General features: G+C 69.3%; 31 protein-coding genes (1 of these 31 running past the window's edge). 17 read left to right on the forward strand and 14 right to left on the reverse strand.

The window, feature by feature from the left end:
• From AC0IYU_RS24865 to AC0IYU_RS24875, 3 genes are all read right to left on the reverse strand, one after another.
• Positions 1-2,038: the 5' portion of a bifunctional cytochrome P450/NADPH--P450 reductase gene (locus AC0IYU_RS24865; RefSeq protein ID WP_472122271.1), read on the reverse strand. Its footprint begins 1,193 nt before the window's first position; the window shows 2,038 of its 3,231 coding nt (coding positions 1-2,038); its start codon is at positions 2,036-2,038; the stop codon falls past the left edge of the window.
• Between the two features lie 430 nt (positions 2,039-2,468).
• Positions 2,469-3,725: a branched-chain amino acid ABC transporter substrate-binding protein gene (locus AC0IYU_RS24870; RefSeq protein WP_472122273.1), complete on the reverse strand. Its 1,257-nt coding sequence runs from the start codon at positions 3,723-3,725 to the stop codon at positions 2,469-2,471.
• A gap of 22 nt (positions 3,726-3,747) precedes the next feature.
• Positions 3,748-4,437, reverse strand: a complete 690-nt coding sequence (locus AC0IYU_RS24875; protein WP_435441066.1) for a TetR/AcrR family transcriptional regulator — start codon at positions 4,435-4,437, stop codon at positions 3,748-3,750.
• An 85-nt stretch (positions 4,438-4,522) separates the two neighbouring features.
• Between AC0IYU_RS24875 and AC0IYU_RS24880 the strand changes: the two genes are divergently transcribed.
• From AC0IYU_RS24880 to AC0IYU_RS24895, 4 genes are all read left to right on the forward strand, one after another.
• Positions 4,523-6,178 carry an AMP-binding protein gene (locus AC0IYU_RS24880; protein ID WP_472122274.1) on the forward strand — a complete coding sequence of 552 codons (1,656 nt, stop codon included), beginning with the start codon at positions 4,523-4,525 and terminating at the stop codon, positions 6,176-6,178.
• A gap of 10 nt (positions 6,179-6,188) precedes the next feature.
• Complete coding sequence (locus tag AC0IYU_RS24885; protein ID WP_472122276.1) at positions 6,189-9,482, forward strand: carboxyl transferase domain-containing protein; 3,294 nt, start codon at positions 6,189-6,191, stop codon at positions 9,480-9,482.
• A gap of 65 nt (positions 9,483-9,547) precedes the next feature.
• Positions 9,548-10,867: an SGNH/GDSL hydrolase family protein gene (locus tag AC0IYU_RS24890; protein ID WP_472122278.1), complete on the forward strand. Its 1,320-nt coding sequence runs from the start codon at positions 9,548-9,550 to the stop codon at positions 10,865-10,867.
• 111 nt (positions 10,868-10,978) lie between these two features.
• Entirely contained in the window at positions 10,979-11,353 is a 375-nt protein-coding gene (locus AC0IYU_RS24895; RefSeq protein ID WP_472122280.1) for a YXWGXW repeat-containing protein, read from the forward strand.
• Between the two features lie 21 nt (positions 11,354-11,374).
• On the opposite strand, the gene AC0IYU_RS24900 is transcribed toward AC0IYU_RS24895, so the two are convergent.
• The 3 genes from AC0IYU_RS24900 to purU all read right to left on the reverse strand — a co-directional run bounded on the left by AC0IYU_RS24900 (position 11,375) and on the right by purU (position 14,279).
• A complete protein-coding gene (locus AC0IYU_RS24900) occupies positions 11,375-12,637 on the reverse strand; it encodes a S1 family peptidase (RefSeq protein ID WP_472122282.1) in 1,263 nt (420 codons plus the stop codon).
• Complete coding sequence (locus AC0IYU_RS24905; RefSeq protein ID WP_472122285.1) at positions 12,634-13,326, reverse strand: DUF2846 domain-containing protein; 693 nt, start codon at positions 13,324-13,326, stop codon at positions 12,634-12,636. The genes AC0IYU_RS24900 and AC0IYU_RS24905 overlap by 4 nt, the downstream gene beginning before the upstream one ends.
• A gap of 86 nt (positions 13,327-13,412) precedes the next feature.
• Positions 13,413-14,279, reverse strand: a complete 867-nt coding sequence (gene purU / locus AC0IYU_RS24910) for a formyltetrahydrofolate deformylase (RefSeq protein ID WP_472122289.1) — start codon at positions 14,277-14,279, stop codon at positions 13,413-13,415.
• Positions 14,280-14,349: 70 nt separating this feature from the next.
• On the opposite strand from purU, the gene aptA reads away from it, so the two are divergent.
• The 4 genes from aptA to AC0IYU_RS24930 all read left to right on the forward strand — a co-directional run bounded on the left by aptA (position 14,350) and on the right by AC0IYU_RS24930 (position 23,368).
• A complete protein-coding gene (gene aptA, locus AC0IYU_RS24915) occupies positions 14,350-15,684 on the forward strand; it encodes an omega-aminotransferase AptA (protein ID WP_472122292.1) in 1,335 nt (444 codons plus the stop codon).
• A gap of 259 nt (positions 15,685-15,943) precedes the next feature.
• Positions 15,944-16,519, forward strand: coding sequence for a hypothetical protein (locus AC0IYU_RS24920; protein ID WP_472122295.1), 576 nt, complete (start codon positions 15,944-15,946; stop codon positions 16,517-16,519).
• Between the two features lie 14 nt (positions 16,520-16,533).
• Entirely contained in the window at positions 16,534-17,982 is a 1,449-nt protein-coding gene (locus AC0IYU_RS24925; RefSeq protein ID WP_472122298.1) for a CsgG/HfaB family protein, read from the forward strand.
• Between the two features lie 67 nt (positions 17,983-18,049).
• Positions 18,050-23,368, forward strand: coding sequence for a beta strand repeat-containing protein (locus tag AC0IYU_RS24930; RefSeq protein WP_472122300.1), 5,319 nt, complete (start codon positions 18,050-18,052; stop codon positions 23,366-23,368).
• 64 nt (positions 23,369-23,432) lie between these two features.
• On the opposite strand, the gene AC0IYU_RS24935 is transcribed toward AC0IYU_RS24930, so the two are convergent.
• Entirely contained in the window at positions 23,433-24,296 is an 864-nt protein-coding gene (locus tag AC0IYU_RS24935) for a ChaN family lipoprotein (protein WP_472122303.1), read from the reverse strand.
• A 77-nt stretch (positions 24,297-24,373) separates the two neighbouring features.
• Here AC0IYU_RS24935 and AC0IYU_RS24940 point away from each other — a divergent pair, with 77 nt between their 5' ends.
• A complete protein-coding gene (locus AC0IYU_RS24940) occupies positions 24,374-25,429 on the forward strand; it encodes an AbrB family transcriptional regulator (protein ID WP_472122307.1) in 1,056 nt (351 codons plus the stop codon).
• 64 nt (positions 25,430-25,493) lie between these two features.
• Here the strand turns inward: AC0IYU_RS24940 and AC0IYU_RS24945 are convergent, their stop codons facing one another.
• Both AC0IYU_RS24945 and AC0IYU_RS24950 read right to left on the reverse strand, forming a co-directional pair.
• Entirely contained in the window at positions 25,494-25,772 is a 279-nt protein-coding gene (locus AC0IYU_RS24945) for a BTH_I0359 family protein (RefSeq protein ID WP_472122310.1), read from the reverse strand.
• Positions 25,773-25,908: 136 nt separating this feature from the next.
• Complete coding sequence (locus AC0IYU_RS24950; protein ID WP_472122312.1) at positions 25,909-27,102, reverse strand: DUF3108 domain-containing protein; 1,194 nt, start codon at positions 27,100-27,102, stop codon at positions 25,909-25,911.
• Between the two features lie 150 nt (positions 27,103-27,252).
• Here AC0IYU_RS24950 and AC0IYU_RS24955 point away from each other — a divergent pair, with 150 nt between their 5' ends.
• Together AC0IYU_RS24955 and loiP are read left to right on the forward strand one after the other, a co-directional pair.
• Positions 27,253-28,326 carry a fumarylacetoacetate hydrolase family protein gene (locus AC0IYU_RS24955; protein ID WP_472122315.1) on the forward strand — a complete coding sequence of 358 codons (1,074 nt, stop codon included), beginning with the start codon at positions 27,253-27,255 and terminating at the stop codon, positions 28,324-28,326.
• A 162-nt stretch (positions 28,327-28,488) separates the two neighbouring features.
• Positions 28,489-29,250, forward strand: coding sequence for a metalloprotease LoiP (gene loiP / locus AC0IYU_RS24960; protein ID WP_435441053.1), 762 nt, complete (start codon positions 28,489-28,491; stop codon positions 29,248-29,250).
• Between the two features lie 3 nt (positions 29,251-29,253).
• On the opposite strand, the gene AC0IYU_RS24965 is transcribed toward loiP, so the two are convergent.
• On the reverse strand, positions 29,254-30,036 hold the full coding sequence (locus AC0IYU_RS24965; RefSeq protein ID WP_472122318.1) for a helix-turn-helix transcriptional regulator: 783 nt from the start codon (positions 30,034-30,036) through the stop codon (positions 29,254-29,256).
• 87 nt (positions 30,037-30,123) lie between these two features.
• On the opposite strand from AC0IYU_RS24965, the gene AC0IYU_RS24970 reads away from it, so the two are divergent.
• The 3 genes from AC0IYU_RS24970 to AC0IYU_RS24980 are packed head-to-tail and all read left to right on the forward strand — an operon-like array spanning position 30,124 to position 33,124.
• Complete coding sequence (locus AC0IYU_RS24970; RefSeq protein WP_472122322.1) at positions 30,124-31,899, forward strand: FAD-dependent monooxygenase; 1,776 nt, start codon at positions 30,124-30,126, stop codon at positions 31,897-31,899.
• Positions 31,896-32,108, forward strand: a complete 213-nt coding sequence (locus AC0IYU_RS24975) for a hypothetical protein (RefSeq protein WP_472122325.1) — start codon at positions 31,896-31,898, stop codon at positions 32,106-32,108. Before AC0IYU_RS24970 ends, AC0IYU_RS24975 begins: the two co-directional genes overlap by 4 nt.
• A gap of 41 nt (positions 32,109-32,149) precedes the next feature.
• Positions 32,150-33,124, forward strand: coding sequence for a Bug family tripartite tricarboxylate transporter substrate binding protein (locus AC0IYU_RS24980; RefSeq protein WP_435487480.1), 975 nt, complete (start codon positions 32,150-32,152; stop codon positions 33,122-33,124).
• A gap of 22 nt (positions 33,125-33,146) precedes the next feature.
• On the opposite strand, the gene AC0IYU_RS24985 is transcribed toward AC0IYU_RS24980, so the two are convergent.
• Positions 33,147-34,331 carry a toxin-antitoxin system YwqK family antitoxin gene (locus tag AC0IYU_RS24985; protein ID WP_472122328.1) on the reverse strand — a complete coding sequence of 395 codons (1,185 nt, stop codon included), beginning with the start codon at positions 34,329-34,331 and terminating at the stop codon, positions 33,147-33,149.
• A 35-nt stretch (positions 34,332-34,366) separates the two neighbouring features.
• Entirely contained in the window at positions 34,367-34,780 is a 414-nt protein-coding gene (locus AC0IYU_RS24990) for a VOC family protein (protein WP_435441047.1), read from the reverse strand.
• Positions 34,781-34,874: 94 nt separating this feature from the next.
• Between AC0IYU_RS24990 and AC0IYU_RS24995 the strand changes: the two genes are divergently transcribed.
• The 3 genes from AC0IYU_RS24995 (at position 34,875) to AC0IYU_RS25005 (ending at position 37,657) form a co-directional block, all read left to right on the forward strand.
• Positions 34,875-36,119: a TraB/GumN family protein gene (locus tag AC0IYU_RS24995; RefSeq protein ID WP_472122331.1), complete on the forward strand. Its 1,245-nt coding sequence runs from the start codon at positions 34,875-34,877 to the stop codon at positions 36,117-36,119.
• An 11-nt stretch (positions 36,120-36,130) separates the two neighbouring features.
• Positions 36,131-36,499 (forward strand): DUF2946 family protein, encoded by a 369-nt coding sequence (locus AC0IYU_RS25000; RefSeq protein WP_472122333.1) that lies wholly within the window; start codon positions 36,131-36,133, stop codon positions 36,497-36,499.
• A gap of 249 nt (positions 36,500-36,748) precedes the next feature.
• Entirely contained in the window at positions 36,749-37,657 is a 909-nt protein-coding gene (locus tag AC0IYU_RS25005; protein WP_472122336.1) for a copper chaperone PCu(A)C domain-containing protein, read from the forward strand.
• A 24-nt stretch (positions 37,658-37,681) separates the two neighbouring features.
• On the opposite strand, the gene AC0IYU_RS25010 is transcribed toward AC0IYU_RS25005, so the two are convergent.
• The gene (locus tag AC0IYU_RS25010) at positions 37,682-39,433 is read right to left on the reverse strand and encodes a phospholipase D family protein (protein ID WP_472122338.1); all 1,752 of its coding nucleotides are present in this window, start codon (positions 39,431-39,433) and stop codon (positions 37,682-37,684) included.
• Between the two features lie 91 nt (positions 39,434-39,524).
• Positions 39,525-41,426, reverse strand: coding sequence for an ATP-binding cassette domain-containing protein (locus AC0IYU_RS25015; RefSeq protein WP_472122341.1), 1,902 nt, complete (start codon positions 41,424-41,426; stop codon positions 39,525-39,527).
• Positions 41,427-41,637: the final 211 nt, after the last annotated feature.

Genomic DNA, 41,637 nt, shown 5'->3' on the forward strand with positions numbered 1-41,637 from the left:
CCGCGCCCAGCGCATCGACGAGCGCGTTCTTCTGCGGCGGCGGGAGTTCTTCCAGCGTGTACAGCGGCTCGCTCTGCGCGGGCGCGTCGGCCCCGGTCTTGATGTCGAAAGCCTTCACCAGCTCGGGCCACAGCGCGTCGCTCCAGTCCTGGAAGGCGCCGTCCATGTCCTCGCGCGCATCGCCTTCGCCGCGCGGATGCACGCGCGTGGCGCCCAGCGCCTCGAGCCGCTCGTCGATGCGGCGCGGCACGGCCTGGTAGGTGGCGGCCCAGTCGGTGTTGCCGCAGCCGAACACGCTGAAGCGCACGCCGTTGAGCGCGTCGTCGGCCTTGTCGAGCCAGCGGTGGAACTCGGCCGCGTTGTCGGGCGCCACGCCGTTGTACGAGGCGCAGACGATCGCCACCGCGCCGTTGGCCGGCAGGCGCTCGGCGTAGTCGTCGAGCGAGGCCAGCTGCGTCGAGAAGCCGCGCAGCTCGCCCGCTTCGGCCAGTTGCCGCGCCAGGTCTTCTGCCGTGCCGAGGTTGGAGCCCTGCAGCACCAGCAGCGAAGTGCCGTGGCGCGCGGCCTGCGGCTTGCGCACGGCCGGCTGCGTGGGCTGCACCGGCGCCGCCGCCGCGTCGGTCATGCTGCCGCGCGGCCGCGTGGCCGGGTCGCGCAGCAGCGCCTTGATCTTGAAGCCCTCGGGCTTGATGGTGAGCGCCTCCTTGATCTTCAGCTGGTAGCCCGCGTGGTCCACCAGGTTGAAGCGCTGCAGGATCATGCCCAGCGTGAGCACCGCCTCCTGCAGCGCGAACTGCCGCCCGATGCAGGCGCGCTGCCCGTTGCCGAAAGGCTTGAAGGCGTTCACCGGGCGCTCGCGCTCGGCCTCGCGGCTGAAGTTGTCGGGGTCGAACTGGTCGGCGTTCTCGCCCCAGATGCCCTTGTCACGGTGCAGCGCCAGCGCGTGCATGATGACCATGTTGTTCTTCTTGATCGTGTACTGCCCGCCGATCGTCGTGTCTTCCTTGGCGCGCATCGAGATGGCCGGCGCGGTGGGAAACAGGCGCAGCGATTCCTTCAGCACCTGCATCACGTACTGCAGCCGGTTGACCTGCGCGTAGGTGGGCTTCTGCGTGGTGTCGGGGCCGAACACGTTGTCGACCTCGGCCTGCGCCTTGGCCAGCGCCTCGGGGTTGTTCAGCAGGAAGTAGATGGCGAACGAGAGCAGCCCGCTGGTGGTCTCGTGTCCCGCGATGAGGAATTCGATGCACTCGTCGCGGATCATCTTGTCGGAGAGCTTCTCGCCGCTTTTCTTGTCCACGCCCGCGATCATGTAGCTCAGCAGGTCGGGCTTGGTGGCAATGTCGGCGCCGCTCGCGCGCCGCTCCTCGATGATGTCTTCCACCATCTTGTGCATGTAGCGGATGTCCTTGCGCTGCTGCGCGAGCTCCTTCTTCAGCATCAGTTCTTCGAGCGGCAGGCCGCGGCGGTTCTGCACCGTCTCCAGGGTGCGCACCATCGCGTCGACGAAGGGGTGGAAGCCCTCGCGATAGAACGAGTTGAAGCGGTAGCCGAAGCCGCACAGGCCGATGGTGTCCAGCGTGAGCGCGGTCATGTCGCGCACCACGTCCACCTCTTCGTCGAAGTTCAGCCGTTCCCACTTGGTGACCAGCTGGCCCGCGATGTCCAGCATCATCGGGTGGTAGGCCTGCATGGCGCGCTGGCTGAAGTTGGCCAGCAGGATGTTGTGCGGCTTCGACCAGGTTTCCTCGTGCGTGTCGGAGGTGAACAGGCCGTGCGATGCGGCGCGCAGCCGGCGCAATGCGCCGCGCGTGCTCTTGTCGAAGCGCTTTTCCTCGCAGAGCTCGTCCACCAGCGCGGGCGAGGACACCACGATCACCGGCATGCCCGGCATGTCGAGCCAGTAGATGCCGCCGAGCTCTTTCGCGATCTTCCACATGTCGAGCACGGGAGAGTCGGACCCGATCGACAGCAGGTTGCCGACGAAGGGCTTCTTCGCCGGATGCGGGATCGGGTGGAGCGAGTTTTTGCCTGCCATGGTCTGTCGTGCCTTTGGAGTGCACCCGCTTCGGATGTCCGGGGTGTAACAACCGGAGTATCCCGACGGCACAGGGCGTGGGCAGGGCGGGGATTCCCTTAGGTCCTCCCTTGAAAGCCGGAGAGGGGCGGGTGCTTCAAGGAGCGCTCACGCCGACGGGGTACCTTGCTCCGCGAATGTCCCCCGGCCTGCGGCCTCCTCCTTTATTTCGCTGCGCAAGGCACCCCATCGGCGTGAGCGTTGTCAGCAGCGGTTGTTGATCAGCCGCAAACCGACAGCGTGCCCGGGTGAACAGGGCGTCGGGTGCTTCCCGCAGCGAAATAAAGGAGGAGGGGCGCAGCCCCGGGGGACATTCGCGCAGGGGAGTACCCGGCGGCCTGTTCACACGCCCTGAACAGCAGCGCCTGATGAACCACGGCGCCCCGAAGACTCAAGGCCGGACCATCTTGCAATCAGTCCCCTGTGCCAGTTCGTTCCCCGTATAGACAGCATCGGTGCGAAAGCCGTAGTTGGTGCCTTCCCAGCCCACCTTCACCGTCTTGCCGTCCACCGGCGCGATGGTGTTGACCACCTGCGGCAGCAACAGCTGATGGTCTTCGCCCCGCATGCGCACCGGGCCGACCACCGAGTCGAAGCTCAGGTCTTCCAGCGCGCGCGCCACCTTCACTGTGTCGACGCTGCCCGCCTTGTCGATGGCAGCGGCCAGCAGGCGCGGCGTCATGTCGATGCGCGGCGCGAGAAAGTCCTTGCCCGTCTTGGCCTTGTAGGCCTTGGCCAGCGCGTCCACCTTCGGCGTGTCGGCCTCGCCCGGGTGCCACTCGGCCACCCAGGTCAGCTGGCCCAGCTTGGCTTGCGACACCGCCGTCACCGTGCCCGGCACCGAGCCCGCGCTGTGGTTGAAGTAGCGCAGGTTGTAGCCCGCGTCGCCCGCCGCCTTCAGCAGCAGCGTCATGTCCTGGCCCCAGTTGCCGGTGATCACCGAGTCGGCACCGCTTTGCTTCACGTTGGCGATGTAGGGCGCGAAGTCCTTCACGCGGCCGATGGGGTGCAGCGTTTCGCCGACGAACTGGATGTCGGGGCGCGCCAGGCCCACCAGCTGGCGGCCGTAGCTCGCCCACTGCTTGCCGTGCGCGTAGTCCTGGTTGAGCAGGTAGACCTTCTTCACGTCCGGCGTCTTCTTGATGTAGTTGGCCAGCGCTTTCATCTTCATCGCCGTGTTGGCCTCGGTCTGGAAGTGCCAGAAGCTGCAGGCCTTGCCCGTCATCTCCGGATCGATGGACGAGTGGTTCAGCACGATCAATTCCTTGCCCGGGTTGCGCTGGTTCCAGCGCGCCACCGACTGCACCAGCGCCGTGACCACCGAGGAGCCCGAGCCGCCCGTCACGATTGCCTTCGCGCCCTGGTCGATGGCCGCCTGCAGCGCGCTCTGGCTTTCCTGCGCGGAGAGCTTGCTGTCGAACTGCAGCAGCTGCAGCTTCGTGCCGCCGAGCACGCCGCCCTTGGCGTTGATGTCCTCGATGGCGTACTGCGTGTGCATCAGCATCAGCTCGCCGACGTTGGCGAAGGGGCCCGAGAGCGGGTCGATGTAGGCGATCTTGTAGGTCTGCTGCTGGGCCTGTGCGGCGCCCGCTGTGGCAATCAGGCAGGCAAGGGCGATCCGCGCCAGGGGCGCTTTCTTCAGCTTCATGGTGTGTCTCCGGGGATGGTGGTCAGTTCTTCGCCTGCAGCCCGATCACGCGGCTGGCCAGCCTGGTGAGCTCGGCCACCACCTCGTCGGGCGACAGGCGCCCGCCCGGGCGGTACCAGCTGTACAGGAAGCCGGGCAGGCTGCAGGCCGCGAGCGCGGTGATCTTGGTCTCCGCAAAGTCGAGGTCGCCGTCGCGCCGCGCTTCTTCGAGCAGCGGGCACAGCAGGTCGTAGAAGTGGTGCGCCAGCTTCTTCTGCGCGGCGATGTATTCGGGCCGGTACACCTGCGGTTCGCGGTACGCGAAGAAGGCGCAGGGGTGGTGCGCGATGGTCGCGCGAATCAACCCTTCGATGCCTTCGATCACCTTCTCGCTGGCGCGGCGCGGGTCGCCGGCCGCGAAGTCCAGCGCGGTGAAGCAGTCGACCGCGGGGCGCCAGGAGAGCGTTTCGAAGATCTCCTGCTTGTCGCGGAAGTAGTAGTACACGAAGGGCTTGGTCACGCCCAGCGCGCGCACGATCTGCGCCATGGTGGTGTTCGCGTAGCCCTGCGCCGCGAACAGCTGCGCGGCCGCCTGCAGGATGCGCTCGCGCTGCACGTCGGTGCTTTGCGTGGCCGCGCGCTGGCGGCCGGTGCCCTGCGGCAGGTGCGGCTGTGCCGTGGTCTCGCTCTGGTCTCCAGAGGGTTTGTGCCGTGTCGCCGAAGTTATACCCATGGGTAGGATTGTTCGTGCACCATGCGGCGTTGGCAAGCGCCCGCCATGCGTGGGCGGCTATCGATAACCCTGAGAAAGAGACGCCATGGAGACAACCCGGACCGCAGCGCAGAACCTGCGCGAACTGCCGCCGCGCACCGAGCAGCCGCTGCACGAGTACCTGCGCGGCCACGCGCGCGAACGCGGCGACACCGCGGCCTGCATCTGGTACGGCCGCGCCCTCAGCTGGGCCGAGCTCGACCGTGCGAGCGACGCCTTCGCCGCGCGGCTGCAGGCCCTGGGCGTGGCCAAGGGCGAGCCGGTGGTGCTATTCCTGAACAACTGCCCGCAGTACCTGGTCGCGCATTTCGGCATCCAGAAGATCGGTGCCATCGTCTGCCCGAGCGGCCCGCTCAACAAGGAGCACGAGCTGGCCTACCAGGTCAACGACCTGAAGGCACGCGTGATCGTCGCGGCCGCGCCGCTGCTGCCGGTGGTGCGCAAGGTGCAGTCCGCCAGCGCGCTCGCGCATGTGTTCGTGGTGCACTACGCCGACCTGCTGCCCGCCGAACCGTCGCCCGACCTGCCGGGCGAACTGGCGGCGGAGCTCGCCGCGCAAGGCAAGGCCGAACGCAGCGTGCCGCCGGACTGCGAAGACTTCCTCGCGGTGATGGGCACCGATGCGAAGCCTCGGCCCGTCGCCATCGGCATGGACGACATCGCGCTCATGACCTACACCTCGGGCACCACGGGCCTGCCCAAGGGCGCGATGCTGAGCTACGGCAATGCGCTCTTCAAGACGCGCGCCGCGGCCGACTGCAACGGCGTGGGCCCGGCCGACGTGCTGCTGTCCATCGCGCCGCTGTACCACATCGCCGGCATGCTGATGGGCGTCAACGTGCCCGTGCTGAGCGGCGCGACCTCGGTGCTGCTGCACCGCTTCGATCCGCATGCCGTGCTGCAGGCCATCGCCACGTACAAGGTGAGCTGGTGGTACAGCATCGCGCCGATGAACGTGGCCTGCATGCAGGTGCCCGGCATCGCCGGCTTCGACCTGTCGAGCCTGAAGATGAACCCGGTGACCAGCTTCGGCATCACCTTCACCGAGCCGCTCGCGCAGCAGTGGCGCGCGCATGCGCCGAACTGCACCTCGTTCGAGGCGGCCTACGGCCTCAGTGAAACCCACACCTGCGACACCTACACGCCGCACCACGCGCCGCGCTGGGGCACGCAGGGCATCGCGGTGCCGGGCGTGACCATTCGCATCATCGACACCGACACCCAGGCCGACCTGCCCGCGGGCGAGGTCGGCGAGATCGTGCTGACCAGCCAGGGCACGTTCAAGGGCTACTGGAACAAGCCCGAAGCCACGGCCGCCACCTTGCGCAACGGATGGGTGCACACCGGCGACATGGGCAAGCTCGACGCCGACGGCTACCTCACCTTCATCGGCCGCTTCAAGGAAATGATCAAGGTCTCGGGCTACAGCGTGTTTCCGGAAGAGGTCGAGACCATCCTCATCAAGCATCCGGCGGTGGCGCAGGCGGCCGTCGTTGCGCAGCCCGACGCCGAGAAGGGCGAGGTCGTCAAGGCTTTCATCGTGCGCAAGCCCGGCGCCACGCTGGAGGCCGACGCGCTGGTGGCCTGGGCGCGCGACAACATGGCGAGCTACAAGGCGCCGCGCGCCGTGCGCTTCATCGATGCATTGCCCACCACGGGCGCGGGCAAGGTGCTGCGCCGCCTGCTCAAAGACCCCCACTGAGAGGTTCCGCTTGTTCTCCAAAGTTCTGATTGCCAACCGCGGCGAGATCGCCGTTCGCCTGGTGCGCGCGCTGCGCGACCTGGGTCTTGCCAGCGTGGCGGTGCATGCGCGCGACGACGCTGCCGCCCTGCATGTGCAGCTGGCCGACACCGCCGTCGCGCTCGATGCGACCGGGCCGTCCGCGTACCTCGATGTCTCCGCGCTGATCGCGGTGGCGAAGGCGCAGGGCTGCGATGCGGTGCATCCCGGCTACGGCTTCCTCAGCGAGCGGGCCGACTTCGCGCAGGCCTGCGCGGACGCCGGCCTGGTCTTCATCGGCCCCACGCCCGAGCAGCTCGGCCTGTTCGGCGACAAGGCGCGCGCGCGTGCGCTGGCCGTGCAATGCGAGGTGCCGGTGATGCCGGGCAGCGCGGGCGCGGTCACGCTCGCGCAGGCGCAGGCCTTCTTCGCCGAGCAGCATGCGCAGGGCGCGGGCGTGATGGTCAAGGCCATCGGCGGCGGCGGCGGGCGCGGCATGCGCGCGGTATTGAGCGCGCAGGAGCTGCCCGAGGCGCATGCGCGCTGCATGTCCGAAGCCAAGGCGGCGTTCGGCATTGAAGGCGTGTACGTCGAGCGGCTGATGCGCAACGCGCGGCACATCGAGGTGCAGGTGCTGGGCGACGGCACCGCCGTGGCCAGCCTGGGCGAGCGCGAGTGCACGCTGCAGCGGCGCTTTCAAAAGCTCGTGGAGATCGCGCCCAGCCCTTCGCTGCCCGAAGCCCTGCGCGCGCAGGTCACGCAGGCGGCGCTGCGCATGGCGAAGACGGTCGGCTATCGCGGCCTTGGCACCTTCGAGTTCCTGGTCGATGCGGCATCGGCGACGCTGCCCTTCGTCTTCATCGAGGCGAACCCGCGCCTGCAGGTCGAGCACACGGTCACCGAAGCGGTGACCGGCCTGGACCTGGTGCAACTGCAGATTGCCGTGGCCGGCGGCCAGTCGCTGGGCGAACTCGGCGTGGAGGCCGACCGCACCGCGCCGCAGCGCGGCTTCGCGCTGCAGTGGCGCATCAACGCCGAGACGCTCGATGCGCAGGGCAACGCGCGGCCTTCGGGCGGCACGCTTGCGCGCTTCGACCTTCCGTCCGGCCCCGGCGTGCGCGTCGACACGCACGGCTACGCGGGCCTGGCGCCTTCGCCGCACTACGACACGCTGCTGGCCAAGCTCATCGTGCAGTCGCCGTCGCCGCGTTTCGAAGACGCGCTGCGCCGCTCGCTGCGCGCGCTGGACGAGTGCCACATCGAGGGCATTGCCACCAACCTGTCGCTGCTGTGCGCGATCGCGGCACGACCGGAGTTCGCGACGCAGGCGGTGCACACGCGTTTCGTGGAAGCGCACCTGGGCGACCTGCTGGCCGGCGCGGCCTTGCTCGAAAAGACGACCAGGAAGACGGTGGCGGCACCGGTTGTGCAAGCGGTCGCTGCCGACGACGGCTCGGACGAGCTGACCGTGAAGGCACCGATGCCCGCGCGCCTCGTGCAGTTCGAGGTCGAGGTGGGCGACGTGCTGCCCGCCGGCGCACAGCTCGGCGTGCTCGAGGCGATGAAGATGGAGCACCTGCTGCATGCGCCCGTGGCCGGCCGCGTGGTTGCGCTGCTGGCCGCACCCGGGGACTATCTCGTCGAAGGCCAGTCGCTGGTGCAGCTGGAGGCCGTCGATGCGCAGGCCGTGCAAGCCGAGGCGCGCACCGCGCAGGACCTCGACGCGATCCGTCCCGACCTGCGCAAGGTCATCGATCGTCACGCACCCACGCTGGACGCCAACCGCAAGGTTGCCGTCGACAAGCGCCACGCACAGGGCGGACGCACCGCGCGCGAGAACATCGCCGACCTGTGCGACACCGCATCGGACCCCGGCAGCTTCATCGAGTACGGCGCGCTCGCCATCGCCGCGCAAACGCGCCGCCGCACGCTCGAAGACCTGATCGCCAACACGCCCGCCGACGGCATGGTCACGGGCCTGGGCAGCGTCAACGCGAAGCTGTTCGGCCCCGAGGCGTCGCGCTGCGCCGTGCTGGCCTACGACTACACGGTGCTGGCAGGCACGCAGGGCATGCGCAACCACCACAAGACCGACCGGCTGCTGGCGGTGGCGCACCAGCTCAAGCTGCCGGTGGTGCTGTTCGCCGAAGGCGGCGGCGGGCGGCCGGGCGACACCGACATGCCCATCGTCGCGGGCCTGAACAACCACACCTTCAGCCAGTTCGCGGCGCTGTCGGGCAAGGTGCCGGTGGTGGGCATCGTGCACGGCCGCTGCTTCGCGGGCAACGCGGCACTGCTGGGCTGCGCCGACGTGATCATCGCCACCAGGGGCAGCAACATCGGCATGAGCGGCCCCGCGATGATCGAGGGCGGCGGCCTGGGCACCTTCGCGCCCGAGCAGATCGGCCCGAGCAGCGTGCAGTCGCGCAACGGCGTGATCGACATCCTGGTGGAAGACGAAGCGGCTGCCGTGGCTGCCGCCAAGCAGTACCTCTCGTACTTCCAGGGGCCGACCACCGGCTGGCAATGCGCCGACCCGCGCACGCTGCGCCACGTGGTGCCCGAGAACCGCCTGCGCGTGTACGACGTGCGGGCCGCGATGCGCGGCGTGGCCGACACCGGCTCACTGCTCGAACTGCGTGCGGGCTTCGGTGCCGGCATCTTCACCGCGCTGGCGCGCATCCAGGGCCGGCCGGTCGGGCTGATTGCCAACAACCCGCACCACCTCGGCGGCGCCATCGACGTGGAAGCGGCCGACAAGTCCGCGCGATTCATGCAGCTGTGCAATGCGCACGGCCTTCCAATTGTGTCGTTGTGCGACACGCCGGGCTTCATGGTCGGCCCGGAGATCGAGGCGCAGGCGCAGGTGCGCCACGTGTGCCGCATGTTCATGGTGGCCTCGCATTTGCGCGTGCCGTTCTTTGCCGTGGTGCTGCGCAAGGGCTACGGCCTGGGCGCGCAGGCGATGACGGCGGGCGGCTTCGACGCGCCCGTGTTCACGGTGGCCTGGCCCACTGGCGAATTCGGCGCGATGGGGCTGGAAGGCGCCGTCCGATTGGGTTTCCGCAAGGAACTGGCTGCCGTGCCGGAGGGTGCGGAACGCGACGCGCTGTTCAGGCAGCTCGTGGCCCAGCAGTACGAGAACGGCGAGGCGATCCACATGGCGCAGACGCTGGAGATCGACGCGGTGATCGACCCCGCCGAAACGCGCACCTGGTTGGTGCGGGGGCTGGAATCGGCCACGCGCGCGCTGCAGCCCGTCTCGCCCTATGTGGACACTTGGTAACCACATGGCTAGGCCTCGTCACGCAAGGGTCAAAGGAGCTGCCTACACTCAGCGGCTTTGCCTGCATGACATTGGTTTCACGTTGGTTGGCTCATGCGCGCGAGCTTGCTCTCGCGCACGGGCTGGCCGCTTTCTGCCTGGCGGCGCTGGCTTTCGGCGTCCAGGCCATTCCTACCGAGAACACGCCCAAGCAATCGGCCGATGCGCACTGGGTCGCGAGTTGGGCCGTGGCGCCGCTCGATTTCCGCGAAATGGCCGCGAGCCCGAACGGTGCCAGCTATTCATCGCCCGCAGGCAATGACCTGCGCGGGCAGACGCTGCGCCAGCAGCTCGAACTGACGCTGGACGGCGAACGCATCCGCATCCGCTTTTCCAACCGCTTCGGCAAGACACCGCTGCGCATTGCCGCCGCCAGCGCGGCGCGCGGCACCGGCGCCGATGCCTTCTCGCCCACCACGCTGCGCATGCTGCATTTCGGCGGCCGCACCAGCCTCACCATCGCACCGGGTGCGGACGCCTGGAGCGACGGCATCGACCTGCCGGCGCAGGCGGGGCAGACCGTGGTGGTGAGCGCCTTCTTCGATCAATCGACGCCGTTCTCGACGGTGTCCATGCCGGAGTCGGGCACGACCTGGGTGGCGCCCGGCAATGCCGTGAGGGCACCCAAGCTGAAGAGCCCGACGCCGCTGGTGCTCAACCAGATCATGACCGGACTGGACGTGCTCACCAGCAAGCCGGTGCGCACCGTCGTGGCCTTCGGAGACTCGATCACCGCGGGCAGCTCGGAAGCCACCTCCGGTGCCTACCCCGACATGCTGGCCACGCGCTTGCGCGACACGCAACCAGGCGGCAAGGGCGTTGCGGTGATCAACGCGGGCATCGGCGGCAACCGGCTGCTGGCCGACGGCCTGGGGCCCAGCGGCCTCTCCCGTTTCGAGCGCGATGCCTTGCGCCAGAGCAGCGTGACCCATGCGATCGTGCTGCTGGGCACCAACGACATCGGCCGCACGGTGTTCGCCCGGGTGCCCGGCGCGGAGATGGCGCCTCGCGACACGCCGACGTCCGAGCGCATCACCGAGGGGCTGCAGCAGTTGGTCAAGCAGGCGCGCGCCAAGGGCGTGAAGCTGCTGCTGGGCACGGTGCCACCGTTCAAGAACACGCCTTACTGGACCGAGGGCAACGAGGCGATGCGCGAGGCCGTCAACCGCTGGATCCGCGGGCGGCAGGACATCGACGGCGTGATCGATTTCGATGCGGCGCTGCGCGACCCCGCGGACCCGCAGGCTTTGAATCCACTGTTCGATTCGGGCGATCACCTGCACCCCAACAAGGCCGGCCATGCAGCGATGGCCGCGGCGGTGGACCTGCACGAGCTGCAGGAGTAGGCGGGCGCAAAAAGCGCGAAACAGCTTTACACAAGACTTCGCGCCCCGCTTACAGGCGGTTCACATGGGCTGGGCAGCATGAAGGCTCCTACAACTCATGAGGAGTCCTTCATGAAAACAATCGCATTGGCTCTTTCCATCGGCGCTGCTTCGCTCCTGTCGGTGGGTGCATTGACCGTTCCCATGGCCGCGCAGGCGCAACCGCTGGTTGCGGTGCAGGTGGCACCGCCGCCGCCGCGTTTCGAACGCGTGCCGCCGCCGCGACGCGGCTACGTGTGGGCGCCGGGGCACTATGAATGGCGTGGCGGCCGCCACGCGTGGGTGGGCGGCGTGTGGGTGCGCGAACGCCCGGGCTATGCCTACCGCGCGCCGGAATGGCGCCAGGACGGCGGCCGCTGGCAATACAGCGCCGGACGCTGGGACCGTGACGGCGACGGCGTGCCGAACCGCTACGACCGCCGGCCGAACAATCCGAACCGGAACTGACGGCGCGAAGAAAGAAACCCTCTAGCGGATGCTCACCAGCTCGAGGGTTTCCCGGACCTGGAACACACCGCCGGCCGTACCGCCACGCGTCTGCACTTCGAAGCGCACGACGCGTCCCAGTTCCGGCGAGAACCAGACATCGGCCCGGTAGGGGCCGTACTGGTTGCCCATCACGGCACCCGCGTTGGCGAAGCGTTGCATGAAGCCGCGGTACTCGATGTGCACGACCTTGAGGTCTTTGTCGCCCACGCGCAGCGTCGCGTCTTCCATCACGGTGCCGTTGAGGTCCATGTTGACGCGGAAACCGCCGAGCACCGAGCTGTAACGTGCTCTCCAGGTCGCTTCTTCCTTGTAGTTCGGCTTGACCCAGCCGCCGGGAGGCATCGCCGCATCGAACTCACCGGCGATCGCGCTCGTGACGCTGACCACTTCGCCGCCCGGCTTCTCGACCCAGCCACCGCTGTTGAAGCTGAGGCTGTCGTCCATTGCCGGGTCCGCGCGATAAATCACCTTGCGGGAGATGTTCGTGAGGCCGTCGTGCAGTTGGTACTCGATCACGCTGGGCCGGCCGTTCGGCGCAGACGCGGTGTCGCTGATGGATGCCGTTGCAGGCAGCGCCTTGAGGCGCTCGAGTGCCCGACGGCCCCGCGTCGGCAGGTCGGCAATCCATGACGCGGGCACCGCGAGGTTGGCCGCGGCCGAACCGACGGGCGCTGTGCTGACCAGCCCTGCCAGCCGGCCTTGTGCGTCGAACAGTCCGGCGCCACCCAGACCCGACTCAGGCGCGGACGCGAGCTGAAGGGCCTCGGGTTCGCCGGCACCGCTGCGGCGCAAGCCGGCGAGCATGCCGATGCCCAACGTCAGTTCCTTGCCCCGAGGCGAACCCACGACGTAGAGCGGCATGCCGACCTGCAAGGCGGTCGACGGTGACAGGCCGATGGCCGGCGCCGTGAAGTTCGCTACGCGCAGTTGGCACAGGTCACGCTCCGGGTCCGGAAATTCCAGTCCTGCGCCGTAGCTGACGTTGTCGCGCTTCAGCGTCACGGCACTGGCCTTGGCGAGAAGTTGGCAACTCGTGACCGCGGTACCGGGGCCCGTCGCGATGGCACTGCCGGTGGCAAGCACCTTGCCTTGCGCGTCGCTGGCCTGCACCACCCAGACGCTGGGTGACACGCGAACGAAAAGCGCGTCGGGTGCGAGCGCGCCGCCCCCCTGGGCTGCCGCTGTGGAAGCAGCCAGGGCCGTGGCCAGGGTGAGTGTGATGAAGGGGAAACGATGTCTCATCGGGGGGACTGCATAAGGAAGCGCAGATCGCTCAGCGGCGTTCTGGCGAAGGGCGTGTCGTCGGGAGCGATGGGGGCCGCGGTCTTGCGCGCTGCGGTGGTCGCCGCCGCCGCAGCAGCGGGTGCCGGTGCGACGACTTGGACCGGCGCGGGCGTGGGTGTCACAGCACGCGCGGGTGCGGGCGTCGCAGGCGGCTGCTGCACTGCAGCCGCGCGTTCCACGGCCGGCGCGGCGCCGGCTTCGGCCTTGGTCGCAGGGCTTGCGCCATAGGCCAGGTTCGGTATCTCTCGCCGTGCTTCTGTTTCCGGCATTCGCTCGAATGCGGGCCGTCCGACCAGCAAGCCGAAGCCGATGCTCATCTTCACGTAGGCCGTCTGCTTTGGCCGCAACACGATGTCGATGGTGGCCTCGGCCTCCGTGCGGGCAGTGGCCCGGTAGGAGCCGGCCGGCCGGTCGATGTAGAAGAAGCTGTTGGGCTGCGACTTGCCCACCACTTGGCCGTTGACCGAAACCTCGGGTTGAAGCGCCGCGCCCATGATGGAGTCGCGGTAGAAGTAGATGCGACCCTCGTTGTCTCCCAACGAGGGCATGGCCTGGGCCATCTCCGAAAACCGGGGGCCCGAAGCCGAGCACCCGAACAGGCAGGCGGCAAGCACCGCCAGTACCACTCCACCGATCCAACGTCGCATTGCGCCTTCTCCTCTTTTGGCGCTGCATGCTACACCCGCTTACATGCGGGGTGCCGGCCCTGGCGAGTGCGAAGACCGGTGTGCTTTCAGCGGAACACCACCGTGCGATGGCCGTTCAGCAGCACGCGGTGCTCGCTGTGCCACTTCACCGCGCGGGCCAGCACCTGGGTCTCGGTGTCGCGGCCGCGGGCCGTGAGGTCTTCGACCGTGGCGGTGTGGTCGGCGCGGGCCACGTCCTGTTCGATGATCGGGCCCTCGTCGAGATCGGCCGTCACGTAGTGGGCGGTGGCGCCGATGAGCTTCACACCGCGGTCATGCGCCTGGTAGTAGGGCTTGGCGCCCTTGAAGCTGGGCAGGAACGAGTGATGGATGTTGATGGCGCGCCCGGCCAGGTTGCGGCAGAGGTCGTTGCTCAATATCTGCATGTAGCGCGCCAGCACCACCAGCTCGGCACCTTCGGCCTCGATGATCTCCAGCTCCCTGGCCTCGGCCTGCGCCTTGGTCGCGGCCGTCATCGGGATGTGGTGGAAGGGCACGTTGTAGCTGGCGGCCAGCTGGTAGAAGTCGCGGTGGTTCGAGATGATGGCGCGCACGTCGATGGCCAGCAGGCCGCTCTTCCAGCGGAACAGCAGGTCGTTGAGGCAATGGCCTTCCTTGCTCACCAGGATCACCGTCTTCATCGGCTCGGCGGCGGCGTGCAGCTGCAGGGTCATGCCGAAGCCGGCACCGAAGGTCTTCAGTTCCTCGCGCAGCACCGCGTCGCTGTGCGCGCCGCCGGCAAAGCGCACGCGCATGAAGAACAGGCCGGTGCCGTGGTCGTTGTACTGGGCGGCCTCTTCGATGTTGGCGCCGCGTTCGAGCAGGAAGCCCGACACGGCGTGCACGATGCCTGTCCGGTCTGGGCAGGAGAGGGTGAGGATGTAGGCGGGCGAGGAAGGCGTAGTGGTCGTCATCAGGGGCGTCATTGTGGCAGGGGTGCCAGAATTGCGATTTTCGTCCACCACATACCCGCAGGAGCGAGACATGGCCCACCAGGACTTCAACATGGACAACCAGTGGTTGCCCTTCACCCCCAACCGTCACTTCAGGAAAGACCCGCGCGTGTTCGTCGCGGCCGACGGCATGGAGTTCACCACCCACGACGGCAAGAAGGTGATCGACGGCATCTCCTCGCTGTGGTGCGTGGGCGCGGGCCACAACCGCAAGCCCATCAACGAAGCCATCAAGAAGCAGCTCGACACGCTCGACTACGCCACCGCCTTCCAGGTCAGCAACGACCGCGCCTTCGAGGCGGCCGAGCGCATTGCCGCGCTGGCGCCGGGCGACCTCAACAAGGTGCTGTTCTGCAACTCGGGCAGCGAGGCGGCCGACACCTCGATGAAGGTGGCGCTGGCCTACCACCGCGCGCGCGGCGAAGGCCATCGCAACGTGTTCATCGGCCGCGAAAAGGGCTACCACGGCGTGGGCTTCGGCGGCATGTCGGTGGGCGGCATTCCGGGCAACCGCAAGGTGTTTGGCTCGGCCTTCCTGCCGCGCGTGGACCACATGCGCTTCATTCACGACCCGGTGAACCACGCCTACATCCACAACGAGGAACCGGTGTGGGCCGAAGACCCGCTGGTCGAGCTCGAGACGCGCATCCTGCCGCTGCACGATGCGAGCAACATCGCCGCGATCATCGTGGAGCCGGTGGCCGGCTCGGCCGGCTGGTACCTGCCGCCCAAGGGCTACCTGAAGCGCCTGCGAGAAATTTGCGACAAGCACGGCATCCTGCTGATCTTCGACGAGGTCATCACCGGCTTCGGGCGCATGGGCACCAACTTCGCGTCGGACTACTACGGCGTGGTGCCCGACATGCTGAACTTCGCCAAGTGCGTGACCAACGGCGTGATTCCGCTGGGCGGCGTGATCTGCCGCGACAAGCTCTACGACGCGATGATGAAGACCGACGCGCCCGAGCACGTGGTGGAGTTCTTCCACGGCTACACCTACTCGGGCCATCCGGTGGCGTGCGCCGCGGCCGTTGCCACGCTCGACCTGTTCAAGCAGGAAAACCTGTTCTCGCGCGCCGGCGAAATGGGCCAGGTGCTGGGCGATGCCTTCCACAGCGCCTTCAAGGGCCTGCCCAACGTGATCAGCATCCGCAGCCTCGGCCTGGCCGCGGCGGTGGAGCTCGCGCCCATCGCGGGCCTGCCGGGCAAGCGCGCCTACGACATTTTCCTGGACTGCTTCCACAAGGGTGCGTTGGTGCGGGCCGCGGGCGACGTGCTGGTGATCGCGCCGCCGTACATCGTGGAGAAGTCGCACATCGACAGGCTGGTGAACACGCTGGCCGATTCGATCAAGGCGCACGCCTGATCATCTGAATCGGCGCGGCCGATCCACGGCGGGGAGCGACTGCATGGCGCTCCCCGCTTTTTTTTTGGCGACTGTTCTTCGATGCGTGACGCACCCGCGCGTGGCCCTGCAGCCACCGGATCCGGTGGCTGCGGCTCCGGGTCGTCCCCATCAATTCCACCGGTTCGCGGGATACCGGCGGCATCGGCCCATCCCTAGCATCCGTTCGCGAAACGTAGCACTTTGGATTCACGAAGTGCGGTTCTCGAAAGGAGCAGTCATGCCTCGCGTATTTCATATCGCCGCCGACCCCGGGTCGGCGTACCGCCGCAGCCGTCGTGCACCGGTCGCCATGCTCGGGCTGGTCCTCGCATGCGTGGTACCGCCGGCGCTCGCCAACAACGCCGGCGAAAACTCGTCGTGGCAGTTCCAGACGAGCACCGACAAGGTCAACCAGGCCGCCATCCAGGACATGGTGCGCAAGCAGAAGAGCGGCTACTACGCGGCGCCGGTCTACAACACGACCATCGGGCGCCAGTACAACTGCAGCGTCTCCGCGAGCTCGACGGGCAACGACGGCAACAACAGCACGACGGCCAACTCGCCATCGACCTCGGGTGCGAGTTCGGCCGCTTCGGGCAACGACAGCCGCACGGCGGTCGGCACGCTCGGCGGCGCGACGGTGGGCACCTCGCAGGCCAATGCCGGCGCGGTCGGCTCGGCCGTCGTCGGCGGCACCAGCACGCAGGTGCAGGGCGCAGCCAACCAGGCGCTGAACTCGACGCAAGGCAACGCGGGCGCACAGACGGCCAGCGTGGGCGGCAGCTCGGCCTGCGCCTTCGGCGTTCTCAACTGAACGGAACGCGCACCATGCACACCACACGACCTTTCACGCGCTTTTCAGCGCGTCCTCTCGCACGCCTGGCCACGGCCGCGGCCGCCACCGCCCTGCTCGCCGCCTGCGTCTCCGCGCCGCAGCAGCGCTTCGCGGCCGGCGAAGCGCCCGTGGTGCTCGGCCCCGCGGTGCGCGACAACGTCACGCCGATGGAGGCGGTGCTCGCCTGCTACGCCGACCACATCGCGGCCACGCGGCGCGCGCCCATCGTCATCGGCGTGGGCGAGGTCAAGGACTACACCGGCAAGTACAGCATCAACGAGGGCAACGCCATCACGCAGGGCGGCGCGCTCATGGTGTATTCGGCGCTGGGCAAGCTCGGCGGCGCGGTGAGCATCGCCGAGCGCTTCGATCCGGTGATCGCCGAGCGCGAGCTGGCCTATGCCGATCGCCGCCAGCTCGGCGACGGCCGCACGCACCAGCTCGGCGGACCCAACGGCGGACAGAACGTGCCGTGGCTGCCGTACTTCGGCGGCACCATCAACAAGTCCGACTACTTCATCGTGGGCGGCATCACCGAGCTCAACTACAACATCAACTCGGGTGGCGCGGAGTTCGCGGTGAACCAGGTGGGCGTGAAGGCGCGCACCTTCAGCCAGTCGGTGAGCGTGGACCTGCGCATCGTCGACACCAAGACGCTGATGGTGGTGCGCACGGTGAGCCTCACCAAGCAGTTCAACGGCTACGAGGTCGGCCTGAACGTGTTCCGCTTCTTCGGCAGCAAGCTGTATGACGTGGACATCGGCGCCAAGGGCCAGGAGCCGGTGCAGATGGGCGTGCGCGCGGCGCTCGAAGAGGGCGTGGTGCGGCTCATGGCGACGGTCACGCAGGTCGACCACCGGCCCTGCATGACGATGCGCCCGGGCGGCGGCGAGCAGATTCCGCTGGTGCCCGCCGACCAGCTGCGCAAGGTCGACAACCCTGGCGACGCCACGGTGGGCGGCGCGGCGGTGACGACGCCCGTGGTGCAAAGCGGCGTGGCGGTCAACGCGGCCGGCCAGGGCGGCGCGCGCCTCACCGGCACCGCCACGCAAGTGCCGTTCGACTTCGGCGCGACCGCGCTCGGCGGCAGCACGCTGGCGCTGATTGACCAGATCGCGGGCGCCGCCAAGAAGGGTGCGAGCGACATCGTGCTGGTGGCGCGCGACACCGAGAACTGGGACGCCCGCAAGCGCGACGAGCTGACCGACCAGCGCATCGCGGCCGTCACCTCCGCGCTGGCAAACCGCGGCGTGCCGCCGGGCGCCATCAGCGTCACGTGGCGGCCCGATGCGGCCGACACCTCGATCCACCGCGACGGGCCGGGCCTGCAGGAGATCGCAAAGCTGCGTGTCGGCAGCCCGGTGGTGACCGGCGCTGCGCCCGCCACCCCCGCCACGCCCTCCGCATCCGCAGCATCCGTCGTTGCCGCCAAGGCCGACTGAACGGCCGCCGGCATTCCTCTTCATTTTTTTCGACCCAGTCCGCTTCCCACATTCCAGGAGTCACGCAATGAAAGCACGCAAGATCCAAAGCCGCGCCGCACACGCACCCATGTTCAGCCGCAGCCGCATCGGCTCGGCCGTTGCGATGGCGCTGATCGCCGCCGCCGGCGCGCACGCGGCGGAGACTTCGGTCGACGCCGCCTACAACGGCACCGCCACCGGCACGCCGACGGTGAACGCCGACATCGACAACACCGCGAACGTCGGCGCCACCATCACCGGCGCCACCGTGGGCACGACCTCCACGGGCACGCCATCGAACCCGAACCCGGTGGCGGCGAGCACCACCGGCAACCTGATCGGCGCCACCGCCACCGGCAACAGCTTTGCCAATGCCATCCAGTCGCCCTCGCCCACGCCGGTGAACAACGCGGCCACGCTGGGCGTGTCGACCAACAGCGGCGCGATCAACAGCAGCGTGACCGGCAGCAAGCTGGCGCTGGAGTCCGGCGTGCTGCAGTCGGGCAGCGTGGTCAACGCGGACAACACCATCTCGGCGGCCACCACGCTCAACAGCGGCAGCTCGCTGGTGTCGGGCACCGCCGCCGTGGGCGCCGTGCCGCAAGCCGGCACCTCGGTGCTGACCTATCCGGCCGGCGCGCCGCTGTTCGACGCCAAGGGCAACATCGTGGTGACCACGCTGCAGGCGGCCACGGGCAACAGCTCCGGCGCACTGGTGTCGGGCAACACGGTCGACCTGCTGCTGACCGCGAACGCGGGCAACACGCTGACCACGGCGGCGGTGCTGGAGCGCAACTCGATCTCGGCCGTGCTGAAGGCCAACAGCGCCACCAGCACGGCGGACCTCCAGGCGGGCGGCGCACCGGCCTTCGCGGGCTCGGCGGTGGTCGCCAACCTGCAATCGAACGGCAACGGCATCCTCGCGGCCACGCACTCGGCGGTCAACACGGGTTCGGTCATCCTGGGGATCGTGAGCGGCGCGCCCATGGGCGGCGCCAATGTGCTGAGGGGTTCGCTGTCGGTGCAGGGCAATGAAATTTCCAGCGCGGCCACCGGCAACGAGGCACTCGGCGCCACCGCCGGCGTGGCGGGCAACCGCATCCTGGTGGGCGACGTCACGGTCGCGGGCACCGGCACGGCGGGCACGGACGCCAACAACAGCACCCACAACGGCGTGGGCGTTACCACCCGCGTGGACAGCGACCTGGCCATCGTCAACAGCCAGGGCAACATCGGCGTGTTCACCTTCGGCCAGACCGCGGGCGCGCAGATCCTGGCCGGCGTGCAGTCGATCCAGGGCGGCGCGCTCACGCTGGGGGACAACCGCGTCACGGCGCACGCCACGGGCAACACGGCGTCCAGCGCCATCGCCACAGGCACCAACGCTGCTTCGTTCACGGGCACGGCCGCGGTGTCGAACCAGCAGGCCAACTTCAATGCGCCGGTGACGGCCTTCATCCTGCCGTCGGTCATCGCGGCGCAGACCGGCGAGTCGCCCGGCGCAGGCCAGACCCAGGGCAGCACGGTCACGGTGGCCGGCAACACCTCGTCGGCCACCGCGCAAGGCAACCAGATCAGCCAGGGCCTCGCGCTGCAGGCCGCCGCGCTGAACATCGGCAACGCCGGCGCGGTGCTCACTGGCGGCACCAGTTCCGACGGGCGCGTGTCTGCCGGCGGCGCGGCCACGGTCACCAACCTGCAGGGCATGTATGACGGCGGCGTCGCGGCCCTGAACTTCGGCTCGCAGATCGCGCTGACCGTCAACGGCGGCGGCGCACCCATCGCGAACGACACGCTGGCATCGAGCGGCAATCGCCAGGAGGCAGTGGCACTGGGCAACGGGGCCAGCAGCACGCTGACCTTGTCGGGCAATGCCGTCGGCACGGGCGCGGGCATCGCGAGCGTGCAGATGGCCGACGCCAACTCCGGCGTGGGCGCGGGGCTGAACGACGCGAAGGCGTGGATCGGCGTGAACGGCAACGTCACCGGCGGCTCGGTGGCGCTCACCGACAACCTGCAGCGCGCCATTGCCTACGGCAACTCGGCGACGAACACTGTGGGCGTCACCGCGGGCAACCTCGCGGTGGCTCCGGGCGCGGGAACGCCGGCCTCGGCCGTCACGGTCGACCTGGCGAACGGCCTGGCCTTCGACAACACGGCTGCCACGCAGCCCACGGTGCGCGCGGCCTACGGCATCCTGAACGACCAGTCGGTGCAGGCGAACATCAACAGTTCGGCGACCGGGGCGAACACGGTGGCGCTGACGGTGGCCGGCAGCGCCGCGGGCGCCAGCGTGGCGAACGACCGCAACGCGCTGGTGGCCGCCACCTACGGCAACGACGCGGCCAACGGCCTCGCGCTGAAGGTCAACAACCTGAGCGGTGCGAATGCGTCGGTGGCCAACGTCACCAACACGCAGGCGGTGGCGGGCAACGCCACCAACATCTCGGCCATTGCCGCCGGCGGCACGGTGGTGCGCACCACGGTGGGAGGCGCGCTGTCGGGCGGGTCGGTCTCCAGCTCGGGCAACACGGCGCAGGCACTGGCCTTCGGCAGCCGCGCCACCGGCAACACGGTGCAGGTGAGCGGCAACAACATCGACACGGCCGGCTTCGCGCTGAGCGGCGCCACGCTGACCGGCACCACGCTGAACACCAACGCCGCCTTCAGCGTGCAGAACGCGCAGTCGGGCCAGGGCAGGGTAGAGGCCCAGCGCGGCGGTGGCGCCGAAGTGCTGACCACCATCGGCGGCGCCGTCGCCAACGCGAAGGTGGACGCCGACGGCAACACCACGCTGGCGGACGCCACCAGCAACAGCGCAGCCAACGGCGTGGGCCTGAACGCGGTCGGCGTGGCGACCACCACCGCGGTGCAGAACCTGCAGCTCACCAGCGCCTCGGTGTTCTCCATCATCGGGCAGGAAGGTGCGTCGCTCGCCACCAAGGACGGCGTGCGCGTGGTGATGGACGGCGCGAGCATCCAGGGCTCGCAGGTGAGCGTCGACGGCAATGCGGCCGGCGGCTCGGCCACGGGCAACGCCGCGGTCAACCGCATCGACGTGAAGGGCAACACGGTCGCGGTGGGCAACGGCCTGCCGCTGGGCGGCGCGGCCAGCTTCGGCGGCGTGACGGGCGCGGTGTCGGACCACGCGCTGTCGAACATCCAGCTGGTGACCGGCACCACGGTGTCGTCCAAGGTGGCGGCGGCCTTCGGTGTGGACACGGCGCCGGGCGCCGCGATCGGCAGCGCCACGCTGAGCGTTTCGGGCAACACGCAAAGCGCCAAGGCCGTTGCCAACACTGCGAGCAACGCGGTGGCGCTGGCGGGCAGCGACGTCTCGGCGCGCGCCGCGCTGCTGTCCGCGCAGGGCAGCACGGCGGCGGTGGTGTCGCGTTCGTTCACGCAGGCCTTCGCGCCGGCTTCGGTGTCGGGCTCGTCGGTGCGCATCGCCAACAACGCCAACACGGCGGTGGGTGGGATCAACGACGTGAGCAACACGCTGGCGGTGACGGGCGGCACCTCGGGCGGCCTGGGCATTCCCGCGGTCATCCTGCAGGGGCCGGGGCCGGCCTCGAGCCTCGCGCTGGGTGACCTGGCGCTGGTGAACATCCAGTCGGCCGGCACCTCGGTCACGGCCATGGCCGACACCGCGCTCTACAACGAAGACCGTGCCGTCGCCGGCAACGCGGGGCTCGTGAACAGCAGCTTCGCGATCACCGGCAATTCGACCTACGCGGAGGCCCCGGCCAACCGCGCGACCAACGCGGCCTCGTCGAGCGGCGGCGCGTCGCAGTCGGCCAAGGTCGCGGTGCTGAACGCACAGGACAGCAGCGCAACCGTGGCCGCCAGCGGCAACAGCGTGGCCCGCCTGACGCTCACCGGCGCCAACGCGCTCGTGGGCAGCAGCGCCACGCTGGAGGGCAACGGCAATGCCGTCGCCGCCACGGGCAACGCGGCGACCAACAGCATCGACGTGAAGGGCGGCGCCCTCGTGGGGGGCCTGCTCCCGATGGCTGTGGCGGCGGCAGGGCCGGGCGTCCAGGTGCTGGCCACGGCCGACCAGGCCCTGGTGAACGTGCAGCAGGGCAGCGGCGAGGTGACGGCCACCGCCACGGGCGGTGTGGGCATCCGCAGCGCGGCGCTGTCCGGCGTGGGCAGCTCCACGTTGAGCGTGTCGAACAACAGCCAGAGCGCCAAGGCCGTGGCCAACACGGCACTCAACAGCGTGAGCCTGGCGGGCTCGAACGTGGCGGCGCGCTCGGCGCTGCAGTCGACCCAGTCGGGCAGCGCGCCGGTCACCGCGTCTTCCACGCTGGAACTGTTCGCTCCGGCCGCGTCCATCGCCTCGACGGTGCGCCTCTCGGGCAACAGCAACACGGCCCTGGCCGTGACCAACGACGCGACCAACACGCTGAGCGTGAGCGCAGCCAGCACGCTGCCGCTGGGCGCCTCGGGCACGGCCACGCTCAACGAGACCGGCAGCGCCGACAACGTGGTGGCCACCGGCGACCATGTGCTGTCGAACCGGCAGTCGGCCGCCGCGGCAGTCTCCAGCACGGCCAGCACGTCGGTCCGCAACGATGACGCGGCGGTGCCCGGCACGCAGGGCCTGATCAACGGCGCGCTCACCATCTCGGGCAACAGCACCTTCGCCGAAGCCGCTGCCAACCGCGCGACCAACACCGCCACGGTGGCGAGCAGCGCGACGCAGGGCGCCAGCAGCGGCATCGTGAACGTGCAGGGCAGCACGGCCGGCGTGACGGCCACGGCCAGCACGGTGGCGAACGCAACGCTCGCGGGCGCGGTGCCGCTCAACGGCGGCAGCATCTCGCTGGACGGCAACACCACCGTGGCACTGGCGCGCGGCAATGCGGCGACCAACGTGCTGGAGTCCAGCGGCGGCAGCGGCTACGGCGCGGCGGCCACCGTGGGTTCGTCGAGCCTGGCTGGCGCGCCGCTGGCGCTCAACGTGGGCGCCAGCGCGGCCATCCTGAACAGCCAGACCAACGCGGGCGCGGTGTCGGCGACCAGCACGGGCACGAGCTACCAGGTGGCGCTCAACGCGACCGGCGCGGGTGTGTCGGGTGGCGCGGCGGGTGTCACGGGCAACACGCTGGCGGCGCAGGCCTTCGGCAACAGCGCGACCAACCGCGTGACGCAGACGGCACTGAACACCGGCGCGCCGAGCGCGGCCATCGCCAACTACCAGGTCAACACCGGCCCGGTGACGGCCACGGTGAGCAGCGTGAACTTCGGCGTGGGGATCTCGGGCGCGGTGGGCAACAGCACGCTGCGCACGACGGGCAACCAGATCACGGCATCGGCCACGGGCAATTCGGCGGTGTCGACGATCTCGGCGCGCTGATCGCTCGCCAGGCGCCTTGCGCGCAAGCCGCGGGTCTTCGGGCCCGCGGCTTTTTTCATGGGGCTCAGCTCTTGGGTTGGGGCTGCGGCCTCGATGGCTGCTTGAACTCCGCGCAGTAGTCTTTCTCGGGCAGCGGCGGCGTGCGCCAGGTCTTGTCGTATTCGCCGGGCACCACCTCGGCGGTGGCCGGCGCGGCCATCAGCCGAACCGCGGCGAACTTGACGTCGTCAGGCAGGTGCTGCGGCACGCCCAGCGTGCGCACCACGTGGCCCGCGCCGGCGATCAGCAGCACGGTCTGGCCCGGCTTGCGCGCCTTGACGATGGCCTGTGCCATCGCGCGGTCGCGGCCGACCTGGATGCGGGTCATGGGGAGGATCTGCGACGCGGGGAGCATGCCGCAGTGGCCGTCGCGCACGGCGTCCTGCTGGGCCGTGTAGGCCTCGCCGTTGAGTTGCACGTCGAGCGAGACGTCGGCCATGGCGTCCTTCATGCGCACGCGCGGCATGTTGGCGCCGACCACCGGCACACCGGCGCGCACGGCGGCCATCACGGCGGGACCGTAGTCGCTCCAGGGCCAGGCCTTCTCGCTCCAGTCGAGGGCGGCGCGCACCTGGGCTTCGGTGGCGGTGGGAGCGACATGCGCGGTGCTGCGGCCTTCCTCGGCCATCTCGAGCGCCAGCGCGGCCAACTGGCCGCGCGCGGCGAGCGCCTCGACGGCCTCGCGTTCGATCACGTGGTGTTCGGGCGCGTCGTGCTGCTCACCGAGCAGCAGGGCGTCGACCGGCTGCAGCGCGGCAACGCGCCTGGCGATGGGAGCGTCCGGCGCATCGGCGCCGCCGGACACTGCGGCGCAGCCCGCGAACGCGGTGGCGGCCAGCACGGGGAACAGGAAACGGGAAGCCCGAACGGGCCAGTGTTGGAGAGGCATCGCGCCATACTATGCCCCCGGCATGCGCGCGCCTTGCCGTCCAATTCCGCCTTTCCCTGTCGTCCCTTCTGTTGTCCTTGCCTCCCCGTTTTTTCGTTCGCGTGCTGGCCACGCTGCTGCTGGCGCTCGCCGCGGCGGGCGTCTGCCTGGCGCTGCGCACGCCCTTGCCCTGGATGATCGGCCCGCTGGTCGCGGTGTCGCTGGCCTCGATTGCGGGTGCCCCGACGGCCAGCCACACGCCGCTGCGCAACGCGGGGCAGTGGACCATCGGCACCGCGCTGGGGCTGTACTTCACGCCGCACGTGGTGTCGCTGGTGGCCAGCGTGTGGTGGGCGATCGTGCTGGCCATTGCGTGGGCACTGCTGCTGGGCTGGGGTTTCGGGCGCTGGCTGTACCGGCTGCATGCCGCTCGCATGCCGCATGTGCCGGAGCGATCCATGAGAGCCACGACTTACTTCGCGGGTGCCATCGGCGGCGCGTCGGAGATGACGCTGCTGTCCGAGTCGGCCGGCGCGCGCACCGACCTCGTGGCCGCCGCACACAGCCTGCGGCTGGTGGTGGTGACGGTGACGATCCCCTTCGCGATGCAGTGGAGCGGGCTCCACGGCCTGGAGATCAACCCGTCCGGCGCGCGCGAGGTGAACTTCGGCGGGCTGGCGCTGCTGGCGGTGGCGACCGGCCTCGGCGGCCTGGCGATGCGGGCGCTGAAGCGCACCAACCCGTGGTTCATCGGGCCATTGCTGGTGGCGATGGCCTTCACCGTGGCGGGCCAGTCGCTGTCGGCGGTGCCGGGATGGATGTCGAACGCTGCCCAGTTGGTGATCGCGGTGAGCCTGGGCGTGCGCTTCAGCCGCGAGTTTCTGCACACCGCGCCGCGCTGGCTGGGCTCGGTGGTGCTGGGCACGGTCGGCATGCTGGTGCTGTGCGGCGGCGTGGCCTGGTTGCTGGCCTGGGCGACGGGGCTGCACCCGGCCACGATGATCCTCGGCACCTCGCCTGGCGGCATTGCGGAGATGTCGATCACGGCCAAGGTGCTGCAGTTGGGCGTGCCGGTGGTCACGGCGTTCCAGGTGTGCCGGCTGGTGGCGGTGCTGCTGATCGTCGGGCCGATGTTCCGGTGGATCTACCGCTGAAACGGCCGTTGAATGAAAAAAGCGCCCCACAGGGCGCTTTTTGTCGCTGGAGAGCGAAAGAGGCTCAGTGCACCAGCACCGGCGTGTGGGCCAGTTCGGCATAGCCTTCGAGCGTGTCTTCCACTTCTTCCTGGGTGGGGGTGTTGAGTTGCCAGGCCGCGATTTGCTGCTGGAACAGCTCGGCCCACGAGCCGTCGAGGTAGACCTCCTTGCCCGAGCGCTTGTCCACGATCTCGAAACCGTGGCGTTCCAGGACGGGCATGTTGGGCAGCACGGGCTCGTCGCCCTCGTTGGGCTGCACGTGCACGACGACGAAAGACTCCGAGTCATAAAGCATGTTCATGGCGGGCCCAGTGAGGATGTCGATGGCGTTCATGGAGGTTAGATAGCAATCAACGCGCCAGTTTCAAGACAGGTTGTCATTTTGTAAAACCAACAGGTTAATTCTCGCGTTTCACTTCAATGACGTGACTTTCTCCTCAGTTCGACGGCCCCGCAGGCAGGGATTCGCGCAATTCCATGTCGGCGAAGTCGCCGTTGGGCTGCGTCTGCTTGATCCGTACCGGCAGGTAGCCCATCGACGGTGCGAGCCAGACCTCGAGCTTCACGTCGAAATCCCGGCGCGGGCTGCGGGTGAGCTTGCGCACCGTGTATTCCCCGGCCTGCACGGTCACTTTTTCTTCGTTTTCGATGTTGAAGACCCAGGTGCCGGCCTCGCGCGTGCCGGCCGTCTGTACCGTGATCTGGCTGCCCCCGGGGTAGCGCCCCGGGTTGCCCGCCAGCAGGCCGCCGAGCTGCATCACCACGCTGAGCCGGTCCTGCGCGCCGGGCAGCAGGGGCACGGACGGCGCGTTGTTGCTGAACAGGATCTGCCCCTGGTCGCGCACGAAATGCGCCGCCACCTCGCCCTTGCGGCTTTCGGAATAACGCTCCGGCTCGATGCCCGACGGGCCGATGCGGCCTGTGCTGTGTTGGCTGAGGATGGTGGCGAACAGCAGCTTGAGCGTGAGCCGCGCGTCGTAGGTGCTGCCGTCCTGCAGCCATTCCAGCGTGCCGAACACGCCCTGCATCGGCGAGGCGCCGCGCTGGCCCGTGGCCGAGAACGACAGCTTGACCGAGCCCGGAATGCGCAGCGACTGCGTGCCGGCGATGTTGCCGGAGGTCGGGCTGGCGCCCGCCGTGCTGCCGGGCGCACCGTCGCCGGTCCCGCCCGCCGCCGTGGCCGCACCCGCCGTGGCACTGGCGCTGGCGGGGGCTTCGGGCGCCGTTGCGCCTGAATCGGTAGCGGCTTGCGCAGTCAGGTCGGGCGTGTCGGGGTCCTTGGGCGCCGGCGCGTCCGGTGGCGGGTCCGGCGCAATCTGCGTCTGGGCCACCTGGGGTGCACGCTTGGGCTTGGGCACCGACGGCGCGCGCGGGCGGCGCGGCTTGGGCGGCGCCGGAGCGGCGGCGGGTGGCGCCGTGGCCTTTTCCGCAGCGGGCGGTGCGATCACGATGGTGCGCGTGATGAACTTGTTCGCCAGCGGCGAGGGCTCGGGCCCGAGGGCCGTCGGCGCCAGGCCCAGCACCAGCAGGTGGACCAGCGCCACCGCCAGGGTCAACGCGCCCAGCACCCGCCAGGGCGGACGCCCGGGCGGGCCGGCAGGCAGCGAAGGGGGCGCGACGAGCGTCGACATCGGTGTGTGGAGTGGGGCGTTGGCGCGGAGGTTCACCAAGACCACCTCGGTACACTGCCGCCCGTTCAACCAGTTTAAGTGGGAGCGGCGCGCGGCCTCGTGGCCGCGCCGCGCCTTCCCTCACGCATTCACGCAGGCACGCACCGCATCATGAAACTCGCCACCCTGAAGGACGGCTCGCGCGACGGCCAGCTCGTCGTTGTCTCGCGCGACCTCACGCTCGCCCACTACGCCACCGGCATCGCGAGCCGGCTGCAGCAGGTGCTGGACGACTGGGGCTTCATGAGCCCGCAGCTGCAGGAGCTGTACGACGCCCTCAACGCCGGCCGCACGCGCCACGCCTTTCCGTTCGACCCCGCCCTGTGCATGGCGCCGCTGCCGCGCGCCTACCAGTGGGCCGACGGTTCGGCCTACCTGAACCACGTCGAGCTGGTGCGCAAGGCGCGCAACGCCGAGGTGCCCGAGAGCTTCTACCAAGACCCGCTGATGTACCAGGGCGGCAGCGACGACTTCCTCGGCCCGACCGACGACGTCGTCGTGCCCAGCGAAGCCATGGGCATCGACTTCGAGGCCGAGATCGCGGTGATCACCGGCGACGTGCGGATGGGCGCCACGCCCGAGCAGGCGCTCGAAGGCATCCGCCTCGTGATGCTGGCCAACGACGTGAGCCTGCGCAACCTGATTCCGGCCGAGCTGGCCAAGGGCTTCGGCTTTTTCCAGAGCAAGCCCGCCACCGCCTTCAGTCCCGTGGCCGTCACGCTCGACGAACTCGGCGAGGCCTGGCAGAAGGGCCGCGTGCACCTGGCGCTGCACAGCAGCTGGAACGGCCGCAAGGTCGGCATGTGCGACGCGGGCCCGGACATGACCTTCCACTTCGGCCAGCTCATCGCGCACATCGCCAAGACCCGCAACGTGCGCGCCGGCAGCATCGTGGGCAGCGGCACCGTGAGCAACAAGGGCGTGGAGAAGAAAGACGGCCAGATGGACTGGCCCAAGGGCTACTCGTGCATTGCCGAGAAGCGCTGCATCGAAACCATCCAGGGCGGCGCGCCCGTCACCGAGTTCATGAAGTTCGGGGACACCATCCGCATCGAGATGAAGGGCGTGGACGGGCGCTCGCTGTTCGGTGCGATCGACCAGGAGATCGTGTCGACGGCAGGGCGTGCGAAGGAGGCGCCGGTGTCGTTGGCGAAGCCGCAGGCCGAGGACGTCGCCGAAGACTGACCCGGCGCGCAACGCTGCGTGCCCCTCGCTCGCCGAGAGCGGCCCGCTTGCCATGGCTATGATCCTGCCGCTGCTGCGACGAGTCTTCAATTCGTCCGGCAGCGCGTCCGGCGGCTGCATTCCGCGGCCGCCATTCATACCTAGAAAAACGGGAGTTTTCCAATGCGTTATTTGCCTGTTGCCGCCGCCGTCGCGGCCTTCGCCCTTGCGGGCTGCGAAACCATGAAGAACGCCGACACCGGCGCGCTTACCCAGGCGGGCGGTTCGGCCTTCAAGGCCATGTCGCTGAGCGACGCCGATGTCACCACGATGTCCGACCAGTCCTGCGCCGCCATGGACCAGAAGAACCAGATCGCGCCCGCCGGCAGCCGCTACGCCACGCGCCTGAACCAGGTCATCAAGCAGATGCCCACCACCGTGAACGGCAAGACGGCCAACTACAAGGTCTACATGACCAAGGACGTCAACGCCTGGGCCATGGCCAACGGCTGCATCCGCGTCTACAGCGGTCTCATGGACCTGATGAACGACGACGAACTGCGCGGCGTGATCGGCCACGAAATCGGTCACGTGGCGCTGGGCCACTCGAAGTCGCGCATGCAGACCGCCTACGCCGCCTCGGCCGTGCGCGGACTGGCCGGCGCTGCCGGCGGCGTTGCGGCCCAGCTGTCGCAGTCGCAGGCCGGCGACCTGGGTGAGAAGTTCGTCAACGCGCAGTTCTCGCAGGCCAACGAAAGCGCGGCCGACAACTATTCGTTCGACCTGCTCACCGAACGCAAGCTCGAGCGCAAGGGGCTGGTCAGCGCCTTCGACAAGCTGGCGAAGCTCGGCGGCGGCGGCTCCGGCAGTTCGCTCATGAGTTCGCATCCGCCTTCGGCCGAGCGCTCGGCGCGCATGCAGAAGCGCCTGGACGCCGCCAAGTAAGCGCTACGCGCTCTGCGTCAAACGCATCAGCAGTTCCTTTTGCGAACGGATGCCGAGCCGTCTAAAGGCCCGGTACTGATGCGTGCGCACGGTGGTCAGCTCCACGCCGATTTCCCGTGCCGCCTCCTTCGCCGTCCTGCCCGCCATCAGGTGCCCGATGACCTCGCGCTCGCGCAGGCTCAAGGTCAGCAGGCGCGAGGCGAGGGCCGGCTCCACCGCGCCCCGCACCGCCACCGCACTGCGCCCGTGGGCCGCGGTGGCGTCGGCCAGCAGCGTGGCGTGCGCTTCGATCAACGCGAAATCTTCCGCGCCGAACTCCGGCTGCGCCAGGCTGCGGTAGAAGCTCACGGCCACGCGCAGCCCGGTCGGCAGCAGCAACAGCACCGACGCGCGCTCGCGGATGCCCACGTCGCCGTAGCAGGCCGCGCGGTACGCCGGGTCGGCCACTTCGTCGGCGCGCTGGTGGCCCAGCCACAACTGCGCGCGCCGCGGCAGCTTGCGCGCGGCAAGCCAGGCCATGTTGGGGTCGAGCTGGTCGAAGCGCTGCGCCACGTAGCGCTCCGACGTGCGCTCGGCCGTGCTGCCGTAGCTGCTGGCCGCCGACACCGCCTCGATGCGCCCCGCCGCACTCACGGCGAACACGGTGCAGAAGGTCATCGGCATCACGCGCTGCATGGCCTTCAGGTAGCTGGTGGCCAGGTGCGCCGTGCCCACGCCGGACAGCACGTCGCCGACCACGGCGGCGGCCAGTGCGGTGTCGGTGGGGTGGAGGCGCCAGCGTCTCATGCGGAGTGAGTAAGAAAAAGCGAGGGTAAGTACCTCGTACGAAGTTATGACATTGCCGCGGCCTGCGCATCGGGACAATCCCGTCGCATGACGAACCCTTCCGCAGCCGCCCCGGGCGACGCCGCCAGCGGCCCCGTGCCGCCGCCGGCCAGCACCACCCAACTGCCGCCCTCCGTGGGCGCCTTCCACTACACGCGCTACAAGCCGTGGACGCCGCCGCTGGAGCAGGGCGAACAGCGGGGCGTCGAGCCCGGCCGCCATCCGGTGGTGATCGCCGGCGGCGGGCCGGTCGGCATGGCGCTGGCGCTCGGCCTGGCGAACCACGGCGTGCGCTGCGTGATCCTCGAGGCCGACGACACGGTGTGCGTCGGCAGCCGCGCGGCCTGCATCTCGCGGCGCAGCCTGGAAATCATGGCGCGGCTCGGCGTGCTGGAAAGCTTTTTGGCCAAGGGCCTGCCGTGGACCGGCGGGCGCAGCTACTACAAGACGGCGGAGGTGTTCCGCTTCGAGATGCCGCACGACGCGCAGCAGAAGCTGCCGCCGATGATCAACCTCGAGCAGTACTACGCCGAGCACTACCTGCTGGAAGAGATCTTCCGCCGCAACGAGCAGACGCCGGGGCTCATCGACATCCGCTGGGGCACCGAGCTCACCGGCCTCGCGCAGGACGACGACGGCGTGACGCTGGACGTGCGCAACGCCGAGGGCGCCTACCGGCTGCACGGCCAGTGGCTCGCGGCCTGCGACGGCGGCCAGAGCTTCGTGCGCAAGGCGCTGGGGCTCGCGCTGGAAGGCACGGGCTACGAAGGCCGCTACGTGATCATCGACATCGAACTGCACAGCGGCCATCCGACCGAGCGCCGCGCCTGGTTCGACCCGCCGTGGAACCCGGGCTCGACCGTGCTGATGCACCGCCAGCCCGACGACATCTGGCGCATCGACTACCAGCTGCGCCCCGGCCAGAGCACCGAAGAAGCGCTGCAGCCGCCGGCGGTGGCCGAGTTCGTGCAGCGCCACCTCGACGCCATCGGCGAAGGGCACCTGCCGTGGAAGACGGTGTGGACCTCGGTCTACCGCGCGGGCGCGATGACGCTCGACAGCTACCGCCACGGCCGTGTCGTGTTCGCCGGCAACGCGGCGCACGCCATGCCGATCTTCGGCGTGCGCGGGCTCAACTCGGGCTTCGACGACGCGGACAACCTGGGCTGGAAACTGGCCTTGGTGGCCAAGGGGCTGTCGAGCGCGGCGCTGCTCGATTCGTACTCGCAGGAACGCATCGCGGCCTTCCATGTGAACGCCGAGAACGCGATGCGCAGCACCGAGTTCATGTCGCCGCCCTCGCGCGGCTTCGACCTGCTGCGCGAGGCGGCGCTGTCGCTGTCCGAGGCGCACCGCGGCATTGCGCAGCTGATCAACCCGCGCCAGACGCAGGCGGTGCGCTATGCCGATTCGCCGCTGTCGAGCGCGGGCGACGTGTTGCCGGCCGGCCCGCTGCCGGGCGAGGTGATGCCCGAGCAGCAGCTGGCACGCGGCCACCTCACGGACCTGATCGCGCCGACCTTCACGCTGCTGGTGCTGCGGCCCGACGTGGCGTTGCCGCCGGCGGCCGACATCGCGGCGGCGCAGCAGGGCGCGCTGCCGTTCGCCGTGCGCACCGTCGCCGGCCCGGGCATCGACGGCGCGGATGCGCACGCGGCGCCCGCCGTCTTCGAAGCGCTGGGCGCGCAGGACGGCGCGGTCTACCTGCTGCGCCCCGACGGCCATGTGGCCGCGCGCTGGCACCGCCTGCCCGCGGGCGCCCTGCAACCCGCATTGGCACGCGCCGCATCGGCTGCATCGGCCGCACAGGAGCTTTCCGCATGACCGCCACACCCCTGCACCCCGACGCCCGCGACCGCCTCTATGCCGAGTGCGCGCGCGCCATCAGCGAGGCGGGCACCGAGCGCGAATCGCTGTTCCTCGCGCGCCTGGCGCTCCTGCTGTTCGAGCAGGTCGGCGACGAGGCGCGCTGCCGCGCCGCGCTGGCCGACGCGTTGCACGCGCTGCCCGTACCATCGCTGTCCGCTTCGTGAAACAAGCCTGCTTCTGCCTATCTACAACTGGAGACTGATCCATGGATCGCCGCACCCTTCTCGCCACGCTCGCCTCCGGCGCCGCCGTGGCCGCCTCGCCCTTCGCCCATGCGCAGGAATACCCCCAGCAGCTCGTCAAGTGGGTCGTGCCGTACCCGGCGGGCGGCGGCACCGACGTGATCGCGCGCGTGCTGGCCGAATCGATGCGCCAGACGCTGGGCCAGCAGATCGTGGTCGACAACCGTCCCGGCGCGTCGACCAACATCGGCGCCGACTTCGTCGCCAAGAGCAAGCCGGACGGCTACACCATCCTGTCGGCCGACAACGCCCTGCTGGCCTTCAACGAGCACCTGTTCAGCAAGCTGCCCTTCAGCCCTGAAAAGGACTTCACCTACATCGGCGCGATCGGCAAGTTCCCGCTGGCGCTGGTGGTGCACCCTGACTTCCCGGCGAAGACCTTCAAGGAATTCCTGGCCTACGTGAAGGCCAACCCCGGCAAGGTGAACTACGCGTCGCCGGGCAACGGCTCGCCGCACCACCTGGCCATGGAAATGTTCAAGGTGCGCACCGGCACCTTCATCACCCACATTCCGTACCGCGGCGCCGCGCCGGCCATGGCCGACGTGATGGGCGGCCAGGTGCCGTGCATGTTCCTCGATCTGGCCTCGGGCCTGGGGATCATGCAGAGCAACAAGGTGCGTGTGCTGGCCATCGGCTCGGGTGCGCGCAACAAGCTGCTGCCCAACGTGCCGACGCTGGCCGAGGTGGGCGTGCCCAACTCCGAGGTGTTCGCCTTCCAGGGCATCCTGGGCCCGGCCGGGCTGCAGCCGGCGGTGGTGAACAAGCTCAACGCCGACCTGAACAAGGCCTTCGGCACGCCGGCCGTCCAGAAGCGCTTCGACGATTTCGGCATGGAAGCCATGCCCGGCACGCCGGCGCAGTTCGCGGCGCTGTCGCGCGCCGAGTCGAAGCGCTGGGGCCCGATCATCAAGCAGGCCGGCATCAAGCTGGACTGATGCCGGCGGCGTTCTCTTCTCTCTAGCGGGAGAACGCCTTGCGCGAGCCGTCTTCGAAGACCTCGTCGTCGCGCTGCAGCTCGCCGTTCTCGTCCCAGGTGCGCTCGCGCGTGATGCGGCCCTTGGCGTCGAAGGTCGATTCGGCCAGCAGCGTGCCCTTCTCGCTGAAGCGCTGGTGGGTGCCCACGGGAATCTGCCGGCCGCGGCTCACCACCTGGTAGCGGCCCTGCGCGGCGCGCTCGCCGCTGTCGTAGAACTCGGTGATCTCCACCGTGCGTCCCTCGCCGGTGCTGCCGCTGTAGGTCGACTTGCTGGTCGGCTGGCCGTTCAGGTAATAGCTGTCGTCGCCGATCGGCTCGCCCGCGCTGTTCCAGCGCTGGTCGCGCACCAGCGTGCCTTTTTCCGAGAAGGCCTGCTCGCGAATGCGCACGCTGGTGCGCTCGGCCAGCAGGTACACGGTTTCGCGGCGCTTCACGCCTTCGGATGAGTAGTTCTGCTCGGTCCGCTGGTTGCCCACGGTTTCGTCGAGCACCGCGGTTTTGCCGTTGTCGTAGAAGCTCTGCGAACGCACGCGCTTGCCCGACACGTACGACAGCCGCGAGCGCAGGTTGCCGCGCGCGTCGAACAGTTCGACCTGCGACGGGCCGACGCCCGCGAAGCCGCAGAGCCTGGCGTCGTCGACCACCGGCGCGAGCGCCGGCGCGTCGGCGCAGCGCAGCGCCGACAGCTGCCCGCGCTCGGTGAACTCGACCGATGCGCGCTCGCTGCCGTTGCCCGTGTCAGGGTAGAACGCGGCGCGGCGCAGTTTGCCGTCGGGGTAGAAGCTGCGCACCAGGCCGCGCTCCTGGCCGTCGTCGTAGGTGCCCTCGCGCAGTACCTTGCCCGTGGGCGAGAACTCGCGCGCGCGTCCCTGGATGTTGCCCTTGGCGTTGACGCTGTGCTCCTTGGCCAGCTTGCCCTTCTCGTAGATGCGCACCAGCCCCATCAACACGCCGTTCTGCACCTGCTGCTCGCGCTGCAGCTCGCCGCTTTCGCGGTCCTTGCAGCGCAGCAGGCCGGTCTTGCCGGCCGTGGTGGCGCCGTTGGCCGGGTTCACGCTGCGGCCGTCGAGCTCGCAGTCCTGCTGGGCGTGCGCCGCGGCCGCGCAGAACAGGGGCACCAGCGCCGCCAGCCCGAGCCGCAACAGGCGCCCCGCGGTGCCCGGCACAGCGGCGGGTCTGCGGGGGGCGGCGCGGCGCGGTCTCATTTGTCGTAAAGCGTGGCCAGGGAACGGAATCCCTTGACCTCGATCGGATTGCCGAACGGGTCATGGAAGAACATCGTCCATTGCTCGCCGGGCTGGCCCTCGAAGCGCACCTGCGGCTTCAGCACGAACTCGGTGCCGGCGGCCTCCAGGCGCGCGGCCAGGGCCTGCCAGTCGGGCAGGGCGAGCGCAAGGCCGAAGTGCGGCATCGGCACCATCACGTCGCCGACGCGGCCGGTGCGGGCGGTGGCGAAGGGCTCGCCGAGATGAAGCGAAATCTGGTGGCCGAAAAAGTCGAAATCGACCCAGGTGTCGGTGCTGCGGCCCTCGGCGCAGCCGAGGACGCCCCCATAGAAGCGGCGGGCGCCGTCGAGGTCGCGAACGTGAAAGGCAAGGTGGAAGATGCTCTGCATGGTTTTGGATTATGGGCAGCGGTGCTGTGAGAATGCCGGACTTTCTTTCATCGTGGAGCAAGCCTTGCGGATACTCCGGACCCTGGTTGCACACATGCGCAACATCGACTTTTCGGCGCCTGTGCGCCTGGCAAGAAATCTCCAACGGCTGCCGCGCCAACTCCTGGCGGGCGCCTGCTGTGTCTTTACATTCGCCGCGGCGCACGCCGCCTGCCCGCCCTCGGCCATCGCCAGCCTCGAGAAGCCCGGCACCACGCTGCGCAACGGCGTCGACCGCGGCATGCTCTGGCGCATCGAGCGCGACGGGCGCACCTCATGGCTCTACGGCACCATCCACATCGGCCGCGGCGACTGGGTGCGGCCCGGCCCGACCATCCAGAAGGCGCTGACGCAGAGCGACACCCTCGCGCTGGAGCTCGACTCGCGCGACGAAGCCACCGCCGCCGCCATGGCTAAGCCCGCCGACCCCGAGGTGCTCGGGCGCGTGCTCAGCGGCGAGCGCGCGCGCCGGCTGGCGCGACAGAACGCCGAGGCCTGCGTGCCGCCGGGCGCGCTGTCGAAGCTGCAGCCCATCCTGCAGGTGACGGCGCTGGCCGGCCTGGTGGCGCGCGCCGACGGGCTCTATCCCGAGTTCGGCGTGGACGAAACGCTGGCCGTGGCCGCCCGCAACAGCAACAAGCCGATCGTCGCGCTCGAAAGCGCGGCCGCGCAATTGAAGGTGCTCACGGGCGAATCCGAGGCCGAGGAAGGCGAGCAGATCGACGCGGCGCTCGACGAACTGGAGTCGGGCAAGCTGCGCGGCCAGCTGAAGGAACTGGCCGACGTGTGGGCCCGCAGCGACGTGGGCAAGCTGGGCCGCTATGCCGAATGGTGCGACTGCCTCAACACGCCCGCCGAGCAGCGCCTGACCAAGCGCCTGCTCGACGACCGCAACCCGAACCTGGCCGACGGCATCGAGCGTTTGCACGCCGGCGGCAAGGGCGTGTTCGCGGCCGTGGGCGCGCTGCACATGATCGGCCCGCAGGGATTGCCCACGCTGATGGCGGCGCGCGGCTTCACGGTGACGCCGGTGCTGACCGATGTGCAGGCGCAAACCGCGGCGCCGATGGCGGCGCTCGCGGCGCCGTCGCCGGCCCCCAGGGCTGTGCGCGGCGGCAAGGCCGTGAAGGGCCAGCGCGGGCCGAACGGGCAGAAGGGCGCACCGGCTGCTGCCGCCAAGGGCGGCAAATCGGCCAAGGCGGCGCCCGCGGTCAAGGGCGGCAAAGTCACGGCCAGGGCGCCCGCCAAGGCGGCTTCCAAGACCGCCGCCCCTGCCGCCAAGGGCAAAGTGCGCAGATAATCGCGCCCGCCATGCACGCGCTGCGCCACCCCACCCGCTTTCTCGGCCTCATCGGCCGCGGGGTGCTGCTGTGGTTCGTGCTGTCGCTGGGCGCGGCGGTGGCGTCGCCGCTGGTGCATCCGCAGGCGATGGAGCTGGTGTGCTCCAGCGTCGGCTCCATCAAGGTGGTGGTCCACACCGAGGACGGCACGCAGGCGCTCGGCGCCTCCCACATGGACTGCCCGCTGTGCGTGCTGACCGGCGCACCGCCGCCGGCCCTGTCGGTGCCCGCTTTCGATCTCCCCTTGCCGCTGGGCCGCCTGGTCCAGTCGATTCCCGCCACGCGCCTGGCCGCCGCCGCCGCGCCCCTGCCGGCGCGCGGGCCCCCGACTTTCTCCTGACGCTCTCGAAACCATAGCTGCCTACGCATGAACGACGTGCGTGTCCGGCTTTTTGGGCTCGAAGTTTCGAGCGCGACCTGAACGGTTGGGCACGGCGCAGAACGTCGATGCCATCCGCACGCGCATGCCCGAAGTGGTACTGAACGCGGTCGACGTGGGCGCGCTCCCGCCCCTCGCCGCGCAACACACCTGCCTGGCTGAACTCAGGTTCGACCCATGACGCTCTCATTCCAACTGCAAGGACCCGACATGACCAAGACATCGATGATCACTCTCAAAACCATAGCGGCATGCGCAATGCTGACGGGCGCTGGCGCCACTCTTGCACACGTCACGCTGCCGCCGGGCAGCGCCACCGTGGGCAGCGACTACAACGCCGCCTTCCGCGTCGGCCACGCCTGCGAAGGCGCCAAGGCCACCACCGGCCTGGCGGTGCGCCTGCCCAAGGGCTTCGTGCTGAGCGACGCCCAGGCGCGCAAGGGCTGGAAGCTCGACGTGACGAAGAACGGTGACGGCGAAGTGCGCTGGAGCGCCGAGACGCCCGGCAATGCGCTGCCCGGCAGCGAGCGCGCCGAGTTCGTGCTGCGCGGCAAGGTGCCCGCCACGCCAGGCACGCTGTGGTTCAAGGTGCTGCAGACCTGCGACACCGGCGTGGCCGACTGGGCCGAGGTGCCGGCGTCGGGCAGTTCGACGGCGGGCCTGAAGAGCCCGGCCGCCAGGCTGAACGTGGTGGCGCAGGGCGTGGCCACGGTCGATGTGCAGGGCGGCTGGGTGCGCCAGTCGGTGCCGGGCCAGAGCGGTACGGGTGCCTTCATGAAGCTGACCGCGCCCACCGGCACGAAGCTGGTCGGCATTTCGACCCCGGCGGCCGGCACGGCCGAAGTGCACGAGATGAAGATGGAAGGCGACGTCATGAAGATGCGCGAGCTTCCGGGCGGCCTCGACCTGCCCGCGGGCCAGACCGTCGAGCTCAAGCCCGGCGGCTACCACGTGATGATGATGGACCTGAAGGGCGCCCTGGCCAAGGGCGCGAGCGTGCCCTTCACGCTGAAGTTCGAGGACGCCAAGGGCGTGAAGACCGCGCTGGACGTGTCGCTGCCGGTGGGTGCGCCCGAAGGTGCCGATGCCGCCGGGTCGGCGCACCAGCACAAGCACTGACGCACAGGCCCCGATCGACGGTTTCTAGAGCAGTTCGTCGGGCGCAAGCGGCCCGAAGAGCTTGAGCATCAGCCGCAGCGTGGTGCTGGTGTCGGGCTCGGTGGTCGCGTCGGGCAGCTTGCTGTCCTTGGGAGCGCGCCACACCAGCGAGCCGTCGACCAGCTCCACGTGCCACGAGCGCTCGGCCATGCCGCGCTCGATCTGCTCGGACGCCGCGCGCGACAGCTCGTTGCTGCGGATCAGCAGCGCGATCTCGGTGTTCTGCAGCTGCGAGCGCAGGTCGAGGTTCATCGAGCCGACCACCAGCAGCCGGCCGTCCATCACCAGCACCTTGGAGTGCAGCATGGCGCGCGATGCGCCGGCGATGCTGCCCGTTCCGCTGCCGCCGCCGCCGCTGCTGCCGGTGGAGCCGAAGACGCTGCCGAAGCTGGTCTGCTCGCTGCGCAGTTCGTACAGCTCGACGCCCATCTTCAGCAGCGCCTCGCGGTGGCGCGCGTAGCCCACATGGGCCACCGGCGCGTCGTTGGACGCCAGCGAGTTGGTCAGCACGCGGATGCGCACACCCCGCGCGCGCGCCGCGGAAAAGGCCTGCAGCATGTCCTTGCCGGGCACGAAGTAGGGCGAAATGATGAGCAGGTCGGTGCGCGCCTGGCCGATCATCTGCAGCAGGCCTTCGACCACCGTGTCGCCGTTGGCGGCCAGGTCGGAGGCGGCTTCCAGCGAGGCCACCCGGCGCGACGCATTCGCCTTGTCGTCAGGCTGGCTGACCACGAGGCCCGGCGCCTTCGCGCTGTCGGGGCCGGAGGCGGAATCGGCGGCGATCTTGCCGGGCTTGTCGGCCAGCATCACGGCCGGCGCCCAGACGAAGGTGGCGGTGCGCAGGTCGAGCGCTTTCTCGTCCCAGGCACGGGCGCGCTGCTCGGGCGTGGGCGGCGCGTCGGCGCTGGGCTTGTCGTCCGGGTCACGGGCGGCTTGCGCGACCAGCTCCTGGTCGGCCTTGCTCGCGCGCTCGCGCGTCGCCTGCAGCTCTTCGCGCGTGACCAGCGACTGCACCGGGTAGGCGCGCTCGTTGTTCCAGTAGCTGTCGAAGCTGCGCGACAGGTCCTGCACGATCGGGCCGGCCGCCAGCACGTCGACATCGACGAAGTTGCCAGTGGTCGCGTTGCCGAAGTAGGCGTCGCCCAGGTTGCGCCCGCCCGTGACGGCGAGCACGTTGTCGGCCAGGAACAGCTTGTTGTGCATGCGCTGCTGGATGCGCGAGGCGTCGTCGATCGAGTTGAACAGGCGGCTGAAGCTGGAGTCGCGCGAGCCGGCCAGCGGGTTGAACAGCCGCATCTGGATGTTCGGGATGAAGGCCAGTCCCAGCACCAGGGCGTCGCGCCCGGTGGTGTGGAAGTCGTCGAGCAGCACGCGCACCCGCACGCCGCGCTCCGCGGCCGTGCGCAGGCCGCGCACCAGGCGGGCGGTGCTGGCGTCGGCGTGGATGGCGTAGTACTGCAGGTCCAGCGTCTTCTGCGCGCCTTCGATCAGCGCGAGCCGGCTGCCATAGGCGGCCTGCGGTCCGCCCAGCAGCAGGAAGCCGGACTCGTAGCGGGCCTTGTCGGCCTGGCGCCGCTGCTGCACCAGGTCGGCCAGCGCGGTGCCGGTGGCCGGGGCGGCGATTGCGGTGGAAACGGGTCGATCGACGTTCTGCGGCAGTTGCGCGCACGCGCCCAGGATCAGCAGCGCCAGGAGCGCGGTGGACCGGCGAAACAACGTCTGGAAGGAAGAAGGCATGCGGCTTTTCCGGGGCTTGGAGAGGGAAGCCGCATGTATAGCCTAGTCGGCGCCCGCCGCGCGTCGGACGGGCGGACGACCGGCATCCGCGTCAGCGCGTGACGCCGAGTTCTTCCTGGCGTTCGAGGGCTGCGAGCAACTCGTCGTCGATCTTGGCGTGGCGCTCGGCCAGCTCGGTAGCGCGCGAGGCATCGGTGGCGTAGAGGGCGCCGCCGTCGAGTTCGAGCATTTCCGTGATGCGCTTCTGCTCGCCTTCGAGGGCTGCGATCTGGGCGGGCAGGGCCTCCAGCTCGCGTTGTTCCTTATAGGAGAGCTTCTTGCGCGCACCTGCCGCCTTGGGGGCGGCGGCTTCGGCGGCCGGGGCGGGCGCCGAAGCCGCCGCAGGGGCGGGCGCCGCGGCCATTCGCTGCTCGGCGATCTCGCGGGCGCGCTTGGACTGGATCAACCAGTCCTGCACGCTGCCTTCGTATTCGCGCCAGCGGCCGTCGCCTTCGTAGGCGATGGTGCTGGTCACCACGTTGTCCAGGAAGGTGCGGTCGTGGCTCACGAGGAACACGGTGCCGTCGTAGTCCTGCAGCAGGCTTTCGAGCAGCTCGAGGGTGTCGATGTCCAGGTCGTTGGTCGGCTCGTCGAGCACCAGCACGTTGGCCGGGCGGGCGAACAGGCGGGCCAGCAGCAGGCGGTTGCGTTCGCCGCCGCTGAGCGAGCGCACCGGGGAGTTGGCGCGCGCGGGCGAGAACAGAAAGTCCGACAGGTAGCTCTTGACGTGCTTGCGCTGGCTGCCGATCTCGATCCACTCGCTGCCGGGGCTGATGAAGTCTTCCAGCGTGGCGTCGAGGTCAAGCTTGTCGCGCATCTGGTCGAAGTACGCCACCTGCAGGTTGGTGCCGCGGCGGATCTTGCCGCTGTCGGGTTCGAGCTCGCCCAGGATCAGCTTCAGCAGCGTGGTCTTGCCCGCGCCGTTCGGGCCGAGCAGGCCGACCTTGTCGCCGCGCAGGATGGTGCCGCTGAAGTTGCGGATGACGGTCTTCTCGCCGAAGGACTTGGTGGCCTCGGTGAGCTCGGCCACGATCTTCCCGCTGGACTGGCCGGACGCCACGTCCATGTTCACGCTGCCCTGCACTTCGCGGCGCGAGCTGCGGCTGGCGCGCAATTCCTGCAGACGGGTGATGCGGCTCTGGCTGCGGGTGCGGCGCGCTTCCACGCCCTTGCGGATCCAGATCTCTTCCTGGGCCAGCAGCTTGTCGGCCTTGGCGCTGATCACGGCCTCCTGGGCGAGTTGCTCTTCCTTCTGCAGGAGGTATTGCTCGAAGTTGCCGGGGTAGGAGTTCAGCTTGCCCCGGTCCAGCTCCACGATGCGGGTGGCGACGCGGTTCAGAAAGCTGCGGTCGTGGGTGATGGTGACGACGCTGCCCTTGAAGTCGATCAGCAGCTGTTCGAGCCACTCGATGGAGTCGAGGTCCAGGTGGTTGGTGGGCTCGTCCAGCAGAAGGACGTCGGGTGCGGCCACCAGGGCCTGGGCCAGGGCGACGCGCTTGCGGGTGCCGCCGGAGAGGGAGCCGACGCGCGCATTGCGATCGAGGTGGAGGCGGTGCAGCGTCTCTTCGACGCGCTGCTCCCAGTTCCAGGCGTCGAAGGCTTCGATCTTCGACTGCAGGGCGTCGAGGTCGAGGCCGTCCGCACCGGAGAGATAGAGGTCGCGCACCGCAATGACTTCGGCCAGGCCCTGGCTGGCGGCGGTGAACACGTCGGCATCCATGTCGAGGAGGGGTTCCTGGGCCACGTAGGCCACACGGAGGTTCTGCTGCAACTGAAGGGTGCCGTCGTCTGCCTTCTCGAGTCCGCCCAATATCTTGAGCATCGATGACTTGCCGGCGCCGTTGCGGCCGATCAGGCCGATGCGCTCCGATTCCAGAAGAGAGAAGTCCGCGTGATCTAGCAGGGGGACGTGACCGAACGCCAATTGGGCGTCGAGGAGTGTGATGAGTGCCATGTGGGGAGGATTATCGGAGGACGCACTGGACAGGGCTTGGAGCACATCGCTGTGTGCCGTTCTGAAGAAGGGCGACTTGAACGCAATTTTGTTCGCGTGGGGTTGCCGGGCTCATTTCCTGGCATATACTTGCTGGCTCGACTGACAGTCACTGCAAGGTGTTTGAGGCGATGGGTTCTTCGGAGCTGATTGCGAGTTGGTTGGGTGAAAA

This window comes from Variovorax sp. AC103 (assembly GCF_979254005.1).

What these genes read in the sequence shown, in the direction of transcription:
- AC0IYU_RS24930 (WP_472122300.1), top strand. Translation starts at nt 18,050, where the DNA reads ATGAAAGCACGCAAGATCCAAAGCCGCGCCGCACACGCACCCATGTTC.
- loiP (WP_435441053.1), top strand. Translation starts at nt 28,489, where the DNA reads ATGCGTTATTTGCCTGTTGCCGCCGCCGTCGCGGCCTTCGCCCTTGCG.
- AC0IYU_RS24950 (WP_472122312.1), bottom strand. Translation starts at nt 27,102, where the DNA reads ATGTCGACGCTCGTCGCGCCCCCTTCGCTGCCTGCCGGCCCGCCCGGG.
- AC0IYU_RS24905 (WP_472122285.1), bottom strand. Translation starts at nt 13,326, where the DNA reads ATGCGACGTTGGATCGGTGGAGTGGTACTGGCGGTGCTTGCCGCCTGC.
- AC0IYU_RS24920 (WP_472122295.1), top strand. Translation starts at nt 15,944, where the DNA reads ATGCCTCGCGTATTTCATATCGCCGCCGACCCCGGGTCGGCGTACCGC.
- AC0IYU_RS25000 (WP_472122333.1), top strand. Translation starts at nt 36,131, where the DNA reads ATGCACGCGCTGCGCCACCCCACCCGCTTTCTCGGCCTCATCGGCCGC.
- AC0IYU_RS25005 (WP_472122336.1), top strand. Translation starts at nt 36,749, where the DNA reads ATGACCAAGACATCGATGATCACTCTCAAAACCATAGCGGCATGCGCA.
- aptA (WP_472122292.1), top strand. Translation starts at nt 14,350, where the DNA reads ATGGCCCACCAGGACTTCAACATGGACAACCAGTGGTTGCCCTTCACC.
- AC0IYU_RS24925 (WP_472122298.1), top strand. Translation starts at nt 16,534, where the DNA reads ATGCACACCACACGACCTTTCACGCGCTTTTCAGCGCGTCCTCTCGCA.
- AC0IYU_RS24965 (WP_472122318.1), bottom strand. Translation starts at nt 30,036, where the DNA reads ATGAGACGCTGGCGCCTCCACCCCACCGACACCGCACTGGCCGCCGCC.
- AC0IYU_RS24945 (WP_472122310.1), bottom strand. Translation starts at nt 25,772, where the DNA reads ATGAACATGCTTTATGACTCGGAGTCTTTCGTCGTCGTGCACGTGCAG.
- AC0IYU_RS24980 (WP_435487480.1), top strand. Translation starts at nt 32,150, where the DNA reads ATGGATCGCCGCACCCTTCTCGCCACGCTCGCCTCCGGCGCCGCCGTG.
- AC0IYU_RS24970 (WP_472122322.1), top strand. Translation starts at nt 30,124, where the DNA reads ATGACGAACCCTTCCGCAGCCGCCCCGGGCGACGCCGCCAGCGGCCCC.
- AC0IYU_RS24900 (WP_472122282.1), bottom strand. Translation starts at nt 12,637, where the DNA reads ATGAGACATCGTTTCCCCTTCATCACACTCACCCTGGCCACGGCCCTG.
- AC0IYU_RS24880 (WP_472122274.1), top strand. Translation starts at nt 4,523, where the DNA reads ATGGAGACAACCCGGACCGCAGCGCAGAACCTGCGCGAACTGCCGCCG.
- purU (WP_472122289.1), bottom strand. Translation starts at nt 14,279, where the DNA reads ATGACGACCACTACGCCTTCCTCGCCCGCCTACATCCTCACCCTCTCC.
- AC0IYU_RS24955 (WP_472122315.1), top strand. Translation starts at nt 27,253, where the DNA reads ATGAAACTCGCCACCCTGAAGGACGGCTCGCGCGACGGCCAGCTCGTC.
- AC0IYU_RS25010 (WP_472122338.1), bottom strand. Translation starts at nt 39,433, where the DNA reads ATGCCTTCTTCCTTCCAGACGTTGTTTCGCCGGTCCACCGCGCTCCTG.
- AC0IYU_RS24870 (WP_472122273.1), bottom strand. Translation starts at nt 3,725, where the DNA reads ATGAAGCTGAAGAAAGCGCCCCTGGCGCGGATCGCCCTTGCCTGCCTG.
- AC0IYU_RS24975 (WP_472122325.1), top strand. Translation starts at nt 31,896, where the DNA reads ATGACCGCCACACCCCTGCACCCCGACGCCCGCGACCGCCTCTATGCC.
- AC0IYU_RS24990 (WP_435441047.1), bottom strand. Translation starts at nt 34,780, where the DNA reads ATGCAGAGCATCTTCCACCTTGCCTTTCACGTTCGCGACCTCGACGGC.
- AC0IYU_RS24935 (WP_472122303.1), bottom strand. Translation starts at nt 24,296, where the DNA reads ATGCCTCTCCAACACTGGCCCGTTCGGGCTTCCCGTTTCCTGTTCCCC.
- AC0IYU_RS24995 (WP_472122331.1), top strand. Translation starts at nt 34,875, where the DNA reads ATGCGCAACATCGACTTTTCGGCGCCTGTGCGCCTGGCAAGAAATCTC.
- AC0IYU_RS24895 (WP_472122280.1), top strand. Translation starts at nt 10,979, where the DNA reads ATGAAAACAATCGCATTGGCTCTTTCCATCGGCGCTGCTTCGCTCCTG.
- AC0IYU_RS24875 (WP_435441066.1), bottom strand. Translation starts at nt 4,437, where the DNA reads ATGGGTATAACTTCGGCGACACGGCACAAACCCTCTGGAGACCAGAGC.
- AC0IYU_RS25015 (WP_472122341.1), bottom strand. Translation starts at nt 41,426, where the DNA reads ATGGCACTCATCACACTCCTCGACGCCCAATTGGCGTTCGGTCACGTC.
- AC0IYU_RS24890 (WP_472122278.1), top strand. Translation starts at nt 9,548, where the DNA reads ATGACATTGGTTTCACGTTGGTTGGCTCATGCGCGCGAGCTTGCTCTC.